Source organism: Microthrixaceae bacterium, assembly GCA_023957975.1.
Taxonomy (GTDB): domain Bacteria; phylum Actinomycetota; class Acidimicrobiia; order Acidimicrobiales; family Microtrichaceae; genus JAMLGM01.
Genome location: JAMLGM010000004.1, coordinates 1 through 57,671, shown reverse-complemented (window position 1 = coordinate 57,671; position 57,671 = coordinate 1). Strand labels below are relative to the sequence as shown.

The following is a 57,671-nucleotide window of genomic DNA, read 5'->3' as shown; positions in this document are numbered from 1 at the left end:
GGGTGGGTCGGTACTGGCTGGTTCGGTACTAGGTCGGTCGGTACGGGTGGGCACGGTTCGGCAGGGTTGGGTCGAAGGAACGATCAGGTGCCGGCGAGTTCGCGGGCGAAGCCGGGCAGCAGCATCGTGTTGACGAGCTCGCCCACCTCGACCGCATCGGTGAGGTCGATCAACCCGGGGGTGAAGAACACCGACAACACGATGCGCGCCCCCCATTCGACGAGCTCCTCGGCGACCTGGCGTGACACGTAAGCCCCGAGGATTGGCGCAAGCGCCGCGCTCGACGCCGACAGCAGCGGCCCGATCCGGTCGAACGCGAAATACGGCAGGAGCACCTCGGGCTCGTGGGCCATGAGGTAATGAAGGGCGGAGGCCTCATCGAGAAAGCGACCGGCGGCCACGATGGCCGAGGTCAAGATCTCCTCGACCGACCCCGCCGTCGCGGTGACCGCCACCACCTCGGCGAGGAGGCGTTCGACCTGACGGGCCGACATCGCGTCGAGGATCGTGGCGATCCCCCCGGGAAAGGCCCGATACAACGTGGCCCGGCTCAGCGCTGCGGTGCGGGCGATGTCCTCGGCCGTCGTCTTGGTCATACCCCACCGGCCGATGCACTCAAGCGCAGCGTCGAGCACCCGGTCCTCGACTCCCTGGCCGGCGTCACCGCCTGCGGGGAACTCGACGTTCATGCCATCGGTCACACATGAGACAATACGACTGAATCTGTCTCATTGTGCACCGTGTGACATATTTCACATTATCGGGAGAGGATTCCCCCGAGGAACTGGGTGCGGACCAACCGCTGCACCGACGTCCGATCGGTCAGGTCCCAACGACCAGCCGTGCCGATGTGGCTCAACACCATGCGCGCCAGATACTCCGCCGCATCATCGAGGTCGACTCCGTCGCGCAAGACCTCACGGGCCAACGTCTCCCTGAGGTATCCCACGATGAGGCCATGGAGGCGCCGGTCCGCTGCGAACAACGCCGGCAGAATCTCACCCGGTTCCAAGGTGACGAGGCGCTGCAACAGCGCATGTTCGATCATCCGACGGTGCGCCGACATCATCGCCGCGACAACGCGATCCTCGACGTCGTCATACGAGCGGACCTCATCCGCGAGGCTCCGCCAGAAGTCGGCCACCTCGCGCTCGACCGTTTCGTCGATCAACTGCTGGCGGCCCCCAGGAAAATGACTGTAGATCGTCGCCCGGGACACATCGGCCTGCGACGCAACGTCTTCGAGGGCGAACGACCCAAGCCCACCTCGCTCGGCGCAGGCGACGACCGCGTCCATGATGCGTTCGCGGGCGGTCGACCGCCTCATTCGCCGCCGACCTCGACCGTGTCGTCACGGCGTCGAGCATCGGCATGCCACATGCCCTCGGTCGGCATGTCGTCGTCGATCTGACCCGCCCGATTCCGAGCGATACGCCGCAGAACCAACGGGTACCCGATACAGGCGATCAACGTGAAAATCGCCCATTGCACCGCATAGGAGAAGTGCTTGCCCTCCGACCGAGGCGGAAGCGGATACATCGTGAGCCGTTCCTGAGCCGTCGGCGGCTCCTGGGAACCCAACAACAGGTACACCGGCTGCAAGGCCGTGCCCTGCACCTCGGCGATCGCGGCAAGGTCGAGGCGGGCGAAACGGTTGTCGCCGACATCGACCCGCTTGGTCTGCAACGATCCCGGCAACTCGGTGAGCCTCAGATACCCGGCGATCGCCACCTCACCCTCCGGCGGCTCAACCCCATCGATCGGAGCCGTGTCGTCGGTGAACGACTGCGGAATGAACCCTCGGTTCACCAGGATGGGAGCCTCGGTGTCGGACCATACGAAGGGGGTGATGACCAGTCGCCCCGGTGCGCCGTCGAGCGTGCGGTTCGGGATCGTGAACTCGTGGTCGGTGTCGTAGGTCCCCCTCGCCGAAACCGCCTGGTACTCGACATCGTCCTGGCCGGAATCGGTCGCCAGGTCGTGGCCCGCCAACACGTCACCCAACGCGAGCACCTCGCCGTGAGCGCGCTGTTCGATCCTCGCGTTGAGATCCTGCTTTTGGTGCAAGCGAGAAACCTGCCACATCATCGCTGCCAACATCCCGACCACCATCGCTGCGACGAGCACATGGGACAGCAACCAGCGCGGCTTCAATAAGAACCGATACATCGCCAGCCAAACTAGTGCCGTGGCAAGAAACGTTTGCGATGGTGCGGCGAGCCAGGGGCGGTGCTCGCAAGGCGCGGCGACGCAGAACTGGTCTTGCCCCAATTCAAGGAGTCCGAAACGCAGCGAGCGGAGCCATCTGGCCGTCGCAACGTGCAAACGTTCGCAGACACGGCACTAGTGCCGCGTCCCGCGGGTCATCCGCCGCGGACCGCAAAGGCGGAGACTTCCCGTAGTCTGACCCGCGTGACAACTGCGGACGCACCCGTCGACCTCGCGCCGAGGCGCAAACCTCCGATCTGGGTGCTCCCCACCGGCCTCATCACCTTCACCGCCGTGTTGGTGTGCGGGTGGGTCGCCAACTCCGTTTGGGCGAACTGGCAGGACACACATCCGCTGGCGCTCATCGTGTTGAGCCCGATCAACCGCCATCTCATCCTCACCGCCAACCAACTCGGTCTCGGCGAGTTCCTCGGCTTCGGCCTCGTGAGGCACCTCATCCCCGACCCGGCGTTCTATGCGGTCGGCTACTGGTTCGGGGCTCGTGCGCTGCTGTGGATCTCGGAGGGCAACGCATTCGCCACCCGACTCGTGGGCGAGGACGGTCGAGGCCTGGAGAATCCGTCGCACCGGCGCTTCCTCTACCCGCTCGCGTTCATCATGCCGAACAACTGGGTGTCGCTGTTCTGCGGGGCGGCGCGCATCCCACTGCACATGTTCATCACGGTCAACGTGTTGGGCACCCTCACCCGGCTCATGTTGTGCCGCTGGGTCGCGTCGGCCTTCGCCGATCAGGTCGAGTCACTGTCGAACTGGATCTCCGACTACCAGTTGCCCATCACGATCATCAGCATCATCGGCGTGCTCATCGCGATGACCGTTCAGCTCCGACCCCAGGGCGCCCTGCGCCAAATGTCGCGCCTCGACGACGACACGCCCTGACCGCCAGCCTGTTCTCCGATAACCAGTGGTCGTGATCACGACCACTGGTTATCGGAGAACGGGCGGTGGCAGGCGGTGAACGGGCGGTGGCAGGCGGTGAACGGGCGGTGGCAGGCGGTGAACGGGTTTGACTGGCTACAGGTCGAGCAGGACGTCGAGGCCCACCGTCAGACCCGGGCGCTCGCCGATGGCCTTGGTCGCCATCAACACCCCCGGCATGAACGAGGTGCGGTCGATCGAATCGTGGCGCAGGACCAGGGTCTGGCCGGTCGTGCCCAAGATGACCTCCTGGTGGGCGACCATGCCGCGCATGCGCACCGAATGTACCCGGATCCCCGCCGGGCCCTCGCCGCCGCGGGCCCCTTCGTACACCGTCTTCGTCGTCGGGTCGTCGCCCCAATCGTTCGAGGCCCGAGCCATACGCTCGGCGGTGAGTGTGGCGGTACCCGAGGGGGCATCGATCTTTTCATCGTGATGGAACTCGATGATCTCGGCGGTCTCGAAATACGGGGCCGCCTGCTCGGCGAACTTCATCATCAACAACGCACCGATGGCGAAGTTGGGGGCGATCAGGCAGTTCGAACGGGTGAACTCGGCGGCGAACCGGGCGAGATCCTCCTCGCTGAATCCGGTCGTGCCGACGACCGCATGGATTCCGGCCCCGGCGAGGTACGCCAGGTTCTCGAGGCTCGGTTGATAGTTGGTGAAGTCGATCGCCACCTCGACCCCGGCATCGCCCAACGTCTCGCGGTCGCCCGAGATCATCACCTCATTGTCAGCGGCGCCCGTCACGCCGGAGACCTCAAGGCCCGCATAGTGGGGGTCGACCGCCGCTACCAACTCGAGGTCCGGGTCGTCCTGAACGGCCCGACACACCGTCGACCCCATCCGGCCACCGGCACCGAACACACCCACGCGAATCTTCGTCACGGGCTGGGAGTCTAGGTCCTGGTTAGGCGGCGGACAGCGCTATTCGCACCAGCGAGGTCAGCCCCAGGTAGCCGCCGACCACGATCCGGTAGGTGCCTGCGGACTCGGCGGTGAAGGTGAGCTGTTCGGCGTTTTCGAACGGACCGGATTCTTTCTCGTCGACGTTTTCGACGCCCTCGCCCGACCCGAACAACACCGCCGAGATCAGGTCGACATCGGGCGGAATGACGGCCAACGCGATGTCCTCGGCGGGGGCCGTCGCGTCGACGGTGATCTCCTGGCCCGCCTCGACGGCGACCTCGATGATGTGCAGCGGCAACGACGGCGCCAACACCACCTCGTCGCTGTCGCCCGGTTCCAGGGTGGAGGTCGCGAACCCGACGCGGACCACCTCGAAGCCGACCGTGCTGGTGAGCGTGGCCTCGACCGCCTCGTCGGACTCGAGCCGGTCGACGTCGACGTGAACGCGGGTGTCGGCCGGAACCTCGAAGGTCAACGTGCCGGGCTCGGTCTCCGCCTCGGTCACCGAGTCGTCCAACTCGCCGTAGAACGCCTCGATCAGGTCGGTGCCCGTGACGGCGTCGACACCTTCCTCGCCGAGGAGACCATCGAACTGCCCCGAACCGGAGCCATCGGCCATCCGGGCCATCAGCTGCTCGACGCCGGTGGCCATATTGCTCGACAGCGCGAGCGCGTCCCCGTTGGGGTCGGTGACCTCGAGGGTCACGGCCTCGGCATGGTCGGTGGTAATCGTGACCGTCCGTTTCTCGGCCGCGGGAGGAATCGTCAGCGCCGCGCTCTGGCCGAGTTCGGCGAGCGACAACGTCTCGGTGGTCACGAGTCGATCCGACTCGGGGTCGCGGGTCAGCGCCGGCCAGGTGTCGCCGTCGCCCGCAAGGATCGAGTCGATCGATCGGTCGATGTCGGGGGCCGACACGGCGAACGCGTACTCGCTGCCCCACACCATCGACGTCACCCCCACCAGACGACCCTCCTGGTCGAACAGGCCGCCGCCGGACTGACCGCCGGTAATCAACACGTCCGACTGCAGATAGGTGACGTCGAACTCCTTATCGGTACGTTGACGGCCCATGATGCCCCGGGCGATCGTCGGCTCGAGATCCTCGGGGTCGGGGTCGAACAGTTCGGCGGGAAACCCGAGCGTGAACGCGTCGTCCCCACGTGCGACCTCCACGTCGCCGGCCAGCGGAATCGGGGCCACTTCGACGTCGTCGTCGAACGGGCCGAGCAACGCGATGTCGGTGACCAGATCGACCCCGACGACCTCCATCGCGTCGTAGGTCTCGCCGGCCAGAATCACGTCCGCCGAGTCGTAGGGGTCGATCACATGGGCGTTGGTGAGCACATATCGCTTTGAGTCGCGTTCGATGACGATGCCCGTGCCCGACACGTCCTCGGTGGACAGATACGCGATCGACGCGTCCCCGCACCGCACGAGCGCCTTGGCCATCGTCTCGTCCCCCTGCGGGGTGCAGGGATTGGGCACCGCCGTGGTCGTCGTCGTGTCCGCGGAACCGCCACCACTGCCGTTGTCGGAGGACGTACATCCGCTGCCCAACAGGCCCAGCGCCACCAGGGGCGGCAACAAAACCGACGAGAAACGTCGAGAACGCGAAAAGACCGTCGGGGAAGCCATATCCGGATCATCGTATCGGGCTGAATGAGCGTTCAGTTCTTGCCGATCAACCTTGTGGGCCGACCAGGGATGTGACACGTGGCGCACCGAAGATCCGGGCGGCCACGGAGCGCACATCCTCGCCGGTTACGGCGTCGATCGCGTCGAGCGACTCGCTCACCTTGAGGATGCGGCCATGGGTCTGCACGGCCGAGCCGAGCCGGCTCATCCGCGAGGAGGAGTCCTCGAGCGCCATCAGCATCGATCCGGTGAGGTAGCCCTTCGCGACCTCGAGTTCCTCGTCGTCGATCCCCTCGTCGAGCACCCGTGCGATCTCGTCGTCGATGATGCGCCGGACCTCGCCGAGGTGTTCGGGGGCCGTCGCGACAAACACGCTCTGGGTTCCGGCATCGAGGTTGCTCGCCGCCGAGGAGGACACCTCATAGGCCAGCCCACGCCGTTCGCGGATCTCCTCGTGCAGCCGACTCGACGGCCCGTCTCCGAGCGCGTGATTCAATACCGCCAACGCCACACGCTGAGGATCGGTCGCCACGATGCCGCGCCAGCCCAGGGCGAGATAGCTCTGCTCGATGTCGCGCCCGACCTCGATGTCGTCGCCCAGGCCCGCCCCCGGGGCCAGCCGCTCGGGACGCTCCCCGGTGTCGTGGTCGCAGAACGCCTCGTCCAAGATGTCGGCGAGTCGGTCGTGGTCGACCGCTCCCGCCGCGGCGAACACCAGATTGGCGGGGCGATACCAGCGATCGTGGAACCCAGCGATCTGCTCCACGGTCATCGAGGCCAGAGACTCCGGGTCGCCGAGGGTTTCGCGGCCGATCGGATGGCCGGGAAACATGGCGTCGACCAGGTTCATGAACACCACGTCGTCGGGGGTGTCGAGCGCACCGTCGAGCTCACCGAGGATCACGCCCCGTTCGATCTCGACATCCGCCGGGTCGAGGCGCGGCGTGGTGATCACCTCACACAGCAGCTTCGTGGCGAACTCGGCGTGCGGGGCCGGCACGCGCACGTAGAACACGGTGGCCTCGCGCACCGTGTAGGCGTTGAACTCTCCGCCGATCGCGTCGATCGCACGGTTGATCCACCGAGACGTGTGTTCGAGGGTGCCTTTGAACAGCAGGTGTTCGAGGAAATGAGACGCGCCAGCCAGCGCGAGAGGCTCATCTCGTGATCCGATGCCGACGAAGCATGCGATCGCCGCCGACCCCGTGAAGACCATGGTGTCGGTGGCGAGTCGGACCCCCGAGCGGAGGTCCGACAGGCGGACCTCCGCGTCGAGGGTTCCGAAATCGGTGACGTTGGTCAACCGTTCACCTCACCGGCGGCGAGGCCGGCGCGGGCGGCCACGGTCGCGGCCGTTGCCACCGCCGACTCCCTTGACCTCCGGCCCGAGCGGTCCCTGTTCGGCGCTGATGAGTTCGTCGTGGAAGTCCTCGAAGCTGGCCACCACGGCATCGCTCGCGACCGACGCGCCGCGCGACGCGGAACCGCCGGCGGCTGCGCTCGGGGCAGCGTCGTTGTCGCTACCGGCGGAGTCCGCCGCCGAAGCGGCGTCAGCTTTTGGGGACTCCCCCGCCTCCGCCGCACCGTCGCCGACCGGACGGAGGCTGATCTTGCCGTTCGGGTCGATATCTTCGACGACGACCTCGAGTTCGTCGCCGAGGCTGAGCACCGACTCGACCGAGTCGATCCGCTTGCCGCCCCCGAGCTTGGAGATGTGCACCAGGCCGTCGCGTCCCGGAAGGATGTTGATGAACGCACCGAACTTGGTGATGTTGACGACCTTGCCGGTGTAGGTGGCCCCCACCTCGGCGGTCGGCGGGTTGAGGATGAGGCGAATCTGACGCTCCGCTTCGGCCACCGCTCCCGGGTCGACCGCGGCGATCGACACCACGCCGACCATGCCGTCGTCGTCGACGGAGATGTTCGCGCCGGTCTCGCCCTGGATGGCGTTGATGACCTTGCCCTTCGGCCCGATGACCTCACCGATCTTGTCGGCGGGAATCTCGAAGCTGATGATCTTCGGGGCGTTGTCGGACACCTCGGGGCGCGGCTCGGCGATCGCTGCGGTCATCACCTCGAGGATCGCCAGGCGGGCCTCCTTGGCCTGCTCGAGCGCTGCGGCCAACACATCGGCGGGGATGCCGTCGATCTTGGTGTCGAGCTGCAGGGCCGTGACGAACTCCGACGTACCGGCGACCTTGAAGTCCATGTCGCCGAACGCGTCTTCCGCACCGAGGATGTCGGTGAGGGTCGTGTACTTGCCCTCGGCGAACACCAGGCCCATCGCGATGCCGGCGACCGGCGCCTTGATCGGCACGCCGGCGTCCATCAGCGACAGGGTCGAGCCGCACACCGAAGCCATCGAGGTCGACCCGTTGGAGGCCAACACGTCCGACACGGTACGGATGACGTACGGGAACTCGTCCATCGACGGGATGACCGGCACGAGTGCACGCTCGGCGAGCATGCCGTGGCCGATCTCGCGACGCTTGGGGCCGCGCATGAACCCGGTCTCGCCCGTGGAGAACGGCGGGAAGTTGTAGTGGTGCATGTAGCGCTTGGAGGTCAACGGCGTGATGCCGTCGATCATCTGATCCATCTTGCCCATCGCCAGGGTGGCGACGTTGAGGACCTGGGTTTCGCCGCGCTGGAACAAGCCCGAACCGTGGGTCGTCGGCAACAGGGTGACCTCGGCCGACAACGGACGGATGTCGGCGGGGCCACGGCCGTCGATGCGAGCACCCTCGTTGACGATGCGGCGACGAACCGTCGCCTTGGTCAGGCTGCGGAAGGCCGCCTTGAGCTGCTTGAGGGCAAGGCCCTCGTCGTCACCGGCGAACTCGGCCAACAACGCCGACACCGTCTCGTCGCGAAGTTCGTTCTCCGCCGCGGTGCGCTCGGCCTTGTCGGCGATCTGCTCGATGGTGTTGAGACGCTCGCCGGCTGCCGACTCGACGGCGGAGTACTGGGCGTCGGTGTAGTCGATCTGTGCCTGGTAGTCCATCACCGGCTTCTTGCCACCGGCAGCGGCGACGAGCTGGTTCTGCAGGGCGATCTGTTCCTTGATCCACTGCTTGGAGACCTCGAGGCCCTGGGCAAGGGCGCTCTCGTCGACCTTGGGCGCACCCTCGGCGTAGAGCTCCCAGCTCTTTTCGGTACCGCCGGCCTCGACCATCATGATGGCCACGTCGCCGTCGGGCAGCTCACGGCCGGCCACGACGATCTCGAACACCGAGTTGTCGCCCTCGGCATAGGACGGGTGCGCAACCCATTCGCCGCCGGCGTCGTAGGCGAGACGCACCGCACCGATGGGGCCGTCGAAGGGGACGTCGGACAGCGACAGTGCCGCCGACGCAGCGTTGATCGCCAACACGTCGTGAGGGTTCTCCATGTCGGCGCACACGACGGTGCCGACGATGTGGACCTCGTTGCGGAAGCCTTCGGGGAACGACGGACGAAGCGGTCGGTCCATCAGGCGGCAGGTGAGGATCGCCTGATCGGAGGCCTTGCCCTCTCGGCGGAAGAACGAGCCGGGGATCTTGCCGGCGGCATAGGAGCGCTCTTCGATGTCGACGGTGAGGGGGAAGAAGTCGATTCCGTCACGCACCGACTTGGCGGCGGTGGCGGTCACGAGGATTTCGGAATCGCCGAGTCGGGCGAGCACGGCACCACCGGCGAGGGCGGCGAGCTTGCCGGTCTCGAAGGATTGCACCTTGAACTCGTCTCCGCCTACGACGGACTGGACACGAATGGCATCAGCCATGTGTTTCACTCTCTTTCATTGTGCGAACGCCCCCTGTGGGCATTGTCCGCTGATGTGAGAGTGCGACGATGATCAGTTCCCAGTTGTCGATGTCCGAACGTCCACACAGTGATGTCAACCTGCGAGGCGGCCCGTGGCCACTAGCGCTGGGGCGGGGTTCGGACAGCGGCGACCAGGCACTGATCGCGGTTGTCACACTCGGTATGACACGCTAGCCGAGATCCCCTCGAATCGGTGGAATGACCCCGGTTCACCCTCAGGTTGAGGGCAATGTCAGCCGCCGTAGCCGTTGCCGCCGTAGCCGTTGTGGCCGTTGTGGCCGTTGCCGCCGTAGCCGTTGCCGTTGCCGTTGCCGTTGCCGTTGTGGCGGTTGCCGCCGTTGCCGTTCCAATTCCCATTGCCGTTGCCGTTGCCATGGCCGTTGCCATGGCCACCCCAACCTTCAGAGCCGCGATCACCGCGCCGACCGCCGCCGGACTGACCTGACCCGTCTCCAGGCGCCGCCGGCACAGGCGCTGCCGGCGCAGCGGTCGTCGGAGCGGCGGTCGTGGGCGCGGCCTTCGGCGCTGGAGCCGGAGCCGTCGCAGCCACGGTTGGGGTCGGAGCGGGAGCAGCGGTCGGAGCCGGAGCCGTCGGAATCGTCGACTCCACCGGAGCCAGCGACTGCGGCGGGATCGACGTCACAGGGGCGGCCGCTACCGGCGCAACGCCGGAGAGAATCTCTCCGAGCGCCCACCACCCCGAACCCGCACCGCCAGTGTTCTGCTCGCTGGGCGCCGCGGTTTCGCCCGCCGCCCGGGTCGCAGCGTCCGACTGCACCTCCGCACTCGCAGCGTGCACCACCAGGTCGTCGGCTGAGGCGCTCGCCGCGCCGACCACGAGCGCCGCCGTGGTCGCCATCGCCACCGCCGGAACGGCGAACGCCGAGGCCATGGCGGGAGTCGTTGCAACGGCACCGACCGCCGGAACCTGGCCGATCGCGCCCAGGAACGGCAGATGGGCCAACGCCGAGAGCGGACCCGCCACAACTCGAAGGCGCCCCAACGAGATCCCGAGGAACGCCCGTACGACTTCCGGGGAGAAATGTGCTCCGGCGCAGCGGGTCAGCTCGGCGCGGGCATCGCTGATCGACATGGGCTTCTTGTAGGAACGAGTCGCCGTCATGACCTCATAGGAGTCGGCCACGGCGACGATCGCTGCGGCCCGGGGGATCTGCGACCCGACGAGGCCCTTGGGATAGCCCGACCCGTTCCATTTCTCGTGGTGCCCGCCGATCGCCGCCACCCATTCGCCGAGGAATGGGCGAAGCGGCGCGATCAGATCCATCCCGGCGTCGGGGTGCCCCTTGAGCACGGCCCATTCCTCGTCGGAGGGCTTGCCGGCTTTGTTGAGGATCTCGTCGGGCACCATCAGCTTGCCGAGATCGTGCAGGAGGGCACCCCACTGGAGCTTTTGTCGCTCCTCGGTCGACAGCTTCATCTCCTCGCCCAGCAGATCGGCGTACAGACGCACCCGTTCCGAATGGCCACGGGTGCGGCGGTCGTGGTCGCCGATCGCCCCGATGAGCTCGACCACCTGGCGGGCCGCATCGCCCGGGTCGGCAGCCAGGCCGTTGGTTCGCGCCTCCTGCACGGCGCGCTCAAGTCGCCGGCTGCTCCCGGCGCGCAACGCGGAACGAAAGCGGGCCGGCGCCTGATCCGGAAACACCAGCGACAACTGCATGAGCGCTGCCAACGGCAGGAACCGGCGGGCGACCTTGTCAGCGAAGCGAACCGCAACGGTCGCGACCGCCACCACCAACAGCGTTCGCGCCACGGTGCCGATCACGGTGTCGGCATCGGGCAGGGCGAGGCTCGCGGCGATCGACGCGGCGGCTCCGGCCGACAACGGCACCAGAAATGCTGCGATACGAAGCAGGCGGGCGGCCATCGGGCGTGCACGCCACGAACGATTCTCGGCTGGAAGAACTGACGGACTCACCGCCGAGTGATCGGCCGCACGCCCTCAAGCCTTGACCGGTATTTCTACCTATCGGTGAAAGTACCCACCGGTGAAAGTACCCATCGGCCCCATCGCCTTTGGGCTTGGTCGCCGTCCAGCCCGCAGGGGGGCGTTCACGGCGACCAGCGGCGTCAGCGGCGCAAACCCAACTCGGCGACGATGGCGCGGTAGCGCTCGACGTCGATGTCGTTGAGGTAATCGAGGAAGCGGCGACGGCGACCGACGAGCATCAGGAGGCCACGACGGCTGTGGTGGTCCTTCTTGTGCTGCTTGAGGTGTTCGGTCAGGTGATTGATCCGGTCGGTGAGCAACGCGATCTGCACCTCGGGCGAACCGGTGTCTCCCTCTCCACGTGCGTGCTTGGCGATCGTGTCGGCCTTGGGCGGGAGATTTGCGGGGGGACGTGACATGGCGAAGTTGCTCCTGTGTGGGTTTCGGACCCGGCCTCTCGGCGGCGCACTCATCGACGCTGCACCAATGGTGCTACGCCACGAAGGCACGTCAAGACGCCAAATTGGACGGCGGTCACCCTAGCACACGAGCCGACCAACCCGCAGATGCACCGGTCAGGACAGGTCGGTCAGGACAGGTCGGTCAGGACGCGCCGGTCAGGCCGGCGCCGAGGTGGTCCAGCGAAACGTCGGACGCCAGTGCCGACCCACCACGTGGGTGACTTCGCGGGTCGGGGTGAGCTCGTGGATGAGCGCATCGGGGCGATAGAACACCGAATCGAGCTCCGCGTCGGTGGGTTCCTCGGATGTCACCCCGGCGGAGCGGATGGCTGCGGTGATCTCCTCGCTCAGCGGGCCGTGCATCAACTGCGACACGATGCTCGGCAGGGTCTCCGGGTCGCGGAGCAGCCAGGAATGGCCGCCGCCGTTCACCGTGATCAACGTCCCGTTCGCCCGCTTGGCGGCGTCGCGGGCCGTGCGCATCGGCACCGCCAGGTCGCGATCGCCGTGCAGCACATACAACGGAACACCGGCATCGCCGAGCGCGTTGAGCGAATAGCGGCTCGATCGAGAACGCAGAATCGACACCACCGGGCCCAACAGCCGCCACGGCCTGACCACATCGCCGATGATCGTGGGTAAGGCGAGCCGCAAAAACTTGATGGCCTGACGCGGGTCGGACCACAGCGGCAGGATCGTCAGCGAATCGACGGCCAACGCCGTGCCGATCGCGCCGACCAGCGGCGGGTACACCCGGAACGCGTACACCATCTTGTCCCACGTGTCGCCGACGATCGCATCGATGAGCATGACCGCGACCGTGCGTTCCGGTTGCATGGCGGCGACGTCGGTCACCATGCGACCACCCATCGAGTGGCCCGCAAGAATGCAGCGTTCGATGCCGAGCTTGTCGATGACCCGGGCCAGCAGCTCGCCGTAGGAACGGAGGTTGGCTCCGTCGGAGGGAAGCCCTCGGGTTCCGCCATGTCCCGCGGTATCGATGGCGATCACCTTGAATCCCATCGACACCAGGCGGTGGAGGGTCTGGGCGTACAGGAATCCCTCGGCGCTGAACCCGTGAACGACCACCAACGGCACCCCGTGACCGGCGACGCTGATGCCCACTTCATGGCCGTCGTCGAGCCGGATCCGACGCCGACTCAACCGCGGTGCGACAACCGGTGCGCCGTCCTCGACCACGCCTTCAGGATGTGGGCCGGGAATCGGCTCGACGCCCGAGTTGGTCGACGAGGAGTTCATCGCCATCGCGTTCATGAACGGTCCCTCTCCCTCAGATACTCCGTGGCACGCTGGCAATCGATCGCAAGTTGTGCGGTCAGTTCCTCGATCGTGTCGAACTTACGGTCGCCGCGCAATCGTTTGTGCAACTGAACCTGCACCGGTTCACCGTACAGGTCTCCGGCCCAATCGAGGGCGTGAACCTCGAGAATCGACGTCGGCTGGTCCTCATAGAACGTCGGTCGCCGGCCCTGATAGACCGCTGCGGGCAGCACCTCGGCGTTGGCACGGACGAGTTCGCCCACGTAGATCCCGTCGGCCGGCTGCAGCAACTCCGGATGAATCACGACATTCGCCGTCGGAAACCCGATGGTGCGACCGCGCTTGTCGCCGCCCACCACGGTGCCGCGGATCGTGTGTGGCCGACCCAACATGGCGTTCGCGTCCTCGATGCGTCCCTCGACCACCGCCCGACGAATCGCCGTGGATGACACCTGCTGTTCGGGCCGAGCGTCGGTCCAGTCGATCCCGACCAGGTGATGTCCGATGACCTCGAAGCCGTGCTTTTCGCCCATCTCGGTGAGCAGGGCGACGTTGCCGAGGCGCCGGTGCCCGAAGTGAAAGTCCTCCCCCACCACCACGACGCGGGCCTGCAGCGCGTCGACGAGCACCGAGGTGACGAAGTCCTCGGCGGGTTGAGCCGCCTGTGCCTCGTCGAAATGGATGACCAGCGTCTGGTCGACCCCGGTTTCGCCGAGCAGTTCAAGCTTCTGGTCGAGGTCGCACAGAAGCTGAGGGGCCACTTCGGGGCGCAACACCCGAGCGGGGTGCTGGTCGAAGGTCACCACCGTCGTGGCGAGGCCGCGACTGCTCGACATCTCAAGCAGCGAGGTGATGAGCGCACGGTGGCCGAGGTGGACGCCGTCGTAGAAGCCGATACTGACCACGTTGCCGGCACGCGGATCGACGACGTCGCTGAGCTGACGAGCAATGTGCATCGCTGCCGAACCTATCCGACCAGCACCACCGCTGGTTTCACCCTGCCGTCGCGGAACGGTTCATACATCGCCAGCAACTCCCCCGAACCGCTCACCACGGGCCACGGGCCGGGATCGTGCGGCTCCACCCCGAGGCGCTGCGAATCGAGCACCGCGCCGACACGTACCGCCGCCTCGGTGTCCTCGTCGACGACGACACGGTCGAACCCGCGCACGGCCTCGAGCATCGGCAGCGCCTCGATCGACTCAAGCGGTCGGGCATCGTCGAGGGTGAACGGGCCCACCGAAGTGCGTCGCAACCGTCGGATGTGGGCGCCGCCGCCGAGCGCACGGCCGAGATCCTCGGCGAGGACGCGCACGTAGGTACCCGAACTGCACTCGATCTCGGCCCGATACACCAGCGGGTCGCCGGTCGCCTCGAGGTCGTAACGCGTGATCGTCACCGGCCGGGGGTTGCGTTCGACCTCGATCCCCTCGCGGGCGAGCTCGTGAAGGCGACGCCCGCCGACCTTCACCGCCGACACCATCGGCGGCACCTGCATGATGTCGCCGACAAAGGTCGCCGCCGCGGCGGCGGCCTCCTGTGGACTGAAGGCCATGTCGTAGGTGGCGACCACCTCGCCGGAGTCGTCGAGGGTCGAGGTGTCGGCGCCGAAGATGATCTCGCACCGATAGCTCTTGGGGAGGAGCTGCAAGAACCGCAGCAGCTTCGTCGCTCGGCCCACGCCGAGGACCAACACCCCGGTCGCGTCGGGATCGAGCGTGCCCGAATGACCGACACGACGGGTTCCGAGCAGCCCGCGCGCCTTGGCCACGACGTCGTGGCTCGTCCAGCCGGCCTCCTTGTCGACGACCGCGACGCCGTGAACGGTCCCCTCCCCGCCCTTGCCTCGACGCCCCATATTCGACCGGCCCGGCTCAGCCCGCCGCGGCGGGGTCGCCGTCGGACCCCGGCAGATCGGCATCGCTGTCGACGCCGGCCGGGTGGACGCGGTCGTTCAAGATGTCGTCGATCCGCAACGCTGCGGCCAACACGTCGTCGGGAAGGAATTGGATCTGTGGGGTCTTGCGGGCGCGCACCGACCGATTGACGACCTGTTGGATCGGCCATCGGGCGTCGTTGAGCGCCTCGGCCACGTCGTCGAGGCGGCCCTCGTTTTCCGCCACGATCGCCGAGTAGTACACCTTCGCGGTGTTCAGATCGTTGTCGACCTTCACGCCGGTCACCGTGACGAGGTCGGCGCGTTCGTCGTCGATTCGTTCGAGTTCGGTCGCGACGATTTCGCGGATCGTCTCCGCGATGCGGTCGGTCCGGTTGAACTGATGGCGGGCCTGAGCCCGCTGCCTTGGACGTGCCATGTCACTTCCTCCTCATCGCTTCCTTCTCGTCGCTTCCTTCTCGCGGACGCGACCGTACCGGCGCGCAGGTGTCGTGGTCAGGGCAGGGCCCCGACCACGACACGCTCGACGCATCAGGTCCGCGGGATTTCGACGAGGTCGTAGGTCTCGATGATGTCGCCGGGACGCAGGTCCTGGTAGTCCGACAGCCCGATACCGCACTCGTAGCCGGCGGCCACTTCGCGTGCGTCCTCCTTGAAGCGCCGCAGCGATTGCACGGAGCCCTTCCAGATGACGGTGCCCTCGCGGATGAAACGCACCCGCGAGTTGCGGGTGATCTTGCCGTTGAGGACATAACAACCGGCGATGAAGCCGATCTTGGGGACCTTGAAGATCTCGCGAACCTCGGCGTCGCCGGTGACGACCTCCTCGAATTCGGGCTCCAACATGCCCACCATCGCCGCCTCGACGTCCTCGAGCAGCTTGTAGATGACGTCGTAGGTTCGGATCTCGACACCCTCGGCCTCGGCGAACTCGCGCACCCGGCGATCGGGACGCACGTTGAAGCCGACGACGGTGGCATCGGAGGTTTCGGCAAGCTGGATGTCGGACTCGGTGATGCCACCCACGCCGCGCAACACGAAGCCAATCTTGACCTCGGGCCGTTCCAGCTTGCGCAGGGACTCGATGAGCGCCTCAAGCGAACCGGAGGTATCGGCCTTGACGATCATGTTGAGCGTCGCCGACTCGCCACGCTGGATCTGATCGAAGATGTCCTCGAGCCTCGCGCCACCGGACATGACCGAGGAATCCCGGCCGCGACGGGCGTCGCGCTGCCAGTGTTCGCGGGTCTGGGCCACCGACTTCGCCTTGCGCTCGTCGGGGGCGACCACGAAGTCGTCACCGGAATCGGCGACGTCGCTCAGACCGAGCACACGCACCGGGGTCGACGGGCCGGCCTCTTTGACCTGCTCGCCGTGGTCGTTGATGAGGGCACGGACGCGTCCCCATGCCGGACCGGCGACGAGTGGGTCACCCACCCGCAGCGTGCCCCGCTGCACGAGCACCGTGGCCACCGGACCGCGTCCGACGTCGAGGTGCGACTCGAGCACCACGCCGGTGGCGCGGCCTTCGGGGTCGGCCCGGAGGTCTTCGACCTCGGCCACCAGCAGCAGGTTGTCGAGCAGGTCGTCGATACCGATTTCCTGCAGCGCCGAGATCTCACAGAACACCGTGTCGCCGCCCCAGGCCTCGGGAACGAGACCATGCTCGGCGACCTGGCTCATGACCTTTTGCGGGTCGGCCCCTTCGCGGTCGATCTTGTTGACCGCCACGACGATCGGCACTTCGGCCGCCTTGGCATGCTGGATCGCCTCGATCGTCTGGGGCATGACGCCGTCGTCGGCGGCGACCACCAAGATGACGATGTCGGTCGCCTCGGCGCCGCGTACACGCATAGCGGTGAACGCCTCGTGGCCCGGGGTGTCGAGGAAGGTGATCGGCTTGCCGTTCTTGATGACCTGATAGGCGCCGATGTGCTGGGTGATGCCGCCGGCCTCGCCCGCCTGCACATTGGCGTTGCGGATCCGGTCGAGCAGCTTCGTCTTGCCGTGATCGACGTGACCCATGACGGTGATCACCGGCGCACGGTGCGGCGCGTCGGAGTCGTCGTAGTCGTCGTCTTCAGGGATGTCGAGCACCTTGCGAAGCTCGACCTCTTGTTCCTGGCCCGGATCGACGAGTTCGATCTCCGCCCCGATCTCGGTGGCGAAGAGTTCGATCATCTCGTCCGACAACGACTGAGTTGCGGTCACCATCTCACCGTTGGTGAGCAGGAAACGCACGACGTCGGCCGCGGTGCGGTTCAGTTTGGGGCCGAGCACCTGCGGGGTCGAGTTGCGCTCGATGACCGTGACGCCCTCGGGAACCGCCGCATCCTGCGGGGTGTAGGACGGCATGCCCATCGGCTGCAGCTCTTCGCGGTTGCGACGCCGACGTCCCTTGCGCCGCGGTGGGCGCTGCTGTGGGCCACCGGGACGGCCGCCGCCAGGGCGCCCTCCACCGGGGCCGCCGGGGCCGCCGGGTCCACCGGGACCGCCTGGGCCGCCGCCGAAGGGACGACCGCCGCCGGGGCCACCTGGGCCACCGCCTGGGCGCGGACCGCGGTAGTTACCTCCGGGTCCGCTGCCGGGCGCACCCGGGCGCGGACCACGGCCCTGAGTCGGAGCGGGGCCACGACCGCCGGCACCGGGAGGCGGCGGGATCGGCTTGCCCGTGCGCGACAGCGGCGGGCCGGGGGGCGGCGGGATCGGCTTGCCCGTGCGCGACACGGGACCAGGAGCGGCGGAGCCGGCGGCAGCGGTTCCGGCATTTGCAGGGGCGCCGGGGCTTCCGGGGGGAAGGGGGCGGCCCACCGGCCGCTGGGCCGGGGCACTACCGGGGGCCGGAGCACCACCGGAACTCGGAGCACCACCGGAAGCCGGAGCACCACCGGAAGCCGGAGCACTACCGGCAGGACGAACGCCTGCCGGGCGCGCACCAGGCGGAAGCGGTGCGCCCGGACGTGGGGGCTTGCTCGAGATCACCCGTCCACCCATCGGCGGGCGCTGAGCTTCTGGCGTTGGCGTGTCCGGAGCCGCCGCTGGCGTGCTCGGAGCCGTTGCCTGCTCGGCGTCGACCTTCTGAGCCGGCGCGGCCGGGGCCGCGGTCTCGGGGGTTTCGACAGTGTTTCCTGCAGTGGTTCCTGCAGTCGTTCCTGCGGTGGGCGCCTCGCTCGGCGCCGTTGGATCAGGTGCGCTGGGCGCGGCCGACTCACCGGAGCTTGTCTCACCGGCGCCTGGCGTGTCGGCGCTTGCCGCGTCGACCTTTGCCGTCGCCGGTTCAGCGGAGTCCGCAGGCGCATCCGCCGCAGCGGGTGCCGCGTCGGTCGCCGCAGCCGCGGCCTTCTTCGCCGGCGCCTTCTTTGCGGCCTTTGCCGGTTCCTCGGGCTGCTGATCGCGGATCAGGCCCTCTCGTTCGGCCTTGCGCCGAACGCGGTCTGCCTGTGCCTCGATGATGCTCGACGAATGGCTTTTGACGCCGATCCCGAGCGACTCACACAGGTCGAGCGTCTCCTTGTTGGTCATACCGAGCTCTCGCGCGAGCTCGTATACACGGAGTTTTGCTGCCAAGTTCTGGTCTCTGTTCTGTTCGCACGGACCTGCTGGGTGACAGGGCCGGTTTCTTCCCGTTCGACGTCACCGCCTGCGGGGAGTTCTTCTCATCTTTTCACGAACGGGGGGTGGGACGAAAACGCGGGTTCGTCGTCTACCGCCCGTCGAAGCGTTTCGTACGCCTCAGGAGGGACTTGTGTCCTGAGCGCCCGGGTGAGCGCTCGCCGCTTTGCGGCGGAGTCGATGCACTGCGGATTCGGGCACAACCAAGCGCCCCGGCCACCGGCCGTTCGGCCGATCAGGATGCGTCCGTCCACGATCGCCACCCGCACAAGTTCGTCGGGGTGACGTCGAGTCCTGCATCCCACGCAGGTTCGTACCGGGGTTATGCGGCTCCTCCTTCATCCGAATCCTGGGCCTCAGCTGGCGAGGCGGTTTCAGCGTCGTCGCCGTCAGCGTCGTCTGCTGAATCCTCGGGTGCCACGGCCTCGGACGGTTCCACTGAGTCCTCGGACTCCACTGAATCCTCGGACTCCACAGAATCCTCGGACTCCACAGAATCCTCGGACTCCACAGAATCCTCTGCAATGGGCTCGAGTCCCTCGCCGCTCTCCCACTGTTCAGCGGTGATCGCCTCGCCGCCGTCGGCCGGCTGCCAGACCTGCTCGCCCGCCTCGTTGGTGATCCATTCACCTTCGGCCCAGGTTTCCTCGGCCGCTTCGTTCGCGAGCTGAGATTCGCTCTTGATGTCGACGCGAAGGCCGACCAGGCGGTGTGCCAGGCGGGCGTTCTGTCCCTCTTTGCCGATCGAGAGCGACAGCTGGTAGTCGGGCACGATCACCTCGGCCGTACCGGTCGATTCGTCGATGCGAACCTCGGTCACCTTGGCCGGCGCGAGCGCCTTCATGACGAACTCGTTGAGGTCCTCGGTGAAGGGAACGATGTCGATCTTCTCGCCGTTCAACTCGTTGACGACCATGCGCACACGCCCGCCGCGGGCGCCCACACAGGCGCCGACCGGGTCGACGTTGGGGTCGTTGGAGGCGACCGCGATCTTGGTGCGTTGCCCTGGTTCACGGGCACAGGCCTTGATCTCGACGATGCCGTCCGCGATCTCGGGGACCTCGAGTTCGAAGAGGCGCTTGATGAGGCCGGGGTGGGTACGAGACACCACGATCTGGGGGCCCTTCGGGCTGCGACGCACCTCGATGATGTACGCCTTCACCCGCTGGCCGGGCTGCGGACGGTCGAAGGCGATCTGTTCGGATTGCGGCATGAGGGCCTCGGCCTTGCCCAGGTCGAGCAGCGCATAGCGGGCATCGCTTTGTTGGACGATGCCGGTGACGATGTCGCCCTCGCGGCCGGAGTACTCCTCGTATTTGAGCTCGCGCTCGGCTTCGCGGATTCGCTGGCCCATCACCTGCTTGGCGGCCTGAGCCGCGATGCGACCGAAGTTGTCCGGGGTGACGTCGAACTCCTCGCCCTCGGGTTCGCCGTCCTCGTCGAGCTCCTGGCTCATCACCCGAAATTCGCCGGTGTCGGGGTTGATGACGACCCAGGCGTATTCACGAGCGCCCGGCATCTTCTTGTACGCCGACTCCATCGCATCGGCGAGCACCGAGAACAGCGTGTCGACCGAGATGCCTCGCTCGCTCGCCAGGGCGTACAGCGCCTCCATCATCTCTGCGTTCATGCGTTCTCGCTCTCCTGGTCGTGGTCGGGCTCGCCCGACGCGGTCTGGTGATGTTTCTTGGCCTCAGCTCCAGCGCCTGCCGAGGAGCCGGGCTTACCCGACTTGGCCGCCGGTTTGGCCGTCGGTTTGGCCGTCGGTTTGGAGCCGGACTGGCCCGGCTTGGGCGTGGCCTTCCACTCAAAGACGGTCCGTGCCCGATCGATCAAGTCGAACTCGACGTCGACCTGGCCGCTGGCGGTCTCGAGCGTCGCCCGTTCGTCGTTCGAACGAAGCAGCGTCCCTTCGACCCGCCGGTCCCCCTCGACAAACGACTTGAGCTTCACCCGGACTTGCTCTCCGACCGCCGAGCTCCAGTGAGCCGGAGTGCGCAACGTCCGCTCAAGCCCCGGACTCGACACCTCAAGGGTGTACCGCGAGGAAATCGGGTCGTCGAGATCGAGTTGGCGGGACACCTGCGCGGTGATCTCGCCGATCGTGTCCAGGTCGATGCCGCCGGAAGCGGAGACCGTGATCTTGAGGACTCCGCCGTTGAACTCGAGGTCGTAGATCTCGGCGTCGAGGCTTGCGACGATGGGCGCCACGAGGTCACGTAGGGCATCAAGATTTGCCATGTCCTCACCACCTTTCGTCGAAAACCGGGGAACGATTGCAGACAAAAGGCGTGGGCAGCGCCCACGCCTTCGGAGGTACCTCGGTCAGGTACACGAATCGCTGGCAGCGAGTATAGGCGACCGGCCCCGCCCGTGGGGGATCGCGTCTCGCCCCCAGAGCCTCGAACCGGCGTGACGACGACCGGGCACGCGCCGACGACCACGCCTGAGCGTGGTGGTCGGCCGAGGATCGCGCTGCACTCGTCGCTGCCAGGGGCTCGTCTACCTGCCGACCTACCTGCCGACCTACCCGCTGGTCGGCCCCGGCGGCCAGGGTCGGGCGTCGCCCATGGCCGTCGGTTCATTGGCGTATCGGTGGTTGGGGTGGTTTGGTCGGGGTGAGTGAGAGTTGCCCGACTGTGGGGCGCCCGGCCCTCGTCGCTCCACCGGTTCGGCTGCTCCGGCCCGAGTTTCGGCCTGTGCTTGACCGGCGGGCGTCGTGGGGTCGGTACATGCGGGTGTTGGGGGTGGCGGCCATTCGGTCGTAACGGCGCCGGATGGTGGCGATCGCTTCGGCCAAATCGACGGTTCCGCCGCGGACTTTCACTTTGGGTCGGGCCGGTGGTTCGGGTTGGGTGTTCAACTCTTCGGGGATGGGGCCTTGGCGTTGTACGCCGTGTTGTTGTCCCCAGATCGTGATGCCGCAGGGGTGGGTGTAGAGGGTCCATCCGTCGGTGGTGATGTGCATGGCCCATCCGACGCGGTGTACGAGTCCGTGGTGGTGTCGGCACAGACACGCCAGGTTGTTCACCGCGGTGGCACCGCCGTTGCGGTGATGGCGAACATGGTGGGCTTCGGTGTGGTGTGCGGGAGCTTCACAGCCGGGGAAACAACACCCCCCGTCCCGGGCGGCGAGTGCGGCGCGTTGAGCATCGGTCGCCAACCGGACGCTATGGCCGACATCGAGCGGTTGGCCCAACGAGTCCAACAGGACAGCGCGTAGTTCTGGGTCACACATCATCCGTTCGATCACATCGGCGGTGAGTGGATCACCCGTAGGCGAATACGCGCGTGGTTCGCCGTGTTCGTCGGCCTGCAGAATCACTGACACTTCGGCGGTTCCTGGCCGGTAGTTACCCGACAGGGTGAACTGGGTGCCGAACCGGCACAGGTCCATCAACGCTTTCGCCCGCAACTGCGATTCTGATGTCGACGGCGACCCGCCGAACTGTTCGGCGTCGTTGCGGACTTGTTTGCGGTGACGGTTGGTGGCGTCGGTGATGGCTTGACGTACGACCTCGGCGTAGTCGCCGAAGAACTCTCCGACGATTTCCACACCGATGACGCCGTCGGGGCCGTGGATGTCGCGTAGATCGAGCCAGGACTCTTCTGCGGGTGGGGCGGGTTCGGTGCCGTCGGTGTCGACGAGTCGTGCCAACGCGGCGATGACTTTTTCCCATTTCGCGAACGTCAAATGCTCCGCGAGGTCCAGCATTGGTCCGGCGTTGTCGGACCAGGTGGGTTCGATCCGCGGGTTCGACCACCGTCCGATCACGACCAGATGATCAAACCCCGCAACACCGGAGCGGAGCCGGTCCAACACCTCGGGCCGATACCTCCGCCGAACCGCCCGAGCGACCGACACCCGACGCGCCGCGGTCACCCCCGAACAACGAGCCGTCTTCGACACCCACGCTTTGGTGGACAGACCCTCGACGACGTCGGTCATCCCAACAGCATCCAACTCCCCGAGCGCGTCGATCATGTGCAGATCCAAACGGCGTTGCAGCTCGAACAGGACCGCAACATCGTCGATCCCGGAACCCAGGCTATTCAGTTCGGTGTCGAAGCCCTCGAACATGCGTTTGATACTAAACGCGACCACCGACAGCCAAGCCCGAGACGCCGCGAAAGCCCGTGACCTCGCATCAAAAGCAAGCTGGATGCGGCACGATCGTCGACGGCGAGGGGTCGACGTCGAGAACCACGCCAACGAGTGCGTTGAAAACGGGAGAACCCGCTGTCGAAGGCTCCCGAAGGCACCCATCGACAGCGGGTTCGTGCGGATGTACGCGACGACGGCCCAACCAGGCCGCGGCGCAGACCCCTACAGACCCCTACTGGCCCCCCTACTCGGCGGGTTCGGGAGCGGGTTCGGGGGCGGGCGACGGCGTTTCGCCGGGTTCGGTGGTCGGCGTCGGTTCGGGCATCACCCCGGTCAGCACGAGCGATGAGAAGGTCAGGTCGACTGCAGTGACCCCACCGTCAGCGCACGCTCCCGCTGTCACCACCGCCGACACCGGGGTCACCGTCGCCCAGGAGGTGAAACGGCCGGTGTTGACGACGACCAACGCGTTGCCCGAGGCCGTACCGGAGGACAACTTGTCGAGGTTCACGACCAGCGAAACCTCCGAGGTCGACTCGTCGGACCACCGCAAGGTCGCCGTGCCGGTGCCAGCCCCCGTCGTGCAGCCCATCTCGGGGAATTCAATCGCCAACCCCTCCATCGAAAGGCTCGTGAGCTCCGACCCGGTCTCATCGTCACAGTCGGTCGACCCCGTCCATTCGGTGGCGGCAGCCTGCACGGCCTGGACCTCCTCGGTGACCGCTGGAGTGAACTCGACTCCGCCGCCGAGCGAACCGCAGCTCACGCGGGTGAAATCGGGTACCGCAATCGGCTCTTGCACACACCCTGAGACCGCTGCGGCGGCGAGGGCGCCTGCACCTATGACGAGCAACTTCTTGGATTTCATGATCCCCCTCTTGGCCCGCCCCCTCGACCGCACGTTCTAACGATCGCCGAACGGCGGCACCGTCCGGATTTGTGACATTAGCGCCAAAACCGACGCCGCAACACAGACCGGCGCCGGAAACATGTCCGCGCTGCAACGGAGAGTTCCGCGCACGCTCCTACACTTGGGGCCATGGCTGTCGATCACGTCCTGCTCGCCGCTCCCCGAGGCTTCTGCGCCGGGGTCGAGATGGCGATCAAAGCGTTGGCGTGGATGGTGCGGGCCTTCGAGCCGCCCGTGTACTGCTACCACGAGATCGTTCACAACCAGCGGGTCGTGAGCCGCTTCACCGACCTCGGCGTCATCTTCGTCGACGACATCTCCGAGGTTCCCGAGGGCTCCCCCATCATGTTGTCGGCCCACGGCTCGGCCCCCGAGGTCGTCGCTCATGCCACCGAGCGGGGCGGCTACGTCGTGGACTCGGTGTGCCCGCTGGTCACGAAGGTTCACCACGAGGTGAAGGTGCGCGCCGGCAAGGGCTATCAGATCGTCTATGTCGGCCACGAGGGCCACGAGGAGGCCGTGGGAACGATGGCGGTCGCCCCGTTGTCGACCCATCGGGTCGAGTCGGTCGACGACGTCGCCGCGCTACCCCAGTTCGAGGAGCCCGTCGCACTGCTCGCCCAGACGACCTTGAGCCACCGCGACTGGAGCGACGTGCTCGACGCCACCAAGGAGCGGTTCCCCGACATGTGGGTGCCGGGCCGCAGCGACCTGTGTTTCGCCACGACGAACCGGCAGACCGCACTCATGACGATCGCGCCTCGTTGCGATGCCATGGTGGTCGTGGGGTCGGCGAACTCGTCCAACACCCTCGCGCTGGAAAAGCTCGCCCGCGAAGCCGGATGCCCACGGGTGTTTCGGGTCAACGGCGCCGACGAGTTGCCCGACGATCTCGCCGGCATCGTCGGGGTCACGGCCGGCGCCTCCGCACCCGACGAACTCGTGGATGCGGTCATTGCAAAGCTCGCCCCGGTCAACGGGGTCGAAGAGGTCCGCACGACCGATGAGGACGAGTATTTCCCGCCGCCGAGGAACCTGCGCGACCTCCTCGTCGCGGTCGACGCGTTCGCCACGTTCGCCGTCGGCGGCAACCCGATCGACCACCGGGTCCTCAACGACCGCAAACTCCGCGCCGGCGACGTGTTGAGTTCGCTCGCGTAGCCGGCCGCCGCTAGAACACCTCGGCATGGAAACGCTTCGTCTCTCGCTTCACATCCTCGGCGCGTGCATCTGGGTCGGCGGCCAGGTCGTGATGGGATCGCTGGTTCCCGTGCTGCGCAAGTACGGTCCCGATGCTCCGAAGGCGGCAGCTCGACAGTTCAACATGGTCGGTTGGGCCGGGTTCGGGCTCGCGTTCGTGACCGGGATGTGGAACATGATGGTCGACGACGAACTCGACCAGATGCTGTTCGGCATCAAGTTCCTCGTCGTGTTGATTTCCGCCGCCGGCGCGCTGATCCACATCGTCGGGACCTCAAAGCCCGCCCTGGCTGCTGGCGGGGCGATCGCGACGGTCGCCGGCATCGCGTCGATCTTCCTCGGCGTCGCGCTGTGACGAACCGGTAACCTCCCGTGGCGATGACGCCACACCCCGGACCACGTCGACCACGTTCCGACCAGCCGCCGACGCGCCGAGACCTGCTGCGCTGGGGCGCGCACGGGCTTGCCGCGGTGCCGTTCGGGGCGCTCATCGGGTGCTCGGGCTCCGATCGGGACTCGGCGAGCAGGGCATCCTCGACGACCTCAGGTGCGTCGGCCTCGACCTCCACGACCGCTGCCCTGCGCACCGACCCTTCAGGTCGCTGGTGGCTCGAGGGCAACTACGCGCCAGTGACCAGGGAGGTCGAGGCGTTCGACCTCAACGTCGTGCAGGGCGCGATCCCGAGCGACCTCAACGGGCTCTACGTCCGCAACGGGTCGAACCCGCAGTCGGGCGAATCGCTCATGTGGTTCTTCGGCGACGGAATGGCCCACGGGGTCAGCCTCGGCGGGGGCTCCGCGGCCTGGTATCGGAACCGCTACGTAAACACCACGCTGTATCAGCAGAATCTCGGGTTCGGAGACTCGGTGCCCGGCGGAGCGGCGAATCAATCGAACGTGTCGTTCTTTCACCACGCCGGACGGCTGCTGTCGAGTGGTGAGGTGGGGGCGCCTTACGAACTCGACCCTGCCGACCTGTCGACCATCGGTGTGCACACCTTCGACTCGGCGTTGACCTCAGCGTTCACGGCGCACCCGAAGATCGACCCCGACACCGGCCATCTGCACAGCTTCGGCTACGGATTCGTTGCGCCGTATCTCACCTATCACGTCACCGATACGACCGGAGCGATGATCCACTCCGAACCGGTCGAGGTTCCGCGCTCGACGATGATGCACGACTTCATGATCACCGATCGCGACGTCATCTTCATGGACCTTCCCGTCGTGTTCGACCTCGATGCGGCATCGCGGTGGATGGCCGACCCCACCGTGGCCGCAACGCCGTTCCAGTGGCAGCCCGAGGTCGGTGCACGGCTCGGAGTGATGCCACTCGGCGGTCCGGCGAGTGCCATCACCTGGTACGACATCGACCCGTGTTACGTGTTCCATTCGGTGAATGCGTATCGCGACGGCGACACGATCGTGATGGACGTCTGTCGCCAGGAGTCGATGTTCGCGGCCGACATGGTGGGGCTCGGCGGCGGGTTGACGCTGCGGCGCTGGACCCTGAACACCGTGACCGGCTCGTTCGACGACACGGTGGTGGAACAGGACAACCCCGGCGAACTGCCGACCCGCGACCCGCGCCGAGTCGGGCGCAGACACCGCTACGGCTACCTCGTGGAGACCCACGAACTCGACGACGGCACCCCGGCGTTCGGCGGGCTGATCAAGCACGACTTCGACCGCGACACCCGCGACGTCTGGACCCCCTCCGATGGCGAACAGGCCTCGGAATGGCTGTTCGTGCCGGGCACCGGCGACACCAGCGACACCGCCGACGATGCCGGCTACGCCATGAGCTACGTCTACAACGCGGCGGGCGACGCCTCGCAACTCGTCATCATCGATGCCACCGATGTCGCCGCCGGCCCGGTCGCCCGCATCGAGTTGCCCCAGCGGGTTCCCTACGGCTTCCACGCCGCCTGGGTGCCCTCGGCCTGAGCGGCCTGCGGTTCGCGCCGCGCGGCCTGCGGTTCGCCGCCGCGCTCAGCCGGCGCGGCTCCGGGCGTCCGCGTAGATCTCGTCGAGACGTTCGCGCAGTTCCTCGGTCAGCTCGCTGATCACCCGACGCGGCACCCGCCCTTCGAGCTCCACGTCGGGGTAGATCGGTTCGCCGATGACGTAGACCACCTTTCGTGGGCGCAGGATCCTCGATCCTTTGGGAAGCACCCGATCGGTGCCGCCGATGCCCACCGGCACGATCGGCACCCGCTGTCGAGCCGCGATGAACGCCGGCCCGTCGCGCAGGTCCTCGAGCGTGTCGCCGCGCTTGCGGGTGCCCTCGGGAAACACCACCACCGGGTGTCCGTCGTGGATGAGCGAGTCGAAGGTGCGGATGGCGGCGAAGTCGGTGCCGTCACGCGAAACGGGAAATGCTCCGAACCACTTGAGGGCCCTCGACGCCCACGGATTCGCGAACGCCGACCCCTTGGCCATGAAGAACACCGGGCGTTCGAAGGCCATGGCCGCAAGCGGCGAGTCGATGGCCGACCGGTGCACCGGCGCGATCACGAAGGCCCCGGTGTCGGGGACCCGTTCGTGACCCACGACTTCGAAGCGGAGGTAGACCTTTGCGATCCCGCGTGCGGTGAGCCACATCGCGCGGCGGGCCACCCGCCCCACTCGACCGTGCGAAACGACCTCGTGCGACGGCATCGCGGCGGACACTGTTCGACGGCCGGAATCGCCGGACGCGGTGTTCACCGCTCCCCTCTCACGAGTCCCCGCTGCGCCGCGTGCTGTTCGATCGCCTCGACCACCTCGTCGATGGTCAGCTCCGAGGTGTCGATCTGCACCGCGTCGTCGGCGGGCCGCAACGGTGAGTGGGCGCGGGTCGAATCGAGCCGGTCGCGTTCGGCGATGTTGCGGGCAGCCGCCTCGACGTCGAAGGCCCCCTCCCCGGCGCGTCGTCGGGCCCGGACCTCCGGCGATGCCGTCAGATAGATCTTCAACGGGGCATCCGGCGCGACCACGGTGCCGATGTCGCGCCCCTCGAGCACTCCACCACCGTTGGCGGCCATCCACCGGCGTTGAATGGCCACGAGCACTCGACGCACCCCTGGATGGGCGGCCACGATGCTGACGCTTTGCGACACCTGCGGTTGCCGGATCTCCTCGGTGACGTCCACCCCGTTGATCCGGACGCGGTCTCCGAATTCGATGTCGGCGGCCTCCGCCGCCGCGGTCGCACCATCGGCATCCGCCGGGTCCCCGCCCGCGTGCAACACCGCGAAGGTCACGGCCCGGTACATCGCCCCCGTGTCGAGGATCGGCAGCCCGACCCGCTGCGCCACCAGGCGCGAGATCGTCGACTTGCCAGACCCTGCCGGCCCGTCGATGGCGATCACATCGCCGATGTCGCCGGACTGGACCGGATCGCCGAGCGACGGGGTGGTGTCGTTGGTCATGAACGCTCCTCGGCGCTCGCCGCGAGCTGTGCGAGCATGCGCCAATAGGTCGGGAAGGTCTTGGCAACGCAGCCGGGATCGGCGATCGAGACGCCGTCGGCGCGCAGGCCCACCAGCGCGAAACTCATCGCCATCCGATGGTCGTCGTAGGTCTGCACGACCGCCGGCTTCAACGGTCCGGGGACGATACGCAGGCCGTCATCCAACTCGTGCGCATCGATGCCGAGTCGCCGCAGTTCGCCGACCATCGCCGCGACGCGGTCGGTCTCCTTGCGACGGATGAACCCGATGCCGAGGATCTCGGTCGGAGCCTCGGCGAACGGAGCGATCGCGGCGAGGGTCTGCGCGGTATCGGAGATGTCGGCGAGGTCGAACGTGCCCCCTCGCAACGCGGCTCCCCGAACGGTGATGCGGTCGGGCTCGATCGTCACTTCCGCTCCGTAGGCCGCCAGCACCTCGGCGAAGCGGACATCGCCTTGCACGCTCGCCGCGCCGAGGCCTTCGACGACCACCGTGCCTCCGCACAGCGCCGCCGCCGCCAGCGGGTACGAAGCCGCCGAGGCGTCGGGTTCGATCGGGTAGTCGCAGGCCGAATATCCGGTGTCGGCGACCTCGAATCGGGCGAAGTTCGCACCCACCTCGACACTGGCCCCGAAGGCCGCCATGACCGCCACCGTCATCGCGACATAGGGCACCGATTGCAGGTGACCGTCCACCTCGACGCTCAGCCCGCCCGGCACGCACGGCGCCGCCAACAGCAGTCCGGTGAGGAACTGACTCGAGACATCGCCGCGGACCCGCACGAGTGACCGCTCGCTCATCGTCGACTCCGAGGAGCCTGAGGAGGCTGAGGCCGCAGCGGCGGAGGGTCCGGGGCCGGGGCCGACCGTCACCGGCAGACAGCCGCCGGAATCGGCAACCGAGCAGCCAAGGGCTCGCACCGCGTCGATTCCGTCGCGCATCGGACGGGCGCGCAACTGGGCGTGGCCGTCGATGGTGATCTCGGCTTCGGCCAGGGCGGCGAGTGCCAACATGAACCGTGCCGTGGTGCCCGACTGCCGGGCATCGAGCGTGGCGGGCGCGTTCGGCACGCGACCTGCCGAGCCGACGACGGTCACGGTGTCGCCGACCGAGGTCAGCGAGATGCCGAGGCCTTCCAGGCATCCGACCATGGCGGTGGTGTCGTCGGAATGGAGCACCCCGCGAAGCGTCGAGGTCCCCCGCGAAAGCGCCGCGCAGATCAAGGCCCGGTTCGTGATCGACTTCGACCCCGGAAGCCGCACGACGGCGTTCAACGGTCCATGTACCGGCTGGATCTCGAGCGGGTCCGACAGCCCGGCGAGCGCCTCGTGGCTCGACGGCCCTCCAGACGACGGCCCCGAGGTCATCCGAGCCTCCGCTGAGCCACCGAGTATCCATCGGCGAGCAACTCATCCACCATCGGCTGGGCCTTCTCGAGGTCAACCAGCATGATGACCAAGCCGCTCGGACGCTCGGCCGAGTGGGCGATCTCGATGTCGTAGATGTTCACCTGCATCTCGGTCGCCATCGCGGTGATGCGCGCCAGTTCGCCGGGGCGGTCCTTGACCGTGACCAGCAACTCGACGAGCTCCGAGGGCGGCCCGGCGGTGGTCGGCAGGTTGATTCGCGCCTCACGGGAACGTTCGAGGCGATCAATCAGCTCGGGGCGGTCGCCGTTGGCCACGATCGTACGCACCTCGCCCAACTCGATCATGAAGGCGTCGAGAATCTCCAGGATGGCGTCGCGGTTCTCGGCACAGATGTCGGGCCAGATGGCGGGGTGGCCGCCGGCGATGCGGGTCATGTCGCGAAAGCCCCCAGCTGCGAGCCGCAGCAACGCCTGGTGATCCTGGGCCTGAGCCCGGCTGCTCGCCAACCCCATGAGCGTGACGGCCGTGAGGTGGGGCACGTGGCTGACGAGCGCGACGATGCGGTCGTGCAGCTCTGGGGCCAAGGTCAGCACCTCGGCTCCGAACCCGGCGACGATCGAGTGCACGAGCACGTGCGCGAGCGGATCGGTCTGTTCCGAAGGAGTCAACACCCAGACCGCACCGTCGAACATGTCCGCTCGCGATCCGGCGACCCCCTCGACCTCGGATCCCGCCATCGGGTGCCCACCGACGAACCTCGGGTGGGCCACCGCCGCTGCGATCGGGGCCTTCACCGACCCCACGTCGGTCACCACCCAGTTCGTTCCCGGCATGTCGAGCAGCCGATTGGCCGCGGCGGCGACCGAACCGACGGGTAGGGCGACGAAGCACACCTCGGCGTTGAGGTCGAGGCCGATCTCGTCGATCGCTCCGAGCTCGATGGCCAGGGACGCTGCGGATTCGTCGGCGTCGAAACCGGTGACGTGCCACCCCTGCGCTTTCAACACGAGACCGACCGAACCGCCGATCAGCCCGGTGCCGATCAGCTGGGCACGGCGCGCCGAGCGGGTTACCTGCGGTGCTTCTGGTTCAGCCACGGCGCCGCATCTATTCGGGAAGGTCGTCGCGCAGCGCCCGTGCGTCGTGGAGGTACACATGGCGCAGCTCGGACCGGGACCTGTCGGTTTCGAGGTGCATGAGCACCCGCACACAACGCGGCATCGCGCCAGCGATCGACAGTTCCCTTGCACAGATCAGCGGCACGTCGCCGAGGCCGAGTTGGCGTGCTGCGGTCGCCGGGAACGTGCTGGTGAGATCGTCGGTCGCGGTGAAGATGATCGACACGAGATCGTCGTGGTGAACGCCGTTTCGCTCCAGCATGGACGACACGAGTTCGACCACTCGGTGTGACACGTGGTCGGCCTCATCGACCTCAAAGGTGGTGGCGCCTCGGAGGGCACGGACGCTGATCGACATGGCCAGCGATTGTAGTTGGCCGCGCAGCGTCACCCTCCCGCTGGCGCGACCTTCCGGTGCGACCGTCCGGAGCGGCCCTCCGGGAGCGGCCCACCAGCACTAGTCGTCGGGATCGCGCACGGCCCGTTCGAGGGCCCGCACCTCGTCCTGGGTGAGTTCGCGCCACTGCCCAGCCTTGAGGGTCGTGTCGGTGAGCGGGCCGATCCGGGTTCGAACGAGGCGCACCACCGGATGTCCGACCGCCTCGCACATGCGTCGAACCTGACGGTTACGCCCCTCATGGATCGTGAGCTTCAACAGGTTCTCGGCCGGCTGGGACACCGATGCGGGAGCGGTGGGCCCGTCGTCGAGTTCGACCCCCTCGCGCAGGGCCCGCAACGCCGAGCGTTTCGGCACCCCTTCGACCTCGGCGAGATACTCCTTGTCCACGCCGAAGCTCGGGTGGGTCAGGCGGTGGGTGAGATCTCCGTCGTTGGTCAACAGCAACAACCCCGAGGTCTCGAAATCGAGGCGACCCACGGGAAAGACGCGGGGCTCCTGCGGAACCAGGTCGACCACCGTCGGCCGCCCCTGGGGATCCGAAGCCGTCGTCACCACGCCGGTCGGCTTGTTGAGCAGGTAATAGACCATTCCCGGCCGAACGCCGATCTGCACGCCATCGAACTCGACGACGTCAACGTCCGGATCGACCTTGTCTCCGAGCTCGGCGATCGCACCGTTGACCGACACGCGACCGTCCTCGATGTATTCCTCGCACACCCGTCGGCTCCCGATACCCGCCTGGGCGAGCACCTTCTGGAGTCGGATCATCCCTCGGCCTCGTCGTCTTTCAAGATGTCGAGCGCATCGAGTTCGAGCGGCTCGAGCGGCGCCGCAGGTTCGAGCAGTTCGTCACCCGGAACCTCCTCACCCGGAACCTCCTCGCCCGGAGCGTCCTCGCCCGGAGCGTCCTCGCCCGGAACCTCCTCGCCCGGAGCGTCCTCGATCGGGGCGTCGTACCACTTCGGCGCGTTGGGGTCGGGAGCCGGCGAGGGTGCCTCGTCGGCCGGAACCCGAAGACCCTGTTCGAGCGCCTCGACCACATCCGCGTTCGGAACGAACTCGCCCAGCGGCGCCAACTCGTCGAGCGAATTCACGCCGAGCCTCTCGAGGAACAATGAGGTCGTGCCGAACAGCACGGCCTGGCCGGGGCCGGGGTCGCGGGCGAGTTCGGCGATGTAGCCGCGCTGTTGCAGGGTGCGCATCACCCCATCCACGCTCACCCCGCGAATCGCCGCCACCTGGGCACGGCTGATCGGCTGCTTGTAGGCGACGATCGCCAGCGTTTCGAGCGCGGCGGCCGACAAACGTGCGGATTGCCCCGTCAGCACGAACCGCTCGACGTAGGGGGCGAGCTCGGCACGGCTCTGAAACCGCCAGCCTCCCGCGATCTTGACCAGTTCAAAGCCTCGCTGTTCGCGGTCGTACTCGGCCGCGAGCTCGGAGCACAGGTCGTCGATCTGTTGGGGTGAGGTCTCGATCAGTTGGGCGAGGAGCCGCGGGTCGGCAGGTTCGTCCGCGACCATCACGATGGCCTCGATCGCTCGGCGATGTTCGATCACGGGTTACCCCTCGTAGGCGTCGACGAGCTCCAGCGTCGCGTCGATGTCGTCGTCGCGGCCAGTCCACACGATGGTGATGTCGCCGAAGCTGGTGACCTGTTCGACGTCGACGTATCCCTGCTTGAACAACTCGAGCACCGCCAGGAACCGAACGACGATCTCGAGCTTGTCGACGAACGCCGCGGTCAGGTTGCGGAACGTGATGCGGCCGATGCGAGGCAACTCGTCGACCAACTCGGCGACCGCCTCGACGACCGACGCGCGTATCGGCGCCACGTGGAACAGATCGATGCGCGGCTCGGGCTTGGGGGCGGTGGCCCGCAGGAACGCGGCACGCAACTTCTCGGGGGTGACCCCGGCAAGGGCGTCGGGGGTCAATTCGGTGTAGCGCTCGTCCGGGCCACAACGCCGCCCGAAGTTCTGCGACGCGTGGTCGTGCATCGTGGCCAACACGACCGCGGCGTCTTTGAAGGTCTTGCACTCGAGGAGCCGCGCCAACAGCAGATCGCGTTCCTCCCACAGGGCCAACTCGTCGTCGAGGTCGCCGTCGTCGAGGCCGGGCAACAGCCGCCGGGCCTTCATGTCGACCAGCGTCGCGGCGATGAGCAGGAACTCGGTGGTCACCTCAAGGTCGAGGGTCTCCATCGAGGCCATGTACTCGAGGTAGGCGTCGACGATTCGGGTGAGGTTGATGTCGTACAGGTCGACCTGGTCGCGAAGGATCAGGTGCAACAGCAGGTCGAAGGGGCCTTCGAACACTTCGGTCTGCACAGCGATCGCCATGACCGAAACGCTACAACGGATACTCCGCAAATCACAATGGCGTGATTTCGATAGCCTGAGGCGCCTATGGCACGCGTGTTTTCAGGCATTCAACCGACCGGCGACATCCACCTTGGCAACTACCTCGGCGCCGTCGTCAACTGGGTGCGCGACCAGCACGTCGACGATTCGGTGTTCTGCATCGTCGACATGCACGCGATCACCATCCCGAAGGACCCCGACGAGCTGCGCACCAAGACCCGCGAGCTCGGCGCGATGCTCGTCGCCTGCGGGCTCGACCCCGAGGTCTGCACCCTGTTCGTGCAGAGCCACGTCCCCCAGCACGCCCAACTCGGCTGGATCATGGAGTGCACCGTCAGTTTCGGCGAGCTCAGCCGCATGACCCAATTCAAGGACAAGTCCGAGGGCAAGGAGTTCGTCTCGGCCGGGCTGTTCACCTACCCGGCGCTGCAGGCGGCCGACATCTTGTTGTACGACACCGAAAAGGTGCCGGTGGGTGCCGATCAGAAGCAGCACATCGAGCTGTGCCGCGATGCGGCCATGCGCTTCAACAACCGCTACGGCGACACCTTCACAGTGCCCGTGCATTCCACCCCCGCCGCCGGCGCCCGGGTGATGGACCTGCAGAATCCCGACAAGAAGATGTCGAAGTCCGCGGAGTCACCCCAGGGAACTGTTGCGCTGATGGACGACGCCAAAACGATCGAAAAGAAGTTCAAGCGTGCGGTGACCGACTCCGACGGCGAGGTCCGATACGACCTCGACGCCAAGCCCGGGGTCAGCAACCTGCTCGGGATTCTGGCGGCCGTCACCCAGTCCGAACCCGAGGCACTAGCCGGCGAATTCGAACAGTACGGTCCGCTGAAAGCTGCGTGCGCTGAGGCTGTGATCGAACACGTCGTGCCAATTCAGCAGCGGTACGCCGAGCTCGTCGCCGACCCTGCAGAGCTGACCCGTATCCTCGACATCGGCGGCGAGAAGGCGCGCGCGGTTGCCGCGGGCGTGTTTGCTCGCGCCGAGCAGGCGATCGGCCTCGGCAACCACTGAGGGAGCTGGCGGTGCAGCGGCGGACGAGTCCGGCCCGACCGGACAACGCCCGGCGAATCGACCCCGGTGCGAGCTTCATCGTTCGCTCGTTTATACCGGTACTCGTTGGGCTCATGGGGTTCGCATTCATCGGAATCCCGCTGATCTTCATCCTCGGTTTAGGCCCCGCTGGGGTGTTCGCTGTCTTCCCACCCACCGTTGCACTGCAAGAGTGGTTGCACTGGCGTTTCTTCCGGATCGGACCGGAGATCGATGGTTGCCGGGCTATCCCCTCCACGCTCAAACACGTTGTCGGCTGGGACCAGATCACTGACGCTGCGATCGAGGGGGGCTTTTTCCGCAACACCCTTCGCTTCTCCCTCCCCGCCATTGGAGGCCAGCTCAGCTGCCCAATCGGGTCGCTCATCATCTACGACCCGCGGCTGAGCTTTCCCTCGCGTATTCGCCTGATGCTGTAGCGCCGCGCCCGCGATGCGATGAGGCTTCAGCTGTCAGCGATGCGCGTCGCGTACAGGTCGAAGACGCTGTGTCCCTTTTCGAGCCCCATCTGCTCAAAGCGAGTCATCGGCCGGAGTCGCGGACGTGCAACGAAGCCTGAGCCGTCAGACGATTCATTCTCGAGGAGTGGCTCCCCCGCAATCGCACTCCGCATCGCATGTGCGTAATGCTCCCAATCGGTCGCCAGGTGAAGACGGCCGCCAATGCGCAGGCGGCTGGCGACCAACGACACAAACTCGGCGTTCACGAGGCGGCGCCGGTGGTGATCCGCCTTGGGCCACGGGTCGGGAAAGTACACCCGCACCTCACTCAACGACCCAGGTTCGATCTGGCGGGTCAGGATTTCCGCAGCGTCGCCGTGAGCGACTCGAACGTTGGTGAGCCCATAGTCGGCAACTCCCTTGAGCAGCGCTGCAATCCCGGGCCGATGCACGTCGACGGCAATCAGGTCGACCTCGGGTTGGGCACGGGCCATGGCAATCGTCGCCTCGCCCATCCCAAAGCCGATCTCCATCGCGACCTCGCCCGAGCGACCAAACAACTCGCCTAGATCGACAACACCGTCGTCGGCTTCCGTGGCGACCGGGGCTCGTGTGTTCCACTCCCCTCCGGTGATCTTCTCCTCGCGATACGACGAGATCGGGGCGACCGGCGCTGCCGCTGCGACCACCGGAAATCCCCAACGATCGAGCGTGTTAAACGCCGCTTGCTGGGCGGGGGTCAGCGGTCGACCACGCAAGCGATAGGACCGCAGCGGCTTGGCCCACGCGCGTGAACCGCTGGCCATAGAGGGGTATTCAGACATCACCGCAAGGTTCGCATATGACCGAGGGACCAACGAAACCACCGATCCCTGAGCGGTACCGTGAACCGGTGGCGGGCCTCGAGACAACAACAGTTGTGAGCAACGTCGACCCCGACCACAGCGATGGTTTCATCATCTCCGCGTCGCTGCCAGATCCACCGCTGTTCGGCGTCATTTTCGACCGCCACTTCGACACGATCCATCGCTATCTTGCCCGCCGCGTCGGCGTTCCCGACGCGGATGACCTCGCTGGCGATGTGTTTCGCGTCGCGTTCGAGCGCCGTCACCGGTTCGACCTTGCAGTACCCAACGCCCGGCCGTGGCTCTATGGAATCGCCACAAACCTGCTGGTGAATCATCGCCGCGCCGAACACCGCCACCTCCAACGGCTCGAACGCATTCGAGGGATCGAACTGCGAGATCTCACGGCTGGCGAGTTCACCGCGGACATCGACGATCGCCTCGATCGCCAAGCCCGTCTGGGCTCGGTGCGAGACGCACTCGGCGGACTGGCCGACGGGGACCGCGACGCACTCGTGCTGTTCGCGGTCGAAGAGCTCACCTACGCCGAGGTCGCCGTGGCGCTCGACATCCCGATCGGCACGGTGCGATCGCGCATCAACCGGGCCCGACGAATCACCCGCGAACTCATCACGAGCTGCGAACAACAACTGGACAACCTCAACGCTTCGGAGGAACCGAGCCATGGATGAAATCGATGAACTCGACGCATTTCGCGCCGTCTATGCAACGCCCGAGCCGCCGAGCGACGAGGTCCGTATCCAGCAACGAAAGCGACTCGCCATGATGACAGGACCCGACAACACCCTCACCTCCAGCCCCGCTCCGCTCGCCACCCGAACACGGACTCGCCGCCGTGTGATCGCCGTGGTCGCACCGCTTGCAGTAGCGGCCATGGCAGCGGGCACCTGGGCCGCAACCCGCACACCAGCCACCGAAGTGATCTCGGTTTCCTGCATCGACGGAACAGCAACGGAGCCATCGTCGGTGGCCGTCATCGGAAATGATGGGAGCGACCCGGTACAACGGTGCGCCGAGGTGTTCCAGATCCCAGCGGAGGATCTGCAGCCCTGCGTCGATCTCAACGGGGCGGTCCAGGTCATCAAGGCTGCCGAACCCGAAGCCTGTCAGGCTGCGGGGCTCGCTCCGTGGGACACACGGTCGATCGACACCGAGGCAGTCGGCGCTGTTCGGACCGCCAGCATCAGCTTCCATGACCGCTACAACGCCACCGGCAACGGGTGCGCGACCGTCGACGATTGGATGTCGGCGCTCGAACCGCTCACGTCGACCGATCCGGCCTGGACGGTCGCGGTCAACCAGGTCGAGTCAAATCGCACGTGCTACGACGCTGGCTCGATCAACCCTGTGAGCCGGACGATCGAACTCATCGGCGTTCCGGGCGAGTACTCGATCGGTTGTGACCCGCGGACGGGCTGTTAGGAACCGGCTGGCGAGCTGGGACGGCGACCCGGGACTCCAGCCCCGGCCTCCGTCCCAGTCCCGCTCGCCCGCACGGCGAGCACACCGACTGCCAACACGATCACGGCCAACCCCGGCGACAGCGGAACTCCGGCGAAGCGCACCACCCGCCCGAAGGGAAACCCTTCGAGCCCCGTGGCCGAGAACGCCAGCAGCGAGACAGCGATACAGATCACTCCGACGACGCCGACCCAGACCGGTCGGCGTCGTCGCGCCGGCGTCTCCAGCCATGGAATGCTCAGGTGCTCGAGCGGTGCGGTCACCGACACCAACAACACAACGGCCACCAAACACACCACGGTATGTACCAATGTCGCCGGCCAGAACCACCCTGTACCCACCTCAGGCCGGTCGAGGCCGAGTTGATGCTGCGACACCGTGACGATGATGAGCGCGCTGAGGTGCCACAGGTACAGCGACATGGCGACCGCCCCCACCGCGCACACCGTGTGCCACACCCGAGGTCGTCGACACCAGCGCTGCAGCGGGTTCCACCCCGCTGAAACCACACAGATCAGCACCACCGAGTGGAGGGCGAGAGCGAGGGTGGGCGGCGCCATGTTGGACACCTTCTCCCCCGGCATGCCGACCATCGACATCGGGTACGGCCCCAACGTCACGACCGCGATCTCGACGGCGAGCGCGGCCGCCGCCCAGCCGAGCAACAGTCGTGGCCGATCGATCCGGTCCCGCGCCACGAGTCCCAACGTGGCGGCCATCACCCAGACGAGCACGAAGTTGATGAGCCCAACCGCGTCGTGGGTGTTGAACCGCACCAGATCCACCACCGCCACCGCGCCCAGCATCGCCACGACGGGCAGCGGCCCGCGTCGGGCCCAACGCACTTCGTTCGGGGTGAAGGCCACGACCACGATGTAGACGCCGAGAAACCACAGGAGCTGGGTCGACAGCCGCGCGAGCGGGTCGGCATCGGGGCCGACGGCGACCCTCAGCACGATCACCAGCGGAATCCACACCGCGAGGAACCACACCACGGGGCGCATGAGCCGGGCGGTGCGGCCCCACATCCAAGCCGCCCAATCCGGTTTCGAGCCCTCCTGTTTCGAGCCCTCCTGTTTCGAGCCCTCCTGCGTCGAACCCTGCCGGGCCTTCGCACCTGCGGCGTTCCACGATGCACGGTTGGCGATCGCACCGGCGGCGAAGAAGACCGGCATGACCTGCAGAACCCAGGTGAGCACCTGCAGCTCGGGGATCTCCGCCAACAGGTTGCCGATCACCGGCGTCGATCCCTTCCACGTGACCACCGCCATCAGCGTGTGCCCGATCACGACCACGGCGAGGCTGCCCCCACGCAACAGATCGACGACCCGATCGCGACTCGGCGGCGTCTTGGCCGCCGCCTCGCCGGCCAACGCCCAGATGTTGAGAGCTGCTGGCCGAGTCATCGGTGCGACCTTATGCGGCGCCGCTGGCCCGAGCGGCACCCTCACTCGTCCGCTGCGGCCAGCACCCTGCCGAAGGCGATCGGCACGCTCCACTGCTCCTCGTCGAGGTGATGCTCCCGCGACCAGGCCACGACCACCTCCTCGGAACCGGCGAGGCGCAACAGGTCGACCCCGATCTCGGTGTAGCGAAGGTACAGCCCGATGCGTCGCGTCATGCCCGAACGCTGCTGCCAGATCTCGGCCATGTCTCGGGCCACGACCTCACAGCCCGCAGCGACCACACGGCCATAGGTGCCGAGCCCCGCCTCGATCTTGCCGACGTCGTGCAACAGCGCAGCGACCAGCGCCGTCGCCACCGGCACCCCGGTCTCGCCGGCCACCGGCGGATACGACGTCTCGACCCGGCGGGCGACACGAATCGCGTGACGCTGATCGGGGTTCGACATCCGATGAAACAGCGTCTGTTCGCGCTCGTTGAGCAGCGACAGCGCCCAGTCGACATCCTCAGGCGGTGGAGGCCCCGGCTTGAGCGATTCGAAGAACCGCGGCACGCGGTGGCGAAGGTCGACTCCCATCAACTCACCGATCCGGCCCGGGGGTGGGCCTGTTCATAGACGCGCCACATCCGGTCGGTCATCACCTTGGTGTAGCGCTGGGTGGTCGAGATCGACGCATGGCCGAGCAGTTCCTGCACCGCTCTGATATCGGCGCCGTGGTCGAGCATGTGAGTGGCACACGAGTGGCGCAGGACGTGTGGCGACACCGACAGCCCAACCGATCGGGCGTGCCTGTCGAGGATCAGCCACCCGCCCTGGCGGGTCAGTCGGCCGCCCCGCTGGTTGAGAAACACGGCATCCGCGTCGTCACGCGAGCGCGGTCGTCGCGGCACCATCGCCGCCCGACCGTCGTCGAGGTACCGTGCCAGGGCGTGCTGGGCCACCCGGCCGATGGGCACGATGCGTTCCTTCGCCCCTTTGCCGAACACCCGCATGAGCTTGGCCTCGAGGTCGACGTCGGTGAGGTTCAGTCCCACCGCCTCGGAGATCCGCAGCCCCGACCCGTACAGCACTTCCAGCAACGCGATGTCTCGCAGGTTCTCCGATGCGGTGGCCGCTCCCAGCAGACGCTCGATGTCGGTTTCGCTCAGCGCCTTGGGGATGGGGTCTCGTTGGCGGGGCGACTCGAGGCGCAACGTGGGGTCGACCTCCGAGAGTCCCTCCGAGGCCATCCAGCGGTGCAGGGCACGAACCACCGACACCTTGCGTGCCACCGAACTCGCCGCCAACCCATCGCGCAGTTCCACGACCCAGCTCAACACGTCGTCGTGGCCGACGGTGGACACGTTCAGGCCGCGGGACCCCAGCCAGTCGACATACCCGCCGAGGTCTCGACGATATGCGGCGAGGGTGTTGGCCGAACGTCCGCGTTCCACCGTGAGCCACAGCAGAAACGACTCCGCCGCTGCGGGCAGGCCCTCGTCGCCGGCGCCCATCGGCCGACGCTCAGCGCAGGAGGCGGTGGTAGGCCATCGTCAGGCCCGCCACCGACTTGGCGTCGGTGATCGCACCGCTCGAGATGAGATCGAAGACGTCCGCGAGCGCGACGTGTTCGATCGTCATCGCCTCCTCCTCGGGGCCGTCCACGCTGCGTTCGGTCGGGGTCAGGTCGGTGGCCAGGTAGATGTGGTTCACCTCGTCGCAGAACCCGGGGGAATGGGTGAGTTCGAGCAACTTGACGAGCGAACCCGCCTCGTAGCCGACCTCCTCGCTCAGCTCTCGCCGGGCGGTCACCTCGGGGGCCTCGCCGTCGACGTCGCGTTTGCCGGCGGGGATCTCCAAGATGTTGTGTTCGAGCGCCGAGCGGAACTGCCGAACCAGCACGACGGTGTTGTCCTCCAACACGGGAACCACCGACACCGCCCCGGGGTGACGAACCACGTCGCGGTCCATCTGCACCCCGCCCGGGCCCTCAAAACGCACGTTGTAGACGCCGATCACGAACCCCTGATGGATGAGCTCCTCGGAGACCTTGTGGAACTGCACCTCGTCGCCGGCGCTGGCGTCGGCCACCGTCACGACACCTCCAGGATCGTCGGGTTGCGCCCCTCGGCCCGGGCCCGGGCCGCGACCACGAATTCCCGAAACAGCGGCGCCGGGTGGGTGGGCCGACTCTTGAGTTCCGGGTGCGCCTGGGTGCCGATCCAGAACGGGTGATTCGCCAGCTCGATGAACTCGACCAGACGACCGTCGGGCGAGGTGCCCGAGATGACGAAGTCGGTGCCCTCGAAGCGCTCGCGGAACCGGTTGTTGAACTCGTAGCGGTGTCGGTGCCGCTCGCTCACCTCGGTCGAGCCGTAGATCTCGGCGACGCGGGTGCCGGGACCGAGCACGGCCGGATAGGCGCCGAGGCGCATCGTGCCACCCTTGTTTTCGACGTCGACCTGGTCGTCCATGATGTCGATCACCGGATACGGGGTGTCGGGGTCGAGTTCGGCCGAGTTCGCACCGTCCATGCCCAACGCGTCGCGGGCGTACTCGATCGTCATCACCTGCAGTCCCAGGCACAGGCCGAGGGTCGGGATGTCGTGTTCGCGGGTGTAGCGCGCGGCCGCGATCTTGCCCTCGACGCCGCGTTCGCCGAACCCGCCGGGGATCACGATGCCGTCGAGATTGCCCATCTCACCGCTGGCGACGAGGTCTTCGGCCTCCTCGGCCGAGATCCACTCGATGCGGATATCGGACCCGTTGAAGGCGCCGGCGTGATAGAGCGACTCGACCACCGACAAATACGCGTCGGGCAGGGCGACGTATTTGCCGACGATGCCGATTCGCACCGGGAAATCCGCGGTCTTCACACGCCGCACGACCTCGTCCCATTCGGTCATGTCCGGTTCGGGCACGTCGAGTCCGAGCAACTTGACTACCTCGGTATCGAGGCCCTCGGCGTGCAGTACGCCGGGCAGATCATAGAGGCTCTCGGCATCGGCGGCGTTGATGACCGCTTCGACCGGGACGTCGCTGAGCGAACTGATCTTGCGCTTCACGCCGTCGCCCACCGGTGCCTCGGAACGCAACACGATGATCTGAGGCTGAATGCCGCGGCTTCGCAGCTCGGTCACCGAGTGCTGGGTCGGCTTGGTCTTTTGCTCCCCCGACGGTCCGATGAAGGGCACCAGGGTCAGGTGGATGTAGCAGCAGTTCTCGCGCCCCACGTCGAGGCGGAACTGTCGGATCGCCTCGATGAACGGCAGGATCTCGATATCGCCGACGGTTCCGCCGACCTCGGTGATCGCCACGTCGATGTCGGGACTCGCCATCGCGGCGATACGGGACTTGATCTCGTCGGTGATGTGAGGAATCACCTGCACGGTCTTGCCCAGATAGTCGCCGCGACGCTCCGCCGCGATGACCGCGGTGTAGATCGACCCCGTCGTCGCGTTGGAGTTGGCGGTCAGGTTCTCGTCGATGAAGCGCTCGTAGTGACCGAGGTCGAGGTCGGTTTCACCCCCGTCCTCGGTGACGTACACCTCTCCGTGTTCGAAGGGATTCATCGTCCCCGGGTCGACGTTGATGTAGGGGTCGAGCTTCTGCATCGTCACCCGGAGGCCACGTGCCTTGAGCAACCGCCCGAGCGAGGACGCGGTGAGGCCCTTGCCAAGTGAACTCGCGACGCCACCCGTCACGAAGATGTGCTTGGTCACACGTAACTCCTTTGGTCCTCACAAACCTAGCGCGGCCGACGGCGTGCCCCGAGCAGGTCCAGGGCGCGCAGCGGCGGGGTCGACGCGATGATCTTCGAAAACGACACGAATTCCGAGGCGATGTTGAACGCGACGAGCACCGCGAGGGTGATCCATCGGGCCGAGGTCGACGGGAAGGCCGCGACGATTTGGACTCCGATCACCGCGCCGATCACGTTCGACCCGGCATCGCCCATCATGTACTGCTCGTTGAGGTCGCCCCACAGCAGGCCGGCGGCCGCACCGATCACGAGCGCCACCGACGCCGGCGGCAGGGTCCACCCGGCGAGGGCGATCAGGCCGAACGCGAGCAGCGACACCTTGGTCGTGCGGCCGGGCGCACGGTCGAACAGGTTGGCGAGGTTCGCCGCGAGGCAGACGATCGCCGCCACCAGCAGGTCGCCGGTCACGGCCAGGGCCACCACCGGGCCACCCAGCATCTTGAGCCCCCCGGTGGTCAGGCGGCCGGCCGCCAGTGCTCGGAGGTGACCGCGGAACCCCCCGCTCTCGCCCGCTCCGCCGACGTCGTCGAGCAGGCCGAGCACCCCGAATCCGAGCACGAGGGCGAGCGCTGCGCCGTCGATCAGGTCCCAGTTCAACCACGAACTCAACCCGACGACCAAGGCGTAGGGGACCACGATGAGCACCCCGACGGCGGTCGGCAACTGGTGGCCCCGGTAGTTCGTCCGCAGAAACGTCTGCTGAACAAATGCGTCCTGCATGGCCGCCCACAAGGCCATGGCGACGATGAACCCGGCGCACGCACACACCACGACGTCCGACAGCGAGGTCGACCAGTCGAGTCCGTTCATCACTGCTCCCCTGCCGTGTCGTGGTCGGAGGATGGCTCCTCGGCGGCGGCCACCCGTGCCACCCGTGCCGCCGATTCCGCTGAGACCGTTTCGATCATCGCTGGCTCCCGAACATCGCTGAATTCCAGTTCCGTCACCAGATAGATCGTGTAGGCCGACACGATGGCCAACATGATTGCCGGCAGCGACACCCCCGAGTCGTTCAGTGCCGCCGACAGAAACCCGAGGGTGAGCGCGGAGACCCCGAAGGCGCGGTAGTTCGGCGATCGCTCCATCAGGCGCGAGAACGTCCGGTTCGGGCGCCAGGTCAGGTAACAGAAGTAGATGAGCGCGGCCGGGATCACCCAGGCCCACACGCTGGTGAGCACGCGCAGGTTCGCTGCGAGCTTGCGTTGGATGATCTGCCCCGCCTCGCCATTGAAGAGATCCGAGGCGAACCGGCCCAGATGGGTCCGCGATTCCGGTGGGCGGCCGAGGTCCAACCCGGCGAACAGGGCGAGCACGGCGATCGTGCCGAGGCCGATCATCGCCACGAGGCGGGCGCGGATCTTCACCCGTCGAATCATCAACAACAGCACTGCGGTCGCCGGCACGATCGCCAACACGCCGCCGACATCGGAGCCCATCGAGGGATGGCCGTCGAGTACGAGGGTGACCAGCATCCACACCCCGATGGCCGCACTCGTGGCGACGGTCGCACGCCCTTCGGCATCCGGTCGTCGTCGGTCGGCGAACCCGGCCGCCAACAACAGCGCGCTCACCGCGATCATCGAATAGGCCTGGTTTCCGAACCCGGCGAAACGTCCCGCGACGATCGGCGAGTAGCCGAAGGTCGTGTTGATCTGCAGCCGGCCACCGGTCGCGATGTCGAGCGCCAACACCAGCCACAACAGCCCCACCAGCGCCAGGGCGGGCATGGTGGAATCGACGCGTTTGAGCAGGGCCGCGGCGAACGCGAAGCCGACCGAGCCGACGATGAGCCCCACCCCGATCCCGGTCGCGGTGCGGATCGCGAACAAACCGAGCAGAAAGGTCGTCGGCAGGAAGGCCAACTCCACCAACGTGATGCCGCGCAACAACGGGGCGAGACGAGGCACCCGCGCCAGCGCCAGGGTCGCCAACACGATGGTGATCACCAGCGCCACGACGAACACGACCGAGATCGGCCCGAAGGTGCGGTCACGCAGCACGGCCTCGGCGGAGTCGTCGATCATCGTGTCGATGCGTTCCCCGGGCGTCGTCGACGCGACGACCGCAGAGATGCGGGTGTCGTTCATCTCCGACGGGGCGGGAACGTCGAAATGAGCGAGCACGGTCGGGGCGATGTCGGTCAGGGTCACAAAACGCGCTCGTCTGGTCGTGGCCGATTTGGCCCACCCGGCGTCTATACCCGGACCCGCCATCGCGAACACGGTGAGTTGCAACTCCTCGAACGGAGCCGTCGGCGACACCACGATGACGGTGTCGCGGTCCAGGTCGACATCGGCGAGCATCGCCCCCACGAGGTCGTCGCTACTGCGAAGCGCACGCTCGTATTGGGCGGCCCCCTGTTCGAGGGTCGAGTCGGAGCGGGCGGTCTCGGCCCGTTCGAGGTCGGACAACTCGGCCAGGACCACGTCGTGTTGGGCCCACATCCGTTGGAAGACCCGCAGGTAGACGTCGTGGTCGAGTTCGAGTCCCCAGGCCGCCTCGGCGTTGAACCGCAACAGTTGTCGGCCGACGGCGCCGTCATCGACCTGCCCGTCGCGCCCCATCGCCGCCAGACCGACCTGACGCAGGTAGGAGTCGACCATGGCGATATCGGTGTTGCCCAGCACGCTCATGGTGCGGCCGGACTCGTTGAGCGCGTGGGCCAACGAGCCGGAACTCGCCCCGAAGTGGTAGTTGTCCTCGTTGAAGCGGTCGAGTTGAGGCTTGTCGAGCGACAGGATCGGCTTCGTGGGCGTGACCCCGGTGGTGCGCTGGAACAACTCCGAGGGAATGCGGTCGCCGAAAAGCTCGCCGACCTCGACGGTCGCTCCCCCCGAAATCGACGCGGGCGCGGCCATCCGGTTGCCGGCCCCGATCGTGAGATAGCCATCCGCGGGCCTCGTCACACTCGCCGCAGCCCGCACTGAGGTCGAGGCGAGCGCTGACTGCGAAAACAGCTCCATCAGATGCGGCGGAGCAACCTGTTCGACGCTCTGCCAGGTCAGCCGCGGTGCGCTGATGATCAGGACCCGACCGGGGCCGGACTGGCTGGAATCGGCGTCGAGGGGGTCCTGTTCCACCTGCGCACCCGCCGTCGAGGGCGTCGATGCCAGGACCACGGCGACGAGCACGACGACGAGCGCGAGGTTGCGACGGGAACCGCGATTCAGCCACGACCACCGCGTCGACGACCCGGTCCGGCGAGTCTCCAGGCGCACCTTCACCTCGCTACGACCTCCACGTACACGCCGCGAACCTCGTCGACGAGTCGTTGGGCACCGTAGAGCACCCGACCCCGCTCCAGCGCGGACTTCGCACAATTCTCACGCAGCTCGTCATCGGCAAGGAACCGGTCGATCGCCGCGACCAGCGCGTCCTCGTCTCCCACCTCGACGACCTCGCCGCAGCCGAGAATCATGTCGGGCACCACGCCGACGCGGGTCGACACGATCGCCTTGCCGAGTTGCATCGCCTCGGCGATGACCAGCGGCGCGCCCTCCCAACGCGAGCTCATCACCACCAGATCCGCGGCGTTGAGTTCGTCGACCGCGTGGGGGCTCGCCCCCGGCATCAAAACCCTGTCGAGGCCGAGATCGCTGCGAAGCGCCTCGAGTTCGTCGCGTTGCGGGCCGTCTCCGACGATCAGCAACCACGCCGCCCGATCCTGGAGCCGGGCCCAGGCGCGCAACAGCAGCGGCAGATCCTTTTGGGGGTGCAGCCGCGCCGCGCACACCACCAGCGGGTCGTCATCGCCGAGTCCGAGGCCTTGACGCACCTCGCCACGTTCCCGGCGCGGCACGGGCGCCTCGGAGGCCGGCAGCACGAAGGTTCCGGCTCCGAGGTGCTCGACGATCTCGGGCGACACGGCGATGACCCGGTCGACCTGTTTGACAACCCGCCGTTCGAGCCATCGCTGCAGCGCCGCCGACCGCCCGGCCACCTCGTCGAGCACCACGTTGTGCACCGTCAACACCACCGGCACCCCCGGCCGCGCCAGCACCGCGACCCACGCCGCCTTCAGCCCGTGGGCATGCACGACCTCGGGGTGGGTCTCGGCGATGAGGCGCCGCATGGATCGCACCGCCCTCACGATCCTGCGGGGGTCGAACGAGGTCGGCACCGGCACCTCGCGAACCGCAGCGACACCCACGTCGAGGCCGTCGAGCACCCCCGTCGGAGCGGCGGCCACCACCTCGTCGCCGCCGCTCGCCAACAGCTTCGCCAACAGCGCCACGTGACGGCGGATGCCGCCGGTGGAGGGGCCGAGCACTTCGAGAACACGCATCATCGCCCGCCCAGCGTAGGAGTCACTGCGCCCCGAGCGAGGACAACGCGGTTCGCGGCCCCGACCCGCCCAACAACCGGCGCACCCCCAGGAACACCCCCAGCACCACCGGGGCGCCGACCGCCGACGCGATGAGCGCCTCGGTGCGGGTTTGGGACCCGAGCGTGGCGGTGACCCCGACCCCGATTCCGCCGGCGACGACGCTCGCCACGGCGTTGAGGGCGAGTGAGGAACCGACCTGCACCAGCGCCACCCCATCGCCATGGGCCCGGCGCGCCAGCACCATCCCCAGCACCGCGGCCCCGACGAGGTTGCCGGCCGCATAGGTGCCGGTCAGGCCGGTGATGAGATGCTCGTCGCCAAGGCGCGGCACCACGCCCAACATCACGGTGACGCACAGCGCGGCCACCCCACCGTTGACCAGCGCTGGGGTGCGGGCATCGCCTCGCGCGTAACAAGCCCGCGTGAACAACAACAGCAGGCTCCAGCCGATCAGGCCGGGCGCAAACGCCAGGGTCGCCTCCCCGATCCGCCCGGCCAACGACGCCCCCTGCCCGAACGCCACGATGCGCGCCCCCGGGTAGGCCAACGCCACGACCGCCGCCGAGGACAACAACGTGAGAAACCCGATCGAACGCACCGCGGTCGACAGCGACTCGACATAGCCCGCCCAATCCCCGCTGTCGGCCGCCCGGGACATCTCGGGGAACCGGGTGGTCATCACCGGCACGGCGAACAACGCGTGGGGCAGCGTGAACAACACGAACGCCAGGTTGTAGGCCGTCGTGCCGCCGGTGACACGGTTGGCCACCACGATCACCACGACGAGAATCACCTGGGTGAACCCCAGAAACACGCCGGCCCAGGCCCCCTCGCGAACGAGTCGAAACAGCGCCGGGTTCGACAGGTTGAACCGCGGCCGCAACGAAAAGCCGCTCCTGCGCACCGCCCACGCCGGCAGGATGCAAAAGGCGATCACCGCCGCGGTCGTACCGCCCGCCACGAGCCACACCTCGGCCGCCGTCATGGTCAGCGAGGGTTCCCCGTCGTGGACGAGCGCATACATCAGGTAGGCGACGATGACCACGAGGTTGTTCAGCGTCGGAGCGAACACCGGCAGCGCGAAGTGATTCTTGGCGTTGAGCACCGCGGTGGCGACGACGTTGACGCCATAGAAGACGAGCTGTGGGGCGAAGAACCACAGGAACAAGGCGCCCACCTCGACCGAACGGTCACGAACCGCCGGATCGATATCGCGCAACATCCACCCCATGAGATGCGGCCCCGTCAACGCCGCCAGCAACCCCAGCGCTGCCAGGACGACCCCGAGCACCCCGACGAGCGTTCCCGCGAGATCCTCGGCCTCCTCGGTGGTGTCGGTATGGGGCATCAAACGCACCATCGTCGGCACCAGCACCGCCTGGAGGGCCCCCGCAGCGAACAGTTCGAACAAGATGTTCGGGATGGTGTTCGAACTGTTGTAGACGTTGTCGAGCACCGTGCCGCCGAACACCGCGGCGAACACGACCATGCGTGCAAAGCCGCTCACCCGGGACACGACGGTCAGCACCGTCATGGCCCGCGCCGAGCGGGTCAGATCGGTCATCCGCCGAGATCCGGCAGGACGGCATCGGCGCTCGACGCCATCCCGAACGCGCCGAACTCGAGTGGATCGATTCCCGCGAGTGCGAACACCACCGCCAGCTTGCCCCACGGCTCGTCCACGTTGTCGACGGTGACGACCCGCCCGGACAGCGTCGAATCGCTTCGGATGGGATCGACCACCGCGCCGCGCCGTTCATGGGAGGCATCGCTGAGCTGTTCCATATCGCTGCGCGGCCGCTGCACCTCCCCGACGATCACCCCCGGACGATGGGCGGCGAGCGCTCCGACGAGCGGCATGAGGAACCCGTCGTCGGCCAACTCGGCGCCCTCACCGGACACCACGAGCAGCTGAACGGCGCCGGCCGGCAACTCCGAGGGCATGGACTCGGTGCCGTTCGGAGCCGACCAGTCGACAAACCCGCCGTCGACGAGCGCCCGAAGCAACGCGAGCGGCGCGTCAATCCCCGATTCGGGCGTCGGATCCTGCGTCGTCGCCCCCTCCGGCGGTTGGGCCTGGTCGTCGACCGGCGCGGCAGGGTCGACCGGAGCGGCGGGATCGACCGGTGCCGCAGGGTCGACCGGTGCGGCGGGATCGACCGGTGCCGCAGGGTCCACCGATGCGGCGGTCGTCGTGGTCGTGGCAGGCGTCGGAACGCTCAGCGGAACCGCCAGGGCCTCCACCAGCGCCGCCAACGTCGAATCCGACACGTCCAACGCCGCTGCGAGCCGGGTACGCACCTGGGCCTCGCGAAGGTCGAGGCGTTCGTCGAACCAGGCGGTGCCCAACACGTTCGCACCGGCGTCGGCCAACAATTCCGAGGTGCCGTTCACCGTGTCCTCGTCGATCCCCCGAGCGGCGATCAACAGCAACGGCTCGTCGGCGACCAGACCGGGAACCAACTCGGCCAACGCCTGATCGTCGAGGGCCGCCTGGGCGAGGTCGCGGCGCTTGGTGTTGTCCTCGAGCGCCGCAACCCGGCCGCGCAGTTCCTCGTTGCGGTCATCGAGGCTCTGCTGGCGATCCTCGAGCACCTGAATGGTCGCACGGTCGAGCAGGGTGGAGCCGGTCAAGATGCCGATGGCGAGCGCCAAGAAGACCGCAACGATGCTCACGATGTGGAAACGAAGGTTGATCATGTGGCTCCTCAGCCCGTCAGATCCGACCAGATCGAGTGGATCACGAGTCGCACCGGATCCGATACGACGATGATGATGGCGATGGCGATGAGCGCGCCGACGACCAACAGGAGCAGGTCGCGCTTGCGCACCCCCGAGTGGTAGAGGCGGCTCACCCCCTTGGCGTCGACGAGTGCGGGGCCGACCTTCATCCGGGTCAGGATCGTCGAGGCCATGCCGGAGCGACCCTTGTCGAGAAAGTCGACCATCGAACTGTGGGTCCCGACGGCGACGATCAGCTCGGCGCCCTGGTTGTAGGCCATCAACATCGCGATGTCCTCGCTCGTCCCCGAGGCCTTGAACACCGCGTAGTCGCAGCCGAGTTCGTCGAGACGTTCCGCCCCCGGCGCCCGCCCGTCGGGGAAGGCGTGAACGACGAGCTTCGCGCCGCTGCGCAGCGCCTGCTCGGTCACCGAATCGAAATCCCCCACGATCACATCGGGGGTCATGCCGAGTTCCAACAACGCGTCCGCTCCGCCGTCCACGCCGATGAGCAACGGACGTTGCTCGGCGACATATCCGCTGTTGCGCAGCAGGGTCAGGTCTTCGCGGTAATCGTGACCGCGCACCACCATCAGCACGTGACGGCCCTCAAAGTCGATGCCGACATCGGGGATCTCGAGATCGTCGCTCACCAGGTCCTGGTTGTGATCGAAATACTCGACGGTGTTTTCGATGAAGCGGATGAACTCCTGGCCCAGGTTCTTGCGCGACTCCTCGTGGATCTCGTGAATCGACTCGAGGCTCTGGCGCACCCCATGGCCGATCGTCTCGCCGTCCGCGCTGATACGGCCATCGGGATCGATGGTCACCTCGAGCCCGTCGGACACGGCGTCCATGATCTGCGCGCCGACCCGGTCGACGAGGGCGATCCCCGCCTCCAACACGATGATCGGCCCCTCGTTCGGGTAGCGGCCAGAACTCGACTCGTCCGCGTTGATGACCGCGGCGATCCCCGACTCGACCAGCGTCTCGGCCGCCACCCGATCGAGGTCGCGGTGGTCGATCACCGCGATCTGTCCGGGCAGCAGCCGCTTGACGAGGTCCTTGGTTCGAGCGTCGGCGAAGGCCGCGCCGGTGATCGGCTGGGTCATTGCGCCCCCGAGCCGCGGCCTGCCGAGCTCAGCAGTTCGGCCGCATGGGCGCGGGCGGCGTCGCTGTCGGGGCTGCCCGACAACATGCGGCTCAACTCAATCACGCGCTCGTCGTCGTCGAGGGTGCGAATCGTCGACACGGCGAGATCCTCGCCGCTCTTTTCGACCGAGAACTGAGCATCCGCGTGGGCCGCGACCTGGGGCAGGTGGGTCACCACCAGCACCTGTCGCGACGAAGCGACCCGCGCGAGTGCCCGGCCCACCGCGGTCGCTGCGGTGCCGCCGATCCCGGCGTCGACCTCGTCGAACACCATCGTCGGCGCGCCCGAGCTCAGCACCTGGTGCAGGGCCAGCATCGCCCGGGACAACTCGCCACCCGAAGCGGCCTTGGCGATCGGCGCCGGCGCCATGCCCGGGTTGGTACTCATGGCGAACTCGACGTCGCCGCCCGACTCCGCGGATGACTCGCCCCCGTTCGATACGCGAATCTCGACCCTCGCATTGGGCAGGGCGACCTCGCCGAGATGATCCTGCACTGCCGCTGCCAGCTTCGGCGCAGCCGCCACCCGAGCCGAATACACCCGCTCCCGTTCGGTGGCCTCGACCGCCTGGGCGGCGCGGAGTTCGGCCTCGAGCTTGGCGGCGCGGGCCTCGTGGCCGGTCAATTCGTCGAGACGCTCGGCGAGTTCGCGATGCATCTCCATCACCTCGGCGAGCGAATCGCCGTACTTGCGGCGCAACTCGACGAGCAGTTGACGGCGAGACCGGATCTCGTCGAGACGCTCCGGGTCGGGTTCGATCGACTCGGTGAGCGACCGCAGCTCATCCACGGCGTCGGACAGCTCCGCACTCAGCCCCTGAAGCCGAACCCCGATCGCGGCGAACGGCGACCGCGAGGCAAGGGCCGCCACCGCCTCGCCGATGCGGTCTGCCGCCGACGCCAACGGCGCCGCCGAGGATTCGTCGCCGTGGAGCGCAGCGATCGCCTCGCTTCCCGCTCCGACGTGGGCGACGGCATCGGCGAGTCGATCCTCCTCCTCGCTGAGGGCCTCGTCCTCGTTCGGGTCCTCGATGGCGGCGCGGTCCAACTCCTCGAGCTGGTAACGCAACAGGTCGATCTCGCGGGCCCGGGCGCGATCGTCGCCGCCGAGGGCGTCGAGCCGGTCGGCCAGGTCGCGGCACTGTCTCCGGGCGGCGTGCCACGGTTCGAGGTCGATGCCGGCGAAGCGGTCGAGCGCCTCGCGCTGGCTACGAGCCGACTGAAGCTGCTGGTGGCTGTGCTGCCCACAGATCTCCACGAGCTGCGCCCCCAGTTCGGCGAGCGCCGCCGCCGAGACCATCTCCCCGTCCGCGTAGCAGCGTGAACGACCCTCGGCGAGCACGACCCTTTTGAGGATCCGCTCCTGACCTTCGGCGTCGACGAAACGGCCTTCGATCACGCTGCGCTCGGCCCCCGGACGCACACGGGACGGATCGGCCTTGGCTCCGAGCAGCAATCCGAGAGCCTCGATCACCATCGTCTTGCCCGCCCCGGTCTCACCGGTCAACGCGCTCATCCCCGCCCCGAAATCGAGACGAAGGTCGGCGATCACGCCCAGATCACGCACGGCAAGCTCGATCAACATGGCGTCGGCGAGCCTAGTGCCGCGGCCATCTCCCCTCACCTCACCGACACAGACCCTGCCGGCACAGTGCCGGTCCAGTGCTGGCCACAGCGCTGGGCGGCAGTTCGGCGGAGGTTCAGCGATCCGGGAGTCCGAACTTGGTCTTCAGCACGTGGTGGTGATGCCGGTTCGGGCTCGGGAACCGCACCAGGCGCGCCGGCGTGTCCGCTGCGGTGCACAGAATCGAGTCTCCCGGGTCGAGGTGCATCTCCGAATGGCCGTCCACCGACAGGTGCGCCGGACGACTGCCACTCACCGTCATACGCACCATCGACGTCGGCGCCAGCACCAGCGGCCGGTCGAACAACATATGGGGCGCCACCGGCACGAGCACCTGCGCGCTCATCCGCGGATCCATGATCGGACCGCGGGCACTGAACGCATATGCGGTCGACCCGGTCGGCGTCGCCAAGATGATGGCATCGGCGACATAGGGGGTGAACGGGGCACCGTCGAGGGCGACATCGACGCGGATCGTGTGACCGAGTTCGGCCCGCTCGACCAACACTTCGTTCAACGCCGGCGAAATCACCTCCTGGGTTCCGTTGGCCCGCCGGGCCACCCCGCCGATCCGCATCCGGTCCTCGATCGTGTAGGCCCCGGCCAGGAACCGCTTGATCGCTCCGTGTGCGTGTTCGGGTTCGACGGCGGTCAGATAGCCGAGTTGGCCAACGTTGATGCCGAGCACCGCGATGTCGTCGGCCGTGGCGAGGGTCACGGCGTCGAGCATCGTGCCGTCCCCGCCGATGCCCACGATCAGGTCGAGGCCCGCGGCGAACTCCGATTCCTCGAAGGCCAACGTCGGGTACCCCGCCCGTGCCGCGTCGCGCTCCAGCAGCCGGACCTCGTGGCCCCGTTCGATCAGCCACCGGGTCAGATCGGCACCGAGGCTTCGAGCGAGGTCGCGGTCGCCGTGCAACAAGAATCCGAATGCGCTCATGTCCGGGTACCTCGCGGCGGGCTCTCTCCGACGATACGGGCTTCGCCGACGATACGGGCTCCGCCGAGGTCGGCGTCGGGCAATTCCGAAGCGCTGCGCCGGAACCACACCAGGAATTCGGTGTTGCCCTGGGCGCCGTGTATCGGCGATTCGATCGAACCCAAACGGGTCGCGCCGAGCGCCTCGAAGGCCTCGCTCACCTCGGCCACGGTGCGGGCGTGGATCTCGGGATCGGTGATGATCCCCTTGCCCTTCGACACCTCGGAGCGGCCGGCTTCGAACTGCGGCTTCACGAGCACCACCAGGTCGGCACCCGGCGCCACGACGCTCAACAGCGGCCGAGCCACGCTGCGCAACGAGATGAACGACAGATCCGCCACCAACAGGTCGACGAGTCCGAACTGCTGTGGGGTCAGATCCTTGACGTGGAAGCGCTCATGACTCTCGACGCGCTCGTGGGACCGCAGCCGTTCGTGGAGTTGGTTGTAGCCGACGTCGACGGCGATCACCCTGGCTGCACCACGTTGCAGGCAACAATCGGTGAAACCTCCGGTCGAGGCGCCGGCGTCGAGCACCGTCATCCCGGCTGGGTCGATCCCGAACGCATCGAGTGCCGCGGCGAGCTTGTCTCCCCCGCGGCTGACGTAGCGCTTCTTCGGGCCGACCAGTTCGATCGCGTCACCCGGGTCGACCTGCCGGGCCGCCTTGTCGGCGATCGATCCGTTCACCGTCACCGCGCGCTTTTCGATGAGGCGCTGTGCTTCGGAGCGGCTGTCGACGATCTTGCGGCGGACCAGCTCCGCGTCGAGGCGGCGACGGCTAGCCACCGAAGCGCTCCGACCCGTGCAGGTAACCCTCGACGAGGTCGGCGAGGTTCGGGGCCTGCCAGGCCTCGTCGCTGTGTGTGTGATTGCCCGACAACACCATGGCGAAGGGCCAGCCCAGCCGTGCCGCCATCGCACCGTCGGTTCGCGGTGAATCCCCGACGAAGACGCCAGCCGACGGTGCTTCGGGGGCCATGGAGCCGCCAGAGCCGGTGGAATCGGTGAACCTGGCCCGGATCAGCGCCGCCATCGGCTCATGGGGTTTGCCCGCGACCGTCGGAGCCTGGCTCGTCGCCGCAACGATCGAGGCGAGGATCGCCCCGCCGCCGGGGGCCGGCCCATCCGCGGCGGGATAGATCGGGTCGTCGTTGGTGGCCAGCAGCGTCGCGCCGCCGAGCACCGCCCGGGTGGCACCCAACATGGCGTCGTAGTCGAAGCTGCGGTGGAACCCCACGATCACCCGCTCGGCAGCGCGGGGATCGTCGACGAGTTCCCCTCCCGCGTCCTCGACCGCCTCGCGCGCCCCCTCGCCGGCGCACAACAACACGCGTTCACCCGCTTCGATCAGCGTTCCCGCCGCGGTCGCCGAGCTGACGGTCCGCGACGCGATGGTCTCCACAACGCCGAAGCGGATCAGCTTCTCGATGTAGAAGCCGATCCGCTGCGACGAGTTGTTCGTACAGAACGCCACCGTGTGCCCGGCGGCGTCGAGTGCTGCGACCGCGTCGGCGGACCCGGGGATCGACGTGTCGCCACGCCACATCACCCCGTCGAGGTCGAGGACCCAGGTGGTCACCGCCAGCGGCCGGATCAGGCGACGGTGATCGAACCGTCGAGGTACACGTCCTGGATCGCGTTGAGCAGGGCGACACCTTCGGCGCGTGGCTTCTGGAAGGCCTTACGGCCCGAGATCAGACCGGTTCCCCCGGCGCGCTTGTTGATGACCGCCGTGCGCACCGCATCGGCGAGGTCGGACTCGCCCTTCGACTCGCCGCCCGAGTTGATGAGGCCGATACGCCCCATGTACCCGTTCGCCACCTGCCAACGGCACAGGTCGATCGGGTTGTCGGTGGTGAGTTCTTCGTAGACCAGCTTGTGGGTCTTGGCGAAACCGATGGCGTTGAATCCGCCGTTCTTGGTCGGCAGCTTCTGCTTGACGATATCGGCGTTGATCGTGGCACCGATGTGGTTCGCCTGGGCGGTGGTGTCGGCAGCGTCGTGATAATCGACCCCATCGACCTTGAAACCGTCGTTGCGCAGGTAGCACCACAACACGGTGAACATGCCGAGTTGGTGGGCCTCTTCGAACATCTCGGAGATCTCACGGATCTGACGGCGCGACTCCTCGGAACCGAAGTAGATCGTGGCGCCGATGCCGGCGGCACCGAGGTCGAAGGCCTGCTGCACCGAACCGAAGGGCACCTGATCGAAGCTGTTCGGGTAGGTGAGCAATTCGTTGTGGTTCACCTTCACGATGAACGGGATTCGGTGCGCATATTTGCGGCTCATCAGACCGAGGGCGCCAAAGGTGGTCGCCACGGCGTTGCAGCCGCCGTCGATCGCCAATTCGACGATGTTCTCGGGGTCGAAATACTCGGGATTCGGGGCGAAGGATGCCGCAGCGGTGTGCTCGATGCCCTGATCGACCGGAAGGATCGACACATACCCGGTGTTGGCGAGACGGCCGTGGCCATACAGTGCCTGGAGGTTCCGAAGGACCTGGGGCGAGCGGTCGCTCTGGGCGAAGATGCGATCCACGAAGTCGGGGCCGGGCAGGTGAAGTCGGTCCTTCGTGATGGTCTTCGACTCGTGCGACAGCAGCGTCTCGGCCTCGTTGCCGAGCAGGCTCTGGATATCCACCATCTTCTCCTTATGGTTGGCGAACGTCGTTCCAGCGTACCGAACAATCCGCGATTACATCGATTCCGCACGTTGCGCGGCGTCGGAGAATCCGGGGTCCATCGTGGCCACCCAGCCCATCAGCGTTCGAGCCCGGATCACGTCGCCGGATCGCTCATACAGATCCGCGAGCGCATAGGCCTGGCTCAGGTGTGCGGGCTTTGGACGTCGAGGCGCCTTCCAACCGTCCTCCAGCAGATCGACAGCCGCCTTGAGCTTCCCCCGATCCGCAAGGGCGCCGGCGGCGACGATGCGCCCCTCGACGATCAACTCCTTCGACGGAGAAACCTCGCGCAGCTCTTCCCAGAGCTCGTCGACCTCGTGCCAACGCTTCAGCGCCCGATAGCTGTCCATCAGAACCGGGTGCTGCTCGCAGTTGTAACCGGGCATCGCCCGCAGCGCCTCGAGTTGGCGAACCGCCTCGTTCCAATTCCCGAGGCAGTACTGGGTCAGGCCGTACAACTCGCGGACGGTCGGCGACCCGGGGAGCTCCTCGGCAATCGGGCGCAACAACCGGCGTGCGTCGATGTATCGCTCGGCGGCGAAATGCGAAGCCGCCTCGCCGACGCGATTGGCCAACGTCTTGGCGCGGGCTTTCGAATTGGCGAGCGCCTCGAACTCCCGACGATCGATCTCCGGCTCGAGCCCGCCGGCACCGCCGGCGCCACTCGGCGACAGTTCGGTGGCGAAGGGGGCGTCGCCACGACGGGCCCGCTCCCGGTTCCGGTCCTCGCTGTTGCGGCGTTGACGCTCGCCCGAAGCCGGCTCGTCGTCACGGATCCACTGCTTTGGCTCCCGCGCCGGCGGCGGCGGAATGCGCTTGCGGGCCTTGGGGTTCGGGCGCCGAGGTGTGCCGTCCGAGCGCACTCCAGACGCTTTCGCGCCGGAGCCGCGGTTCTGACCGCTCGAGGGCGAACGCGATGGTTCCCGCGATGATTTCGGAGCATCGGATGGCATTGGAGCGAGTGTAGTTGAACGCGGACGTACGACCGGCGGGACCACAAAAGGGGTTGACCCACACCGCCATAGATCTCGGTTGGACGATCTCGGTTGATGGCGGTTAAATGCGGAAAAAACGAGCGAAAACGGGTTGGAGGAACCAGCAACTGGTTCCTCCAACCCGTTTCATACGAAATCCGGCGGCGTCCTACTCTCCCAGGGACTCCCGTCCCAAGTACCATCGGCGCTGAAAGGCTTAACTACCGTGTTCGGGATGGGAACGGGTGTGACCCTCTCGCTAAAACCACCGAAACCAAGATCTTTGAAAAGTTGATAGCAAGTACGAACAACCATGTAGAACAACTAAAGCCCTCGGCCGATTAGTACCGGTCAGCTCAACACGTTACCGTGCGTACACTTCCGGCCTATCAACGTGATCGTCTATCACAGGCCTTACCCAGTTAACCTGGTGAGTGACCTCATCTTGAAAGGAGCTTCCCACTTAGATGCTTTCAGCGGTTATCTCTTCCGTAGGTAGCCAACCAGCCATGCCCCTGGCGGAACAACTGGCACACTAGAGCTACGTCCATCCCGGTCCTCTCGTACTAGGGATAGCTTTTCTCAAGTCACTTACGGCTGTAGAGGATAGGGACCGAACTGTCTCG

The 57,671-nt window shown here is 67.1% G+C and carries 53 protein-coding genes, 2 rRNA genes and 1 pseudogene; 9 read left to right on the top strand and 47 right to left on the bottom strand.

The features are described from left to right. Positions 1–83: 83 nt before the first annotated feature. From M9952_07185 to M9952_07175, 3 genes are read right to left on the bottom strand one after another with little or no spacing between them, the layout of a single operon-like run. Positions 84–701, bottom strand: coding sequence for a TetR/AcrR family transcriptional regulator (locus M9952_07185; GenBank protein MCO5312705.1), 618 nt, complete (start codon positions 699–701; stop codon positions 84–86). Between the two features lie 56 nt (positions 702–757). Further along, a complete protein-coding gene (locus tag M9952_07180) occupies positions 758–1,327 on the bottom strand; it encodes a TetR/AcrR family transcriptional regulator (GenBank protein ID MCO5312704.1) in 570 nt (189 codons plus the stop codon). After that, positions 1,324–2,169, bottom strand: coding sequence for an SURF1 family protein (locus tag M9952_07175; GenBank protein MCO5312703.1), 846 nt, complete (start codon positions 2,167–2,169; stop codon positions 1,324–1,326). Before M9952_07175 ends, M9952_07180 begins: the two co-directional genes overlap by 4 nt. 243 nt (positions 2,170–2,412) lie before the next feature. Here M9952_07175 and M9952_07170 point away from each other — a divergent pair, with 243 nt between their 5' ends. Then, positions 2,413–3,108, top strand: coding sequence for a hypothetical protein (locus tag M9952_07170; GenBank protein ID MCO5312702.1), 696 nt, complete (start codon positions 2,413–2,415; stop codon positions 3,106–3,108). A 135-nt stretch (positions 3,109–3,243) separates the two neighbouring features. Here M9952_07170 and dapB read toward each other — a convergent pair whose 3' ends face one another. The 11 genes from dapB to infB all read right to left on the bottom strand — a co-directional run bounded on the left by dapB (position 3,244) and on the right by infB (position 17,450). Then, positions 3,244–4,038 carry a 4-hydroxy-tetrahydrodipicolinate reductase gene (gene dapB, locus M9952_07165; protein MCO5312701.1) on the bottom strand — a complete coding sequence of 265 codons (795 nt, stop codon included), beginning with the start codon at positions 4,036–4,038 and terminating at the stop codon, positions 3,244–3,246. A gap of 22 nt (positions 4,039–4,060) precedes the next feature. Beyond that, on the bottom strand, positions 4,061–5,695 hold the full coding sequence (locus M9952_07160) for a serine protease (protein ID MCO5312700.1): 1,635 nt from the start codon (positions 5,693–5,695) through the stop codon (positions 4,061–4,063). A gap of 46 nt (positions 5,696–5,741) precedes the next feature. Continuing rightward, positions 5,742–6,998, bottom strand: a complete 1,257-nt coding sequence (locus M9952_07155) for an insulinase family protein (protein MCO5312699.1) — start codon at positions 6,996–6,998, stop codon at positions 5,742–5,744. 9 nt (positions 6,999–7,007) lie between these two features. Then, complete coding sequence (locus M9952_07150) at positions 7,008–9,458, bottom strand: polyribonucleotide nucleotidyltransferase (protein MCO5312698.1); 2,451 nt, start codon at positions 9,456–9,458, stop codon at positions 7,008–7,010. Positions 9,459–9,731: 273 nt separating this feature from the next. Further along, the gene (locus M9952_07145; GenBank protein ID MCO5312697.1) at positions 9,732–11,387 is read right to left on the bottom strand and encodes an HD-GYP domain-containing protein; all 1,656 of its coding nucleotides are present in this window, start codon (positions 11,385–11,387) and stop codon (positions 9,732–9,734) included. Between the two features lie 203 nt (positions 11,388–11,590). Then, positions 11,591–11,869 (bottom strand): 30S ribosomal protein S15, encoded by a 279-nt coding sequence (rpsO, locus tag M9952_07140; GenBank protein MCO5312696.1) that lies wholly within the window; start codon positions 11,867–11,869, stop codon positions 11,591–11,593. Positions 11,870–12,067: 198 nt separating this feature from the next. Next, the gene (locus tag M9952_07135) at positions 12,068–13,186 is read right to left on the bottom strand and encodes an alpha/beta hydrolase (protein ID MCO5312695.1); all 1,119 of its coding nucleotides are present in this window, start codon (positions 13,184–13,186) and stop codon (positions 12,068–12,070) included. Then, positions 13,183–14,148 carry a bifunctional riboflavin kinase/FAD synthetase gene (locus M9952_07130; protein MCO5312694.1) on the bottom strand — a complete coding sequence of 322 codons (966 nt, stop codon included), beginning with the start codon at positions 14,146–14,148 and terminating at the stop codon, positions 13,183–13,185. Before M9952_07130 ends, M9952_07135 begins: the two co-directional genes overlap by 4 nt. Before the next feature lie 11 nt (positions 14,149–14,159). Next, the gene (gene truB, locus M9952_07125) at positions 14,160–15,050 is read right to left on the bottom strand and encodes a tRNA pseudouridine(55) synthase TruB (protein MCO5312693.1); all 891 of its coding nucleotides are present in this window, start codon (positions 15,048–15,050) and stop codon (positions 14,160–14,162) included. A gap of 16 nt (positions 15,051–15,066) precedes the next feature. Next, positions 15,067–15,507, bottom strand: coding sequence for a 30S ribosome-binding factor RbfA (gene rbfA / locus M9952_07120; protein ID MCO5312692.1), 441 nt, complete (start codon positions 15,505–15,507; stop codon positions 15,067–15,069). Between the two features lie 113 nt (positions 15,508–15,620). Further along, entirely contained in the window at positions 15,621–17,450 is a 1,830-nt protein-coding gene (gene infB, locus M9952_07115) for a translation initiation factor IF-2 (protein ID MCO5312691.1), read from the bottom strand. A 772-nt stretch (positions 17,451–18,222) separates the two neighbouring features. Between infB and M9952_07110 the strand changes: the two genes are divergently transcribed. Further along, entirely contained in the window at positions 18,223–18,480 is a 258-nt protein-coding gene (locus tag M9952_07110; GenBank protein MCO5312690.1) for a hypothetical protein, read from the top strand. 92 nt (positions 18,481–18,572) lie between these two features. On the opposite strand, the pseudogene M9952_07105 reads toward M9952_07110, so the two are convergent. From M9952_07105 to M9952_07085, 5 genes and pseudogenes are all read right to left on the bottom strand, one after another. After that, positions 18,573–18,611: pseudogene (locus M9952_07105) on the bottom strand (hypothetical protein). A gap of 412 nt (positions 18,612–19,023) precedes the next feature. Further along, complete coding sequence (nusA, locus tag M9952_07100; GenBank protein MCO5312689.1) at positions 19,024–20,331, bottom strand: transcription termination factor NusA; 1,308 nt, start codon at positions 20,329–20,331, stop codon at positions 19,024–19,026. After that, a complete protein-coding gene (locus tag M9952_07095) occupies positions 20,328–20,942 on the bottom strand; it encodes a ribosome maturation factor RimP (protein MCO5312688.1) in 615 nt (204 codons plus the stop codon). The genes nusA and M9952_07095 overlap by 4 nt, the downstream gene beginning before the upstream one ends. 340 nt (positions 20,943–21,282) lie before the next feature. Next, on the bottom strand, positions 21,283–22,782 hold the full coding sequence (locus M9952_07090) for a DUF222 domain-containing protein (GenBank protein MCO5312687.1): 1,500 nt from the start codon (positions 22,780–22,782) through the stop codon (positions 21,283–21,285). A 268-nt stretch (positions 22,783–23,050) separates the two neighbouring features. Beyond that, the gene (locus M9952_07085) at positions 23,051–23,674 is read right to left on the bottom strand and encodes a hypothetical protein (protein ID MCO5312686.1); all 624 of its coding nucleotides are present in this window, start codon (positions 23,672–23,674) and stop codon (positions 23,051–23,053) included. Positions 23,675–23,845: 171 nt separating this feature from the next. On the opposite strand from M9952_07085, the gene ispH reads away from it, so the two are divergent. The 3 genes from ispH to M9952_07070 are packed head-to-tail and all read left to right on the top strand — an operon-like array spanning position 23,846 to position 26,863. Beyond that, complete coding sequence (gene ispH, locus M9952_07080) at positions 23,846–24,877, top strand: 4-hydroxy-3-methylbut-2-enyl diphosphate reductase (GenBank protein MCO5312685.1); 1,032 nt, start codon at positions 23,846–23,848, stop codon at positions 24,875–24,877. Between the two features lie 25 nt (positions 24,878–24,902). Further along, positions 24,903–25,271, top strand: a complete 369-nt coding sequence (locus tag M9952_07075; GenBank protein ID MCO5312684.1) for a hypothetical protein — start codon at positions 24,903–24,905, stop codon at positions 25,269–25,271. A gap of 23 nt (positions 25,272–25,294) precedes the next feature. Continuing rightward, entirely contained in the window at positions 25,295–26,863 is a 1,569-nt protein-coding gene (locus M9952_07070) for a carotenoid oxygenase family protein (protein MCO5312683.1), read from the top strand. Between the two features lie 45 nt (positions 26,864–26,908). Here the strand turns inward: M9952_07070 and M9952_07065 are convergent, their stop codons facing one another. The 8 genes from M9952_07065 to M9952_07030 form a co-directional block, all read right to left on the bottom strand. Beyond that, positions 26,909–27,535 carry a 1-acyl-sn-glycerol-3-phosphate acyltransferase gene (locus M9952_07065; protein MCO5312682.1) on the bottom strand — a complete coding sequence of 209 codons (627 nt, stop codon included), beginning with the start codon at positions 27,533–27,535 and terminating at the stop codon, positions 26,909–26,911. An 86-nt stretch (positions 27,536–27,621) separates the two neighbouring features. Next, positions 27,622–28,329 (bottom strand): (d)CMP kinase, encoded by a 708-nt coding sequence (cmk, locus tag M9952_07060; protein ID MCO5312681.1) that lies wholly within the window; start codon positions 28,327–28,329, stop codon positions 27,622–27,624. Further along, complete coding sequence (aroA, locus tag M9952_07055; protein MCO5312680.1) at positions 28,326–29,717, bottom strand: 3-phosphoshikimate 1-carboxyvinyltransferase; 1,392 nt, start codon at positions 29,715–29,717, stop codon at positions 28,326–28,328. Before aroA ends, cmk begins: the two co-directional genes overlap by 4 nt. Continuing rightward, the gene (locus M9952_07050; GenBank protein MCO5312679.1) at positions 29,714–30,817 is read right to left on the bottom strand and encodes a prephenate dehydrogenase; all 1,104 of its coding nucleotides are present in this window, start codon (positions 30,815–30,817) and stop codon (positions 29,714–29,716) included. Before M9952_07050 ends, aroA begins: the two co-directional genes overlap by 4 nt. Positions 30,818–30,827: 10 nt before the next feature. Then, positions 30,828–31,196, bottom strand: a complete 369-nt coding sequence (aroH, locus tag M9952_07045) for a chorismate mutase (GenBank protein ID MCO5312678.1) — start codon at positions 31,194–31,196, stop codon at positions 30,828–30,830. Positions 31,197–31,295: 99 nt separating this feature from the next. Then, a complete protein-coding gene (locus tag M9952_07040) occupies positions 31,296–32,006 on the bottom strand; it encodes an rRNA pseudouridine synthase (GenBank protein ID MCO5312677.1) in 711 nt (236 codons plus the stop codon). Beyond that, positions 32,003–32,797 (bottom strand): SMC-Scp complex subunit ScpB, encoded by a 795-nt coding sequence (scpB, locus tag M9952_07035; protein ID MCO5312676.1) that lies wholly within the window; start codon positions 32,795–32,797, stop codon positions 32,003–32,005. The genes M9952_07040 and scpB overlap by 4 nt, the downstream gene beginning before the upstream one ends. A gap of 3 nt (positions 32,798–32,800) precedes the next feature. Beyond that, on the bottom strand, positions 32,801–33,580 hold the full coding sequence (locus M9952_07030; protein MCO5312675.1) for a segregation/condensation protein A: 780 nt from the start codon (positions 33,578–33,580) through the stop codon (positions 32,801–32,803). A 66-nt stretch (positions 33,581–33,646) separates the two neighbouring features. On the opposite strand from M9952_07030, the gene trpS reads away from it, so the two are divergent. Together trpS and M9952_07020 are read left to right on the top strand one after the other, a co-directional pair. Further along, the gene (gene trpS, locus M9952_07025; protein ID MCO5312674.1) at positions 33,647–34,627 is read left to right on the top strand and encodes a tryptophan--tRNA ligase; all 981 of its coding nucleotides are present in this window, start codon (positions 33,647–33,649) and stop codon (positions 34,625–34,627) included. A gap of 11 nt (positions 34,628–34,638) precedes the next feature. After that, positions 34,639–35,085: a hypothetical protein gene (locus M9952_07020; GenBank protein ID MCO5312673.1), complete on the top strand. Its 447-nt coding sequence runs from the start codon at positions 34,639–34,641 to the stop codon at positions 35,083–35,085. Positions 35,086–35,111: 26 nt separating this feature from the next. Here M9952_07020 and trmB read toward each other — a convergent pair whose 3' ends face one another. Beyond that, positions 35,112–35,930, bottom strand: coding sequence for a tRNA (guanosine(46)-N7)-methyltransferase TrmB (gene trmB / locus M9952_07015; protein MCO5312672.1), 819 nt, complete (start codon positions 35,928–35,930; stop codon positions 35,112–35,114). A gap of 17 nt (positions 35,931–35,947) precedes the next feature. Here trmB and M9952_07010 point away from each other — a divergent pair, with 17 nt between their 5' ends. Then, positions 35,948–36,643 carry an RNA polymerase sigma factor gene (locus M9952_07010; GenBank protein MCO5312671.1) on the top strand — a complete coding sequence of 232 codons (696 nt, stop codon included), beginning with the start codon at positions 35,948–35,950 and terminating at the stop codon, positions 36,641–36,643. Further along, positions 36,636–37,394 (top strand): hypothetical protein, encoded by a 759-nt coding sequence (locus M9952_07005; GenBank protein ID MCO5312670.1) that lies wholly within the window; start codon positions 36,636–36,638, stop codon positions 37,392–37,394. Before M9952_07010 ends, M9952_07005 begins: the two co-directional genes overlap by 8 nt. Here M9952_07005 and M9952_07000 read toward each other — a convergent pair. The 19 genes from M9952_07000 to M9952_06910 all read right to left on the bottom strand — a co-directional run. Beyond that, entirely contained in the window at positions 37,391–38,839 is a 1,449-nt protein-coding gene (locus M9952_07000) for an acyltransferase (GenBank protein MCO5312669.1), read from the bottom strand. The genes M9952_07005 and M9952_07000 overlap by 4 nt on opposite strands. A gap of 41 nt (positions 38,840–38,880) precedes the next feature. After that, on the bottom strand, positions 38,881–39,414 hold the full coding sequence (locus M9952_06995) for a hypothetical protein (GenBank protein ID MCO5312668.1): 534 nt from the start codon (positions 39,412–39,414) through the stop codon (positions 38,881–38,883). After that, positions 39,414–40,331, bottom strand: a complete 918-nt coding sequence (locus tag M9952_06990) for a site-specific tyrosine recombinase XerD (protein ID MCO5312667.1) — start codon at positions 40,329–40,331, stop codon at positions 39,414–39,416. Before M9952_06990 ends, M9952_06995 begins: the two co-directional genes overlap by 1 nt. A gap of 10 nt (positions 40,332–40,341) precedes the next feature. Further along, positions 40,342–40,908, bottom strand: a complete 567-nt coding sequence (locus tag M9952_06985; GenBank protein ID MCO5312666.1) for an NUDIX hydrolase — start codon at positions 40,906–40,908, stop codon at positions 40,342–40,344. Between the two features lie 2 nt (positions 40,909–40,910). Continuing rightward, positions 40,911–42,539, bottom strand: coding sequence for a CTP synthase (locus M9952_06980; GenBank protein ID MCO5312665.1), 1,629 nt, complete (start codon positions 42,537–42,539; stop codon positions 40,911–40,913). Positions 42,540–42,565: 26 nt separating this feature from the next. Beyond that, positions 42,566–43,390, bottom strand: a complete 825-nt coding sequence (locus M9952_06975) for a hypothetical protein (protein ID MCO5312664.1) — start codon at positions 43,388–43,390, stop codon at positions 42,566–42,568. Further along, complete coding sequence (locus M9952_06970) at positions 43,390–45,804, bottom strand: hypothetical protein (protein ID MCO5312663.1); 2,415 nt, start codon at positions 45,802–45,804, stop codon at positions 43,390–43,392. Before M9952_06970 ends, M9952_06975 begins: the two co-directional genes overlap by 1 nt. Further along, positions 45,801–46,868 carry a glycosyltransferase family 4 protein gene (locus M9952_06965; protein ID MCO5312662.1) on the bottom strand — a complete coding sequence of 356 codons (1,068 nt, stop codon included), beginning with the start codon at positions 46,866–46,868 and terminating at the stop codon, positions 45,801–45,803. The genes M9952_06970 and M9952_06965 overlap by 4 nt, the downstream gene beginning before the upstream one ends. A gap of 19 nt (positions 46,869–46,887) precedes the next feature. Beyond that, entirely contained in the window at positions 46,888–48,471 is a 1,584-nt protein-coding gene (locus tag M9952_06960; protein MCO5312661.1) for a hypothetical protein, read from the bottom strand. Beyond that, entirely contained in the window at positions 48,468–49,607 is a 1,140-nt protein-coding gene (locus M9952_06955; protein ID MCO5312660.1) for a copper transporter, read from the bottom strand. Before M9952_06955 ends, M9952_06960 begins: the two co-directional genes overlap by 4 nt. Before the next feature lie 8 nt (positions 49,608–49,615). Next, positions 49,616–50,740 carry a putative cytokinetic ring protein SteA gene (gene steA / locus M9952_06950; GenBank protein MCO5312659.1) on the bottom strand — a complete coding sequence of 375 codons (1,125 nt, stop codon included), beginning with the start codon at positions 50,738–50,740 and terminating at the stop codon, positions 49,616–49,618. Further along, positions 50,737–52,365 carry a DNA repair protein RecN gene (recN, locus tag M9952_06945; GenBank protein ID MCO5312658.1) on the bottom strand — a complete coding sequence of 543 codons (1,629 nt, stop codon included), beginning with the start codon at positions 52,363–52,365 and terminating at the stop codon, positions 50,737–50,739. The genes steA and recN overlap by 4 nt, the downstream gene beginning before the upstream one ends. A 115-nt stretch (positions 52,366–52,480) precedes the next feature. Beyond that, complete coding sequence (locus tag M9952_06940; protein MCO5312657.1) at positions 52,481–53,344, bottom strand: NAD(+)/NADH kinase; 864 nt, start codon at positions 53,342–53,344, stop codon at positions 52,481–52,483. Beyond that, positions 53,341–54,171: a TlyA family RNA methyltransferase gene (locus M9952_06935; protein MCO5312656.1), complete on the bottom strand. Its 831-nt coding sequence runs from the start codon at positions 54,169–54,171 to the stop codon at positions 53,341–53,343. Before M9952_06935 ends, M9952_06940 begins: the two co-directional genes overlap by 4 nt. Next, positions 54,164–54,964 (bottom strand): HAD-IIA family hydrolase, encoded by an 801-nt coding sequence (locus M9952_06930; GenBank protein ID MCO5312655.1) that lies wholly within the window; start codon positions 54,962–54,964, stop codon positions 54,164–54,166. Before M9952_06930 ends, M9952_06935 begins: the two co-directional genes overlap by 8 nt. 14 nt (positions 54,965–54,978) lie before the next feature. After that, positions 54,979–56,031, bottom strand: a complete 1,053-nt coding sequence (locus tag M9952_06925) for a class I fructose-bisphosphate aldolase (protein MCO5312654.1) — start codon at positions 56,029–56,031, stop codon at positions 54,979–54,981. Between the two features lie 51 nt (positions 56,032–56,082). Beyond that, positions 56,083–57,024 (bottom strand): tetratricopeptide repeat protein, encoded by a 942-nt coding sequence (locus tag M9952_06920; protein ID MCO5312653.1) that lies wholly within the window; start codon positions 57,022–57,024, stop codon positions 56,083–56,085. Between the two features lie 177 nt (positions 57,025–57,201). Beyond that, positions 57,202–57,318: ribosomal RNA gene (rrf, locus tag M9952_06915) — 5S ribosomal RNA — on the bottom strand. Between the two features lie 47 nt (positions 57,319–57,365). After that, positions 57,366–57,671, bottom strand: a 23S ribosomal RNA gene (locus M9952_06910); the annotation flags it as partial.

Bases quoted from the DNA above. Each gene is read 5' to 3' on its own strand.
- truB (MCO5312693.1), bottom strand. From the start codon at position 15,050: ATGGGGCGTCGAGGCAAGGGCGGGGAGGGGACCGTTCACGGCGTCGCG.
- M9952_06940 (MCO5312657.1), bottom strand. From the start codon at position 53,344: ATGAGCGCATTCGGATTCTTGTTGCACGGCGACCGCGACCTCGCTCGA.
- M9952_06965 (MCO5312662.1), bottom strand. From the start codon at position 46,868: ATGATGCGTGTTCTCGAAGTGCTCGGCCCCTCCACCGGCGGCATCCGC.
- M9952_07070 (MCO5312683.1), top strand. From the start codon at position 25,295: ATGACGCCACACCCCGGACCACGTCGACCACGTTCCGACCAGCCGCCG.
- M9952_07000 (MCO5312669.1), bottom strand. From the start codon at position 38,839: ATGACTCGGCCAGCAGCTCTCAACATCTGGGCGTTGGCCGGCGAGGCG.
- M9952_06990 (MCO5312667.1), bottom strand. From the start codon at position 40,331: ATGGGCGCCGGCGACGAGGGCCTGCCCGCAGCGGCGGAGTCGTTTCTG.
- M9952_07040 (MCO5312677.1), bottom strand. From the start codon at position 32,006: ATGATCCGACTCCAGAAGGTGCTCGCCCAGGCGGGTATCGGGAGCCGA.
- M9952_07005 (MCO5312670.1), top strand. From the start codon at position 36,636: ATGGATGAAATCGATGAACTCGACGCATTTCGCGCCGTCTATGCAACG.
- recN (MCO5312658.1), bottom strand. From the start codon at position 52,365: ATGTTGATCGAGCTTGCCGTGCGTGATCTGGGCGTGATCGCCGACCTT.
- trmB (MCO5312672.1), bottom strand. From the start codon at position 35,930: ATGTCTGAATACCCCTCTATGGCCAGCGGTTCACGCGCGTGGGCCAAG.
- cmk (MCO5312681.1), bottom strand. From the start codon at position 28,329: ATGACCAACGACACCACCCCGTCGCTCGGCGATCCGGTCCAGTCCGGC.
- rbfA (MCO5312692.1), bottom strand. From the start codon at position 15,507: ATGGCACGTCCAAGGCAGCGGGCTCAGGCCCGCCATCAGTTCAACCGG.
- trpS (MCO5312674.1), top strand. From the start codon at position 33,647: ATGGCACGCGTGTTTTCAGGCATTCAACCGACCGGCGACATCCACCTT.
- nusA (MCO5312689.1), bottom strand. From the start codon at position 20,331: ATGAACGCAGAGATGATGGAGGCGCTGTACGCCCTGGCGAGCGAGCGA.
- M9952_07095 (MCO5312688.1), bottom strand. From the start codon at position 20,942: ATGGCAAATCTTGATGCCCTACGTGACCTCGTGGCGCCCATCGTCGCA.
- M9952_07145 (MCO5312697.1), bottom strand. From the start codon at position 11,387: ATGGCCGCCCGCCTGCTTCGTATCGCAGCATTTCTGGTGCCGTTGTCG.
- M9952_07135 (MCO5312695.1), bottom strand. From the start codon at position 13,186: ATGAACGCGATGGCGATGAACTCCTCGTCGACCAACTCGGGCGTCGAG.
- M9952_07010 (MCO5312671.1), top strand. From the start codon at position 35,948: ATGACCGAGGGACCAACGAAACCACCGATCCCTGAGCGGTACCGTGAA.
- infB (MCO5312691.1), bottom strand. From the start codon at position 17,450: ATGGGCATGCCGTCCTACACCCCGCAGGATGCGGCGGTTCCCGAGGGC.
- M9952_06975 (MCO5312664.1), bottom strand. From the start codon at position 43,390: ATGAACGGACTCGACTGGTCGACCTCGCTGTCGGACGTCGTGGTGTGT.
- M9952_06960 (MCO5312661.1), bottom strand. From the start codon at position 48,471: ATGACCGATCTGACCCGCTCGGCGCGGGCCATGACGGTGCTGACCGTC.
- M9952_07150 (MCO5312698.1), bottom strand. From the start codon at position 9,458: ATGGCTGATGCCATTCGTGTCCAGTCCGTCGTAGGCGGAGACGAGTTC.
- ispH (MCO5312685.1), top strand. From the start codon at position 23,846: ATGGCTGTCGATCACGTCCTGCTCGCCGCTCCCCGAGGCTTCTGCGCC.
- rpsO (MCO5312696.1), bottom strand. From the start codon at position 11,869: ATGTCACGTCCCCCCGCAAATCTCCCGCCCAAGGCCGACACGATCGCC.
- M9952_06955 (MCO5312660.1), bottom strand. From the start codon at position 49,607: ATGATCAACCTTCGTTTCCACATCGTGAGCATCGTTGCGGTCTTCTTG.
- M9952_06920 (MCO5312653.1), bottom strand. From the start codon at position 57,024: ATGCCATCCGATGCTCCGAAATCATCGCGGGAACCATCGCGTTCGCCC.
- M9952_07075 (MCO5312684.1), top strand. From the start codon at position 24,903: ATGGAAACGCTTCGTCTCTCGCTTCACATCCTCGGCGCGTGCATCTGG.
- M9952_07090 (MCO5312687.1), bottom strand. From the start codon at position 22,782: ATGTTCGAGGGCTTCGACACCGAACTGAATAGCCTGGGTTCCGGGATC.
- M9952_07180 (MCO5312704.1), bottom strand. From the start codon at position 1,327: ATGAGGCGGTCGACCGCCCGCGAACGCATCATGGACGCGGTCGTCGCC.
- M9952_07160 (MCO5312700.1), bottom strand. From the start codon at position 5,695: ATGGCTTCCCCGACGGTCTTTTCGCGTTCTCGACGTTTCTCGTCGGTT.
- aroH (MCO5312678.1), bottom strand. From the start codon at position 31,196: ATGTCGATCAGCGTCCGTGCCCTCCGAGGCGCCACCACCTTTGAGGTC.
- M9952_07130 (MCO5312694.1), bottom strand. From the start codon at position 14,148: ATGCACATTGCTCGTCAGCTCAGCGACGTCGTCGATCCGCGTGCCGGC.
- M9952_07085 (MCO5312686.1), bottom strand. From the start codon at position 23,674: ATGAAATCCAAGAAGTTGCTCGTCATAGGTGCAGGCGCCCTCGCCGCC.
- aroA (MCO5312680.1), bottom strand. From the start codon at position 29,717: ATGACCTCGGGGCCGTCGTCTGGAGGGCCGTCGAGCCACGAGGCGCTC.
- steA (MCO5312659.1), bottom strand. From the start codon at position 50,740: ATGACCCAGCCGATCACCGGCGCGGCCTTCGCCGACGCTCGAACCAAG.
- M9952_07030 (MCO5312675.1), bottom strand. From the start codon at position 33,580: ATGGCGATCGCTGTGCAGACCGAAGTGTTCGAAGGCCCCTTCGACCTG.
- M9952_06995 (MCO5312668.1), bottom strand. From the start codon at position 39,414: ATGGGAGTCGACCTTCGCCACCGCGTGCCGCGGTTCTTCGAATCGCTC.
- M9952_07175 (MCO5312703.1), bottom strand. From the start codon at position 2,169: ATGTATCGGTTCTTATTGAAGCCGCGCTGGTTGCTGTCCCATGTGCTC.
- M9952_06925 (MCO5312654.1), bottom strand. From the start codon at position 56,031: ATGGTGGATATCCAGAGCCTGCTCGGCAACGAGGCCGAGACGCTGCTG.